The 50667-nt window shown below is 41.2% G+C and carries 51 protein-coding genes, 1 other RNA gene and 2 pseudogenes (1 of these 54 only partly in view); 30 read left to right on the top strand and 24 right to left on the bottom strand.

The genetic code is table 11. The features are described 5' to 3' along the window. The 3 genes and pseudogenes from ACYVRA_RS17895 to ACYVRA_RS17885 all read left to right on the top strand — a co-directional run. Positions 1-860, top strand: an 860-nt coding sequence (locus ACYVRA_RS17895) for a DUF2326 domain-containing protein (RefSeq protein WP_461254100.1), incomplete at its 5' end; no start/stop codon positions are given. A 25-nt stretch (positions 861-885) separates the two neighbouring features. Then, entirely contained in the window at positions 886-1029 is a 144-nt protein-coding gene (locus ACYVRA_RS17890) for a hypothetical protein (protein WP_461254099.1), read from the top strand. Positions 1030-1032: 3 nt separating this feature from the next. Next, a pseudogene (locus tag ACYVRA_RS17885) lies at positions 1033-1947 on the top strand (PDDEXK nuclease domain-containing protein). A gap of 343 nt (positions 1948-2290) precedes the next feature. On the opposite strand, the gene recR reads toward ACYVRA_RS17885, so the two are convergent. The 4 genes from recR to ffs form a co-directional block, all read right to left on the bottom strand. After that, positions 2291-2899 (bottom strand): recombination mediator RecR, encoded by a 609-nt coding sequence (gene recR / locus ACYVRA_RS17880; RefSeq protein ID WP_461254098.1) that lies wholly within the window; start codon positions 2897-2899, stop codon positions 2291-2293. Further along, positions 2896-3216 carry a YbaB/EbfC family nucleoid-associated protein gene (locus ACYVRA_RS17875; protein ID WP_461254097.1) on the bottom strand — a complete coding sequence of 107 codons (321 nt, stop codon included), beginning with the start codon at positions 3214-3216 and terminating at the stop codon, positions 2896-2898. Before ACYVRA_RS17875 ends, recR begins: the two co-directional genes overlap by 4 nt. Positions 3217-3256: 40 nt before the next feature. After that, a complete protein-coding gene (dnaX, locus tag ACYVRA_RS17870) occupies positions 3257-4726 on the bottom strand; it encodes a DNA polymerase III subunit gamma/tau (RefSeq protein WP_461254096.1) in 1470 nt (489 codons plus the stop codon). A gap of 238 nt (positions 4727-4964) precedes the next feature. Next, positions 4965-5063, bottom strand: an RNA gene (gene ffs, locus ACYVRA_RS17865) — signal recognition particle sRNA small type. 129 nt (positions 5064-5192) lie between these two features. Here ffs and xylB point away from each other — a divergent pair. Both xylB and xylA read left to right on the top strand, forming a co-directional pair. Next, the gene (gene xylB, locus ACYVRA_RS17860; protein WP_461254095.1) at positions 5193-6674 is read left to right on the top strand and encodes a xylulokinase; all 1482 of its coding nucleotides are present in this window, start codon (positions 5193-5195) and stop codon (positions 6672-6674) included. Positions 6675-6738: 64 nt separating this feature from the next. Then, entirely contained in the window at positions 6739-8088 is a 1350-nt protein-coding gene (xylA, locus tag ACYVRA_RS17855; RefSeq protein WP_461254094.1) for a xylose isomerase, read from the top strand. A 119-nt stretch (positions 8089-8207) separates the two neighbouring features. Here xylA and ACYVRA_RS17850 read toward each other — a convergent pair whose 3' ends face one another. Beyond that, entirely contained in the window at positions 8208-9344 is a 1137-nt protein-coding gene (locus ACYVRA_RS17850) for a DegT/DnrJ/EryC1/StrS family aminotransferase (RefSeq protein ID WP_461254093.1), read from the bottom strand. Between the two features lie 94 nt (positions 9345-9438). On the opposite strand from ACYVRA_RS17850, the gene ACYVRA_RS17845 reads away from it, so the two are divergent. Beyond that, positions 9439-10125: a bifunctional 4-hydroxy-2-oxoglutarate aldolase/2-dehydro-3-deoxy-phosphogluconate aldolase gene (locus tag ACYVRA_RS17845; RefSeq protein ID WP_461254092.1), complete on the top strand. Its 687-nt coding sequence runs from the start codon at positions 9439-9441 to the stop codon at positions 10123-10125. After that, positions 10125-10652 carry a hypothetical protein gene (locus ACYVRA_RS17840; protein ID WP_461254091.1) on the top strand — a complete coding sequence of 176 codons (528 nt, stop codon included), beginning with the start codon at positions 10125-10127 and terminating at the stop codon, positions 10650-10652. Before ACYVRA_RS17845 ends, ACYVRA_RS17840 begins: the two co-directional genes overlap by 1 nt. A gap of 123 nt (positions 10653-10775) precedes the next feature. Here the strand turns inward: ACYVRA_RS17840 and ACYVRA_RS17835 are convergent, their stop codons facing one another. After that, positions 10776-11603: a hypothetical protein gene (locus ACYVRA_RS17835; protein ID WP_461254090.1), complete on the bottom strand. Its 828-nt coding sequence runs from the start codon at positions 11601-11603 to the stop codon at positions 10776-10778. Positions 11604-12074: 471 nt separating this feature from the next. On the opposite strand from ACYVRA_RS17835, the gene ACYVRA_RS17830 reads away from it, so the two are divergent. The 3 genes from ACYVRA_RS17830 (at position 12075) to ACYVRA_RS17820 (ending at position 14384) form a co-directional block, all read left to right on the top strand. Next, on the top strand, positions 12075-13682 hold the full coding sequence (locus ACYVRA_RS17830; RefSeq protein ID WP_461254089.1) for a YifB family Mg chelatase-like AAA ATPase: 1608 nt from the start codon (positions 12075-12077) through the stop codon (positions 13680-13682). Between the two features lie 110 nt (positions 13683-13792). Further along, on the top strand, positions 13793-14074 hold the full coding sequence (locus ACYVRA_RS17825) for a BrnT family toxin (RefSeq protein ID WP_461254088.1): 282 nt from the start codon (positions 13793-13795) through the stop codon (positions 14072-14074). Next, positions 14061-14384: a hypothetical protein gene (locus ACYVRA_RS17820; RefSeq protein WP_461254087.1), complete on the top strand. Its 324-nt coding sequence runs from the start codon at positions 14061-14063 to the stop codon at positions 14382-14384. Before ACYVRA_RS17825 ends, ACYVRA_RS17820 begins: the two co-directional genes overlap by 14 nt. Here ACYVRA_RS17820 and ACYVRA_RS17815 read toward each other — a convergent pair. After that, complete coding sequence (locus tag ACYVRA_RS17815; protein WP_461254086.1) at positions 14377-15315, bottom strand: PHP domain-containing protein; 939 nt, start codon at positions 15313-15315, stop codon at positions 14377-14379. The genes ACYVRA_RS17820 and ACYVRA_RS17815 overlap by 8 nt on opposite strands. Before the next feature lie 209 nt (positions 15316-15524). Between ACYVRA_RS17815 and ACYVRA_RS17810 the strand changes: the two genes are divergently transcribed. Genes ACYVRA_RS17810 through ACYVRA_RS17795 form a run of 4 tightly spaced genes read left to right on the top strand, consistent with a single transcriptional unit; the run spans position 15525 to position 18951 of the window. Next, positions 15525-16751 (top strand): amidohydrolase family protein, encoded by a 1227-nt coding sequence (locus ACYVRA_RS17810; RefSeq protein WP_461254085.1) that lies wholly within the window; start codon positions 15525-15527, stop codon positions 16749-16751. Then, on the top strand, positions 16751-17746 hold the full coding sequence (locus ACYVRA_RS17805; RefSeq protein WP_461254084.1) for a cyclic nucleotide-binding domain-containing protein: 996 nt from the start codon (positions 16751-16753) through the stop codon (positions 17744-17746). Before ACYVRA_RS17810 ends, ACYVRA_RS17805 begins: the two co-directional genes overlap by 1 nt. A gap of 1 nt (position 17747) precedes the next feature. Then, the gene (locus tag ACYVRA_RS17800; RefSeq protein ID WP_461254083.1) at positions 17748-18395 is read left to right on the top strand and encodes a Crp/Fnr family transcriptional regulator; all 648 of its coding nucleotides are present in this window, start codon (positions 17748-17750) and stop codon (positions 18393-18395) included. 10 nt (positions 18396-18405) lie between these two features. Continuing rightward, positions 18406-18951 carry a metallophosphoesterase family protein gene (locus tag ACYVRA_RS17795; RefSeq protein ID WP_461254082.1) on the top strand — a complete coding sequence of 182 codons (546 nt, stop codon included), beginning with the start codon at positions 18406-18408 and terminating at the stop codon, positions 18949-18951. Between the two features lie 326 nt (positions 18952-19277). On the opposite strand, the gene ACYVRA_RS17790 is transcribed toward ACYVRA_RS17795, so the two are convergent. From ACYVRA_RS17790 to ACYVRA_RS17780, 3 genes are all read right to left on the bottom strand, one after another. Then, positions 19278-19403: a hypothetical protein gene (locus ACYVRA_RS17790; RefSeq protein ID WP_461254081.1), complete on the bottom strand. Its 126-nt coding sequence runs from the start codon at positions 19401-19403 to the stop codon at positions 19278-19280. A 31-nt stretch (positions 19404-19434) separates the two neighbouring features. Beyond that, positions 19435-19824: a type II toxin-antitoxin system VapC family toxin gene (locus ACYVRA_RS17785; protein ID WP_461254080.1), complete on the bottom strand. Its 390-nt coding sequence runs from the start codon at positions 19822-19824 to the stop codon at positions 19435-19437. 199 nt (positions 19825-20023) lie between these two features. Continuing rightward, positions 20024-20485, bottom strand: a complete 462-nt coding sequence (locus ACYVRA_RS17780) for a hypothetical protein (RefSeq protein ID WP_461254079.1) — start codon at positions 20483-20485, stop codon at positions 20024-20026. Positions 20486-20679: 194 nt separating this feature from the next. Between ACYVRA_RS17780 and ACYVRA_RS17775 the strand changes: the two genes are divergently transcribed. The 4 genes and pseudogenes from ACYVRA_RS17775 to ACYVRA_RS17760 all read left to right on the top strand — a co-directional run bounded on the left by ACYVRA_RS17775 (position 20680) and on the right by ACYVRA_RS17760 (position 21910). Next, the gene (locus ACYVRA_RS17775) at positions 20680-21054 is read left to right on the top strand and encodes a helix-turn-helix domain-containing protein (RefSeq protein WP_461254078.1); all 375 of its coding nucleotides are present in this window, start codon (positions 20680-20682) and stop codon (positions 21052-21054) included. A 64-nt stretch (positions 21055-21118) separates the two neighbouring features. Continuing rightward, the gene (locus ACYVRA_RS17770) at positions 21119-21328 is read left to right on the top strand and encodes a type II toxin-antitoxin system RelE/ParE family toxin (RefSeq protein WP_461254077.1); all 210 of its coding nucleotides are present in this window, start codon (positions 21119-21121) and stop codon (positions 21326-21328) included. Positions 21329-21425: 97 nt separating this feature from the next. Continuing rightward, a pseudogene (locus ACYVRA_RS17765) lies at positions 21426-21710 on the top strand (type II toxin-antitoxin system RelE/ParE family toxin); the annotation flags it as partial. Between the two features lie 14 nt (positions 21711-21724). Then, entirely contained in the window at positions 21725-21910 is a 186-nt protein-coding gene (locus ACYVRA_RS17760; RefSeq protein ID WP_461254076.1) for a hypothetical protein, read from the top strand. Positions 21911-22245: 335 nt separating this feature from the next. On the opposite strand, the gene ACYVRA_RS17755 is transcribed toward ACYVRA_RS17760, so the two are convergent. From ACYVRA_RS17755 to ACYVRA_RS17720, 8 genes are all read right to left on the bottom strand, one after another. Next, positions 22246-22464, bottom strand: a complete 219-nt coding sequence (locus ACYVRA_RS17755; RefSeq protein ID WP_461254075.1) for a DUF6722 family protein — start codon at positions 22462-22464, stop codon at positions 22246-22248. A gap of 154 nt (positions 22465-22618) precedes the next feature. Next, positions 22619-23116 (bottom strand): hypothetical protein, encoded by a 498-nt coding sequence (locus tag ACYVRA_RS17750; RefSeq protein ID WP_461254074.1) that lies wholly within the window; start codon positions 23114-23116, stop codon positions 22619-22621. A gap of 153 nt (positions 23117-23269) precedes the next feature. Continuing rightward, positions 23270-24478 (bottom strand): enoyl-ACP reductase FabV, encoded by a 1209-nt coding sequence (gene fabV / locus ACYVRA_RS17745; RefSeq protein WP_461254073.1) that lies wholly within the window; start codon positions 24476-24478, stop codon positions 23270-23272. Positions 24479-24598: 120 nt separating this feature from the next. Then, positions 24599-25018 (bottom strand): 3-hydroxyacyl-ACP dehydratase FabZ, encoded by a 420-nt coding sequence (gene fabZ, locus ACYVRA_RS17740; protein ID WP_461254072.1) that lies wholly within the window; start codon positions 25016-25018, stop codon positions 24599-24601. A gap of 17 nt (positions 25019-25035) precedes the next feature. Next, a complete protein-coding gene (fabF, locus tag ACYVRA_RS17735; protein ID WP_461254101.1) occupies positions 25036-26280 on the bottom strand; it encodes a beta-ketoacyl-ACP synthase II in 1245 nt (414 codons plus the stop codon). 36 nt (positions 26281-26316) lie between these two features. Further along, positions 26317-27051: a 3-oxoacyl-[acyl-carrier-protein] reductase gene (fabG, locus tag ACYVRA_RS17730; protein WP_461254071.1), complete on the bottom strand. Its 735-nt coding sequence runs from the start codon at positions 27049-27051 to the stop codon at positions 26317-26319. Positions 27052-27095: 44 nt separating this feature from the next. Beyond that, entirely contained in the window at positions 27096-28061 is a 966-nt protein-coding gene (locus tag ACYVRA_RS17725) for an ACP S-malonyltransferase (protein ID WP_461254070.1), read from the bottom strand. A gap of 8 nt (positions 28062-28069) precedes the next feature. Further along, positions 28070-29113, bottom strand: a complete 1044-nt coding sequence (locus ACYVRA_RS17720; RefSeq protein WP_461254069.1) for a beta-ketoacyl-ACP synthase III — start codon at positions 29111-29113, stop codon at positions 28070-28072. Positions 29114-29329: 216 nt separating this feature from the next. Here ACYVRA_RS17720 and ACYVRA_RS17715 point away from each other — a divergent pair, with 216 nt between their 5' ends. The 9 genes from ACYVRA_RS17715 to ACYVRA_RS17675 all read left to right on the top strand — a co-directional run bounded on the left by ACYVRA_RS17715 (position 29330) and on the right by ACYVRA_RS17675 (position 41941). Then, positions 29330-31354 carry a hypothetical protein gene (locus ACYVRA_RS17715; RefSeq protein WP_461254068.1) on the top strand — a complete coding sequence of 675 codons (2025 nt, stop codon included), beginning with the start codon at positions 29330-29332 and terminating at the stop codon, positions 31352-31354. A gap of 52 nt (positions 31355-31406) precedes the next feature. Then, the gene (locus ACYVRA_RS17710; protein WP_461254067.1) at positions 31407-31694 is read left to right on the top strand and encodes a RyR domain-containing protein; all 288 of its coding nucleotides are present in this window, start codon (positions 31407-31409) and stop codon (positions 31692-31694) included. A gap of 51 nt (positions 31695-31745) precedes the next feature. Beyond that, complete coding sequence (locus ACYVRA_RS17705) at positions 31746-32891, top strand: radical SAM protein (RefSeq protein ID WP_461254066.1); 1146 nt, start codon at positions 31746-31748, stop codon at positions 32889-32891. 34 nt (positions 32892-32925) lie between these two features. Continuing rightward, a complete protein-coding gene (locus tag ACYVRA_RS17700; RefSeq protein WP_461254065.1) occupies positions 32926-35553 on the top strand; it encodes a hypothetical protein in 2628 nt (875 codons plus the stop codon). A 14-nt stretch (positions 35554-35567) separates the two neighbouring features. Continuing rightward, positions 35568-36608: a hypothetical protein gene (locus tag ACYVRA_RS17695; RefSeq protein WP_461254064.1), complete on the top strand. Its 1041-nt coding sequence runs from the start codon at positions 35568-35570 to the stop codon at positions 36606-36608. 193 nt (positions 36609-36801) lie between these two features. Further along, positions 36802-39318: a hypothetical protein gene (locus ACYVRA_RS17690; protein ID WP_461254063.1), complete on the top strand. Its 2517-nt coding sequence runs from the start codon at positions 36802-36804 to the stop codon at positions 39316-39318. Continuing rightward, complete coding sequence (locus ACYVRA_RS17685) at positions 39315-40439, top strand: hypothetical protein (protein WP_461254062.1); 1125 nt, start codon at positions 39315-39317, stop codon at positions 40437-40439. Before ACYVRA_RS17690 ends, ACYVRA_RS17685 begins: the two co-directional genes overlap by 4 nt. A gap of 66 nt (positions 40440-40505) precedes the next feature. Further along, positions 40506-40832: a hypothetical protein gene (locus ACYVRA_RS17680; RefSeq protein WP_461254061.1), complete on the top strand. Its 327-nt coding sequence runs from the start codon at positions 40506-40508 to the stop codon at positions 40830-40832. A 122-nt stretch (positions 40833-40954) separates the two neighbouring features. Next, the gene (locus ACYVRA_RS17675; protein WP_461254060.1) at positions 40955-41941 is read left to right on the top strand and encodes a radical SAM protein; all 987 of its coding nucleotides are present in this window, start codon (positions 40955-40957) and stop codon (positions 41939-41941) included. Here ACYVRA_RS17675 and ACYVRA_RS17670 read toward each other — a convergent pair. From ACYVRA_RS17670 to ACYVRA_RS17645, 6 genes are all read right to left on the bottom strand, one after another. After that, the gene (locus ACYVRA_RS17670) at positions 41924-43204 is read right to left on the bottom strand and encodes a hypothetical protein (RefSeq protein WP_461254059.1); all 1281 of its coding nucleotides are present in this window, start codon (positions 43202-43204) and stop codon (positions 41924-41926) included. The two genes, ACYVRA_RS17675 and ACYVRA_RS17670, sit on opposite strands and share 18 nt — an antisense overlap. Positions 43205-43217: 13 nt before the next feature. Then, positions 43218-44453: a hypothetical protein gene (locus ACYVRA_RS17665; protein ID WP_461254058.1), complete on the bottom strand. Its 1236-nt coding sequence runs from the start codon at positions 44451-44453 to the stop codon at positions 43218-43220. 85 nt (positions 44454-44538) lie between these two features. After that, entirely contained in the window at positions 44539-45279 is a 741-nt protein-coding gene (gene rlmB / locus ACYVRA_RS17660; protein ID WP_461254057.1) for a 23S rRNA (guanosine(2251)-2'-O)-methyltransferase RlmB, read from the bottom strand. Beyond that, entirely contained in the window at positions 45276-46373 is a 1098-nt protein-coding gene (locus tag ACYVRA_RS17655; protein ID WP_461254056.1) for an AI-2E family transporter, read from the bottom strand. The genes rlmB and ACYVRA_RS17655 overlap by 4 nt, the downstream gene beginning before the upstream one ends. A gap of 226 nt (positions 46374-46599) precedes the next feature. Beyond that, the gene (locus ACYVRA_RS17650) at positions 46600-47640 is read right to left on the bottom strand and encodes a DUF6588 family protein (RefSeq protein ID WP_461254055.1); all 1041 of its coding nucleotides are present in this window, start codon (positions 47638-47640) and stop codon (positions 46600-46602) included. A 184-nt stretch (positions 47641-47824) separates the two neighbouring features. Then, positions 47825-48514, bottom strand: a complete 690-nt coding sequence (locus tag ACYVRA_RS17645) for a response regulator (RefSeq protein WP_461254054.1) — start codon at positions 48512-48514, stop codon at positions 47825-47827. Positions 48515-48682: 168 nt separating this feature from the next. On the opposite strand from ACYVRA_RS17645, the gene ACYVRA_RS17640 reads away from it, so the two are divergent. The 3 genes in view from ACYVRA_RS17640 to ACYVRA_RS17630 are tightly spaced (at most 9 nt apart) and all read left to right on the top strand, a layout consistent with a single transcriptional unit that may run on beyond the window. Next, positions 48683-48898, top strand: a complete 216-nt coding sequence (locus ACYVRA_RS17640) for a 4Fe-4S binding protein (protein ID WP_461254053.1) — start codon at positions 48683-48685, stop codon at positions 48896-48898. A gap of 9 nt (positions 48899-48907) precedes the next feature. Then, positions 48908-49972: a 3-methyl-2-oxobutanoate dehydrogenase subunit VorB gene (gene vorB, locus ACYVRA_RS17635; RefSeq protein WP_461254052.1), complete on the top strand. Its 1065-nt coding sequence runs from the start codon at positions 48908-48910 to the stop codon at positions 49970-49972. Further along, positions 49969-50667, top strand: partial view of a thiamine pyrophosphate-dependent enzyme gene (locus tag ACYVRA_RS17630; RefSeq protein WP_461254051.1) — the 5' portion only. Its footprint extends 45 nt past the window's final position; 699 of the gene's 744 nt are visible here — the first part of the coding sequence; the start codon lies at positions 49969-49971; its stop codon lies beyond the right edge, outside the window. Before vorB ends, ACYVRA_RS17630 begins: the two co-directional genes overlap by 4 nt.

Here is a 50667-nt window from a genome sequence, read left to right as displayed (position 1 = left end):
TAAGACAACAGAAAAGTCGGCTTGAATCAAAAATAGCTTATATACAGAATAATTTGGTGAGTGATAAAAGCGGATTACAAAATGATTTTAATGATCTACAGACATTTTTTCCTTCAATGGAAATTAAGAAATTTCAAGAGATTGAAACATTTCATTTAAAGCTTCGAGTTATTTTAGAAAATGAATTTAGTGAAGAATATAAAAAAAATAAGATTTTATTAGATCAAATCGAAAAAAACATAGATGAGTATCAATCAATCATTGAGACTGAAGGACTCCCAGTTGAAACAACAAGAAAGGAACTTGATGAGTATTATAATATAAAAAAACAAATTGAAGACCTAGATCAGCAGAATAAGATATATAATAATCAACAGGAATTAAAAGAATCGGTTAAGGTAATAAAAAAACAATTAGAAGAGAGACAAGCAGGATATTTGAGGGATCTTCAAAATACTATTACAAGACAAATGGAAAAATTTAACAATTATATTTATAATGGGCAAAAGAAAGCACCTGTATTGACTTTAGAAAACGGAAATAAATATATTTTTGAAACTCCTGACGATACAGGGACAGGAATTTCATATAAGGGATTAGTGGTGTTTGATCTAAGTATCCTTGCTTTAACATGTTTACCTGTATTAGTACATGATTCAGTTGTATTAAAACAAATTGCAGATGCCCCTTTGGAAAAAATACTAGAATTATATCAACAAAGTGGAAAACAAATATTCATTGCTCTTGATAAAGTTTCTTCTTATCCTCAACAAGCTCAAAATATTCTCGAACAGAATGCAGTTATTCATTTATCAGATAACGGGAATGAACTTTTTGGGCGTTCATGGAATGCAAAATGAATAAAAAGTTGGAGAAAATGAAATAATGGCAAAGAGCAGTAATATAAAGAAAGCACTTTCACTAAACAACACCCAGCGTACATTTATCGCCTCAATAAAAGAAAAAATCCGCCTTGCCCAATACGAGGCACTAAAAGAAGTAAATACTCAACTTATCAAGCTCTATTAGGAGATAGGCAAAGATATTTCAGAAAAACAAGGAGAAAGTTGGGGCGAATCTATAGTTTCGGTTCTTTCTAAGGAGTTGCAGAAAGAATTCCCCGGAATTAGCGGTTTTTCTGAACGGAATTTGTGGCTTATGACCCAGTTTTACAAAGAATACCAAAACGTTGAATTTCTGTAACCACTGGTTGCAGAAATTAGTTGGACAAAACATATTACAATAATGAGCAAATGCAAGGATAACCAAGAACGGCGTTTTTATATCATGGCAACTAAAAATTTTGGCTGGTCAAAAAATGTCCTTATCCATCAAATTGAAAATAAAACCTATGAAAAATACCTGTTGGGTCAAACAAATTTCTATACAACTCTTCCAGACAACATCAAAAATCAGGCGGTTTTGGCAATAAAAGATGAATATACCTTTGACTTCATGGATTTGGCTGATGATCACAGCGAGCGGCAGTTAGAAGCGGCATTAGTCAACAATGTCCGTTCTTTTCTTTTGGAAATGGGTTAACAATTTACCTTTATTGGAAATCAATACAAAATTAAACTTGACGATAAAGAATATTTTATTGACCTTTTATTGTACCATCGTGAATTGCAATGCCTTGTAGCAATTGAGTTAAAAATCGGCGAATTCCAACCAGAATACAAAGGAAAGATGGAATTCTACCTTTCATTATTGAATGACATGGTAAAAATGCCTCATGAAAATGATTCTATCGGTATCATTATCTGCAAAGAGAAAAATCGGACAATAGTTGAATACTCATTAAAAACAAGCTCCATGCCAATAGGCGTATCGACCTATACTACTACGGCAAAACTGCCCAAAGATTACAAAAATTTATTACCCGATAGTAAAACCATCAGCCAAAAAATTGATATGCTGTTTAATAATAATAACAAACAAAACTAATAAAGTGGAGAAAATTATTGCGACGCTGACACAACTTTATCACATATAAAAAGATAAAACAGATTGCATGTTTATTCAATAACTTGAGGAAAACATTTATATACAGCCCCCAAATTCACACCTAAAACTTACACCTAAATCGGTGAATTTCAGTAATCTTCAATGAACATCAATGACCGTAAATATTCTTCAAAATACTTGTAATTCCTTACTACATAATGATATAATGTACTTAAGTAAACTTCAGTGAGCTTTAGCCAAGCTATTATAAGGTACCCTCATAACCCGGAGGTCGCAGGTTCGAGTCCTGCCCTTGCTAAAAAAATCCCTCACCCCTCACCCCTCACACCTTCACCCTCCCCTTGAAACTCCGCGAGAGGGTAAGCTTGTCAATATATTCAATATTTCCCCCGACGGGCATTCCCGAAGCGAGGCGGGAAATTTCTACAGGATAATCTTTTAACGTCTTTTGCAAATACAGCGCCGTTGTGTCTCCTTCGACTGTGGGGTTCAGCGCGAGAATTAGCTCTTTGACGCTTGCGCCGTTGGGAGCGTTGGCGCGAAGACGGCTGATAAGTTTATCTATGGAAAGATTTGCAGGGCTTACCCCTTCAAGTGGCGCGATTAGTCCGCCGAGAACATGGTACACTCCCGGGAACTCGTGCGAGTCTTCGATGATTCGCATGTCCTGTGCGTTTTCCACTACGCAGATGATCGAGTGATCGCGCTCCGTGTCGGAACAGACAGAGCAGGGGTCGTCTTCGGTAAAGCCGCCGCAAACGCTGCACCGTCTTATCGCCTGATGAAGCCCCGATAGCTCCTTTGCAAGCGTTTGCGAAAGGGCGGGACTTGAATCGAGCAGGTGATACGCTATTCTACCCGCGCTTTTTTTACCGATGCCGGGAAGTTTGGAAAATAGAGTTATAAGCCTGTCGAGGGCGTTAGGTGTCACATACCCCCCGGAAAACCGGGGATATTCAAGCCTCCGGTTATGGCGGCGGCTTCAGTACTTACCGCTTCCTTTACCCTTGTCATTCCGTCCGTGAAAGCCGCCATTATCAAATCCTGAAGCATTTCCGTATCCGCGATATTCATCGCCTGAGGCGCAATGCGTACCGCAAGCACTTCCAGCTTTCCGTTAATGTCAATCTCCACAAGGCCGCCGCCTGCGGTGCCAGTTTTGACTATATTGCCAAGTTTTTCCTGAAAGCCGCTCAACTGCTCTTGAATTTTTAGAGGGTTTTTTAATAAGAAGTCAAATGGACTCATATTTACTCCATATTTGAACAAAAGTTCATTTATTTCACTGCTAAGGAACTTTAGTTTCGGATACTAAAGTTCCCGGTATCATAGAAAGAACATTTTCAACTTCGGGCGGATTTTTGCTTTCTGCTTTACGCGCCGAATCCCACATTGGGGCATCATCGTCATCAGAGGCGTTGTCTTTACTTGCAATCACGCGGTTAAGCTCATCCGTCAGTGAACGCTCGCCCGCTGATGATTGATACTGGGCGGCATGGCTGCCGGCAGCATTAACGCCGCCGTATGCCGGCGCAGTGGGCGTTACGTTACGTGAAACTGCCGAAGTCTGTTTGCGGGAAACATCCGGGCTGATGTGATTTCCCGCGATACCCAAAACACTGCGGGCGTCATCAACCGCTTCTTTAAGTTCCGCAGGGGATACCCATTTGCTTAGCCATGTCAATTTTGAAACGGCGGTCTCAAGCTCAAAGCGAGGCGACACTGAATAGCGAATGTTACGGTAACAGTCAAGCAGAATATCAAGCGCTTGTTCAAGACGGATGGAATCGTAAGTTTCCAGGGCTTTTGCAGAAAAGAGGGAAGGGCGGTAACCTAAAAGCGATTCTCTTGTTACGCCGTTTTTTAACAGTAGCAAACTGCGGTAAAAGCCTGCAAGATCAATTACAAATTGCTCAATGGCGACGCCGCTTCCCAAGATTTCATCCGTCAGCGCGAAAGCGGCAGGAGAGTCATTCACGGCGCACGCTTCCGCAAGGGCGTTTAGTTTTTCAAGGCCTGTTATGCCTAATTTTTCGCGAATTACATCGCTGCGGATACTGCCTGCGGAAAATGACGCGATTTGATCAAAAAGGGTAAATGCGTCGCGCATGCTGCCTGTCGATTCTCTCGCTATCCAGAACAACGCGTCATCTTCGGCTGTAATTCCCTTATCGGCGCAGATTTTTTTCAGTATCCCCTGAATGGTTTCGATAGGTATCAGTCTAAAGTTAAACTGCTGGCAGCGGCTTTTTATCGTCGCGGGCACTTTGTGCAATTCCGTCGTCGCGAAAATAAAGACAATGTACGGCGGCGGCTCTTCTATGGTTTTTAACAGCGCGTTAAACGCCTGATTGGTAAGCATGTGCACTTCATCAATAATATAAACTTTGTATTTGCCCGCCTGTGGCGGAAAAAGCACCTCATCAATAATTTGACGCGCTTCATCAACTTTATTATTGGACGCGCCGTCAATTTCGATAACGTCCATGCTGGCGCCCTTGCTTATCGCTTGGCAATTATCGCAGACACCGCAGGGACCGTCTTCGCCCGGGTTAGTGCAGTTAAGCGACCGCGCCAAAATACGCGCCGCGCTCGTTTTGCCGCACCCTCTTGGCCCAGAAAAAAGATAAGCATGGGCGATATGCCCGTTCTTTAGCGAATTTTTAAGGGTAGAGACAACAAATTCCTGCCCTGCCAATTCATCAAAAGTCTTTGGTCTATATTTAGAAGCTGTAACTTCGTACCCTGAAACTGCCATAAGTCATTATAACATTTAATTGTAATGTAGAAAAGCTGTCCTCTGTTAATACTTTTATTCCAAGAATTTCTCACAAAGAACACAAAGGAAGAGGAGGACACAAAGGGGGATCAGGGGTTATTGTTCGTTATCTTATCGTGAAGCTTCAAATATAGCCTTCGGACAAGAACCCCTTTTCCCTCTTTGTGATCTTTGTATCTTTGTGTTCTTTGTGTGAGGTCTTGGGGAATAAATTGCCCTGTGTCAGGAGGACCGCGGCGCAACATACATCCGCTTACCGTTGCTTCCTTCCGGACCTGGCGGGGTTGGGCGGCGCAAGCTCGCACGGTTCCTGGCACAGGACAATTCATCGTAATATGCCAATGTAATGAAATCAAGTAGTAGTTTAGGTAATCTCTAATTTATATTGATTTAAAATATAGACAATTCATTAAATATAGAATAAAATAAACAACACGGAGGGTATATGAGAACTGTATGTGGAATAGATTTGGGAACACAGAGTTGTAAAATTGTAGTTTATGATTATGAAAAAAAGGCTATCACGGCCCAATCCCATGCGCCTATAAATATTATCGCCCAAAACGACGGGACAAGAGAGCAAAAAGCCGAGTGGTACGACGCGGTTATCAAAGCCTGTTTTGATAAAATCGATAAAAATGTTAAAAAGACCATCGCCGCTATCGGCGTTTCCGGCCAACAGCACGGGTTTGTGCCATTGGATGAAAAGGGAAAGGCGGTCTATAACATCAAACTTTGGTGTGACACCTCAACTGTCGCCGAGTGTGAAGAGTTGACAAAGGCGGCTGGCGGCGAAAAAAAATTGATAGATAAAGCCGGTCTCCCGATGCGCCCGGGTTATACCGCGCCAAAAGTCCTGTGGCTGAAAAAACACAAATCCGCCTCGTTTGCAAAACTGAGGCATATTCTTCTGCCCCACAATTACATCAACTTTTTATTGACAGGCGAGTATTGGGCGGAATACGGCGACGCGTCAGGCACCGCGCTTTTCGACGTGCGCGGACGCAAGTGGTCGTCTGAAATCTGCAAGCTCATTTCCCCGGACGTAGAAAAATATCTTCCGCCGCTGACAACTTCCGAAAAAACAGCGGGAAAAGTAAGTAAAGCCGCGGCGGATCTTTACGGTCTTAATGAAGGAACGCTTGTATCCTCAGGCGGCGGCGACAATATGATGGGCGCAATCGGCACAGGCGCTGTCCGCGACGGAGCTTTAACGATGAGTTTAGGGACAAGCGGCACTCTTTTTGGTTTTTTTGATAAGCCGGTTATTGACCCGACTGGAAACCTTGCCGCGTTTTGTTCATCTTCAGGCGGATGGCTTCCGCTTCTCTGCACGATGAACTGCACTGTAGCAAGCGAAGAATTCCGCAAACTTATGCAGCTTGACGTAAAAACATTTGACTCTGAAGCGGAAAGAGCGCCAATCGGCGCGGAGGGCATTGTGATACTGCCGTTCTTTAATGGGGAACGCACTCCAAACCTGCCTAACGGAAGGGCGAGCATAAACGGCATTACAACCGCCAACTTTAACCGCGAAAACCTTGCCCGCGCCGCCCTTGAATCCTCCATCTTTGGAATGAGAATCGGCCTTGACGGTTTTAAATCGCTTGGCTTTAAACCAAAAGAGATTCGCCTAACTGGCGGTGGCGCAAAGAGCAAACTCTGGCAAAACATTGCAGCTAACATAACGGATTTGCCGATTCGTATCCCCACGGATTCGGAAGCCGCCGCGACTGGCGCCGCGATTCAGGCTCTGTGGTGTCTTGAAAACCATGAAGGCAAAAAAACGCTGATAGAAGATTTGGCAGACAAACATATCAAGTTAGGTCCGCCGATAAAGCCCGATAAAAAAGCTGTAACCGCTTACAATGAAGCTTATGCGGTGTATTCTAAGTATCTTGGGGCTTTAAGCCCGATTTATAAGTGAGTTTATATTAAAACTTTTAAAACTTTAGTTTTTAAAAGTTAAAAAATATTAATTGGAGGTTATTATGGCGGAGTATTTCGTTGGGGCAAAAGAGTATTTCCCCGGAATCACAAAAATCAAATACGAGGGGCCAAAGAGCAAAAATCCTCTGGCGTTCAAGTATTACGACGCTGATAAAGTTATCGGCGGCAAGAAGATGAAAGATCATCTTCGTTTCGCGATCGCTTACTGGCACAGTTTCTGCGGAGACGGCGGAGATCCGTTTGGTCCCGGCACGCACATCTTCCCGTGGAATACTGAAGCCAAAGACGCGATGGACGCGGCTGACAGAAAAATGGACGCCGCCTTTGAGTTCTTTACAAAAATCGGCGCGGAATTTTACGCGTTCCACGACAGAGACATCGCTCCCGAAGGCGCGAACCCGGCGGAGAGCGAAAAAAATCTGAAGACATTAGTCGCTAAAGCGAAAAAACTTCAGGGTGAGACAGGGGTTAAACTTCTCTGGGGAACAGCGAATGTTTTCGGTAACCCGCGCTTTATGAACGGCGCCGCTACCAATCCCGAGTTCGGCGTTGTCGCCCTTGCCGCGACTCAGGTGAAAGCCGCGATTGACGCGACCATTGAGCTTGGCGGCGCGGGCTACACTTTCTGGGGCGGACGCGAAGGCTACATGAGCCTTCTTAACACTGACCTCAAGAGAGAGAAAGAAAATCTCGCGCGCTTCCTTACAATGGCGAGGGATTACGCCCGCAAACAGGGTTTCAAGGGCGTGTTCTACATCGAACCAAAACCAATGGAACCGACCAAGCACCAGTACGATTTTGACACTGAAACAGTTATCGGCTTCCTGCGCCAGTGGGGTCTTGATAAAGATTTCCGCATGAACATCGAAGCCAACCACGCGGAGCTTGCCGGCCACGAATTCGCGCACGAGCTTGAAACGGCGGCAGCCGCCGGCTTCTTCGGCTCAGTAGACGCTAACCGCGGCGACTTTCAAAACGGTTGGGACACAGACCAGTTCCCAATGAGCTACTACGAAACCGCGATGGCAATGTACACAATCTTGAAAATCGGCGGCTTTACAGTAGGCGGCCTTAACTTTGACTCAAAAATCCGCAGAAACTCAATAGACCCCGCAGATCTCTTTATCGCCCATGTCGGCGGCATGGACGCCTTCGCGGTCGGCTTGCAGGTCGCGCAACGCATCATCGACGACGGAACTATTCCCAACTTTGTAAAAGAACGTTACGCGTCATTCTCCAGCGGCGATGGGGCGAAGTTCAGTAAGGGCGAGCTTACTCTTGAACAGTTGGCAAAGATTGGCACAGACGCGGGGTACGGAAAAACAGGCATTACAAGCGGAAAGCAGGAGTATCTTGAAAACGTATTGAACAGTTACTTGCTTGGTTTATAAAAACTAAATTGCGTAAATAAAAAGCCTTCGGAGTTTTCCGAAGGCTTTTTTTGTAAGAAGATTTCACACCAAGATCACTAAGGAACAAAGATCACAAAGAAGAGGGAAAAGGGAGTAATTTATTTGCTCTTCTCAATCCCGCTAACCAACGCGTCACACACAATATCAACTTCTTCCGTCGTCATACTAGGATACAAAGGCAAAGTCAATTCGTGGGCGCAGACATATTCGGCTTTTGGAGTGGAGTTTACTTTGTCTTTGTACGCGCTGAAATTTTGAATTGCCGGGTAATGGATACTGGTTTGGATTCCGTCCTGTTTCATTGATTCTATAACCGCCACTCTGTCTATTTTCTCTGAAAGCAAAATTGGCATTATGTGATAATTCGGCTTTCCGCGCGAAAAAAATCTGAAAGGAATTGAAACGGAGGGAACTTTATCAAGGCGGCTGTAGTAGTGTTCCGTGAGTTTTTTTCTTTTTTCATTCGCGTCTTGTAGTTTTTCAAGCTGGACAAGCCCAAGGGCGGAACTTATTTCGTGAATACGGTAATTAAGCCCCGGAGACTGTACGTCGTAGGAGACTGCCCTGCCCTTGTAGCGGTCAAAAGAGGGGACGGACATTCCGTGAGAACGCAAGAGGCGCAGTTTTTCAAATAAGTCAGCATTGCGCGTAACAACCATGCCGCCTTCGCCAACCGCTATGTTTTTGTTGGCAAAAAAACTGAAAGCCGATATGTCGCCAAAAGTACCGAGAGGCTGCCCCTTGTAATCGGCTCCCGGCGAATGGGCGCAGTCTTCGATGAGGAGCAATCCATTTTTTTTGCAAATGGCTGTTATGCGCTCCATATCACAGGCAAAACCGGCATAGTGAACTATCATCACGGCTTTTGTCGCTGGGGTAATACGCGCTTCAATGTCGTCAGGATCAACAGACCAGTCTTCTATTGAAGAAATATCAGCAAGAACATTTTTTGCGCCGTTCATCAGAGTAACATTTTGATCGGCGATAAAAGTTAAAGAAGGGGTAATTATTTCATCGCTTTCTTTTATATCAAGCGCAAGAAGCGCCATGTGCAGAGCGGCGGTACAATTTGAAAGGGCAAGGCATTTTGAATTATGACCTAAAAATTCAGAAAATTTGGCTTCAAAGGCAAGAGTTTTTTCGCTGATACTCAGCCAGCCGGAATCGAGTACCTCTTTTACAGCCTGATACTCTCTTTCATCGTAATTTATTTTATGAAGTTGTACGCGCCACATGTATTTTTTTAAAATATCATATATAATGATGAATGTTAAGGGGAACCGCTAAAAATTAAAGTTTTTAGATATCCCGGTTAATAAAGGAGATAATATGAAATTGGCAATGCCCGATGAAATACGGAACAAAATCGCGGAAGAAGGAATTATCGCGGTTCTTGAAATCGAATCCGAACAAAACGCAGTGAAGATTGCAAAGGCTCTTTTTGACGGGGGAATTACCGTAATTGAACTTGCCCTGCGTACGCCCGCGGCTATTCCCTCAATTTCGCTGATTGCCAAAGAAGTTCCGCAAATGTTCATAGGAATTGGCACTATTATCGAGCCGGGACAGGCTGCGGCGGTGAAAAAAGAGCCGGGCGTCCGTTTTGGCGTCTCTCCGGGAATTAATCCCGAAATTGTCAAGGAAGCGCAAGCGGCGGATTTGCCCTTCGCGCCCGGAATCGCGACTCCAAGCGAACTGGGACAGGCAATTTCCCTCGGCTGCCGCGTTGTCAAAATTTTTCCGGCAGAAGGCTTGGGCGGTTTGAGTTATCTTAAAAGCATTAACGCTCCCTACAACCATTTGGGCATTAAGTACATTCCGCTTGGAGGCGTCACGCCTGAAAACCTCGCAAGTTACGCGAAATTCAGCCCCGTACTTGCCATCGGCGGCAGTTGGATAGCGAGCAAGGAACTGATAAAAGCGCAGGATTGGGATGAGATTACCGAAAGAGCAACTGAAGCAAAAGAGATTTGGAAAACTGCCCGCAGTCGGGCGACTAATCAAGTGCAAGAATAATGATTAATGTAACTGAAGAGAAAGAAAAACTGACGCAGGCGCTTACAGAGCAATATTCAAAGAGCGTTATCAGTTTAGATGATTACGAATCGATGATTGAACATGTGACAAAAGCAGACTCGGTTAAAGAACTGCGATTTGTTCAAAAGCAATTGGGCGAGAACTGCGAATTAACGCCATATAACGATAGTGATAATACTCAAGAGCAGAAAACAGTTTTCTCGTGGCGGAATGTTACCGCTAAATCAATCAATGGTAACGCCGGAAATTTTTCCTGCGTATTTGGCACAACGCAAATAAAAATTAATGATTTACCCGCCGGAAACACGACATTAAAAGTAAAAGCTGTTTTTGGACTTATTGAGATATATGTTCCTAAAAATGTTAAAATAGAAAATAATATTAATCCTGTTTTTTCCGGCGTATTTGCTCCTAACACTGATGAGCGCGAAGATGCGGATGGTGAATCTGTTTTGAATATTACGGGGAAGTCGGTATTTGGGAATGTTACGATAATCAGGACATGATGTTTAGGTTACAATTGCCATTTTTATTTTCAGTCAAGCACAACTTGAAGGTTCGCAAAAGTACGCTATGAAAAAGCGGTAACAGATAGTTTGCGTGTACCACTGTCCGCTTGCGATTATTTCTTATTCTTCCAAATCAATATACCGTGTTAAAATGTCACAATGAGAACCGTCGCCAGAAAAACTGTTGGATAAATAAAGTTTATCGTTAATGATATAATAATAGCAAGTTTCGTATACATTTGGGGTAACAAACGGCAAGCCTGTAAAATTCAACAGTCCGGAAAAAGATTCATCTGTTAATTCAACTTTTGTGCTTATAGAATAATCGTCGAAATAAATATCTTTAAGAGGCAGCCCCTTCTTCAGATAAGGTTGTATAACAAAATAACAAAAATCATAAAGCGGATCTTTAGTGAATGTATACGTAGTAAAAGATTTTTCAGGATCGCCTATATACCATGAACCGAGAAGGTCTTCTTTTGTCCATGGTTGTACATCCATTTTTATAAGTTTATCCCTGCCATACTCTAATTTGTTTCCATCCGCAGATAGCGCGTAACCTCGTTTTATCCATGTCATACCATTTCTAGACTCATAAGTATAAATTGCCGCGTCAGAATACATAAATTGGTTTGGTCTACAATTCGTGTTTAAATCCGATAACGCGCCCTCATTTGCCCAGTCTCTTGTCCCGCCCAGTGATTGAACGGTATTGCTTTTAAAAATATATATCAATGGTTGATAATCAAAAACCGGCGGGTTATCCCAATCTAATTCCAGATTCGTCACTTGCCATAAACCGTCAAATTTGCTGTATCTAAAATCAGCGACAGTGGTTTTATCGTCCTTTATTGGGTCTAACGGCTCATATTCCGAAATTTTTTCTTGGCAACCTAATAAAAGGCAAAATAGAATCAATACCAGTGGAATAAAATAAATTTTTTTCATAGTATATCTCCATATTTATAATATAGCACAAATTAATTAAAATGTTAAGTATAAAATACAAAAATTTTTGATTTTTTCGAGAAGACTCACACAAAGATCACTAAGGAACATCGAACCTTTGGTTCGCGATCACAAAGGGGGGATAAGAGGGCTTTGTCCGTTATCTTATCGTAAAGCCCCCGCATAACCTTCGGACAAAAATACCCTCTTCTTCTTTGTGTACTTCTCGCACTGTCGGCAGCCTAAAGGCCGCCTTGCTTTTATATTGACAGCGGCATTTATTGGTGCTCTCGCTGTGCCGCATTATTGAGCTACACGGCTACGCCGTGCGTTTAATTAGCGTCCTTAGTGTTCTTCGTGTGAAATTCTTCAAAAAAATTTTCATTTTCAGTCAAGCGCCACGCATCTGCACGCCATATATAGTATGAAACTTCGTTTCTTAAAAAAAAATTTTTTCACTTAGGAGATTTTATGGGTGTGTTTGCATTTATGCCCTCAGGGGCTGGCGGAATCATTGTCCGGGTTGAGACGGATATACGCAGGGGAATTCCCGGCGTTGATATTTCAGGGCTTGCGGAGGGAGCGGTCAGGGAAGCGCGGGATAGGGTGCGGGCGGCTTTTAGAAATTCGGGATTTAGTTTTCCGCTGGACAGGATTTTAATTAATTTGGCTCCGGCGGGATTAAAAAAAGACGGAGCCGCTCTTGATTTGCCAATCGCGCTTTCGGTAATGGCGGCGGCGGGAATAGTCACTATTTCGGGAAACTTGCTTGTCATGGGAGAGCTTGAGTTGTCGGGCAGGATACGCCCTGTGCGCGGGGTTCTTGCGGCAATTGCGGCGGGACTTGCCGAGGGTATACACGAATTTATCGTTCCCGCGCAAAATGCGGCAGAAGCGGCTATCTTGGCTGATAAGAACATGCAATTTACCGCCGCAGAAAATTTACAGGGCGCGGTACACGCGCTTGTTATGAGAGAAAAAAACGGTTGTCTTCCCGAATCGCTTGATGAGGTTTTTTCGTCAGTCGCGCCAATAGCGGAGGATGCTGCAAAATTGTCAGCTAACGCGGCGGCGGCAGCGGAAGAGTGCGGCGATTTCGCTGATGTTCGTGGGCAGGCGATTTACAAACGGGCTTTGGAAATTGCCGCCGCAGGAGGACACAACACTCTTGTCTTTGGACCGCCCGGCGCGGGAAAGACAATGCTTGCGCGGCGTATGCCGTCAATCATGGCACCGCTCACTCCCGATGAGGCTGTGGAAGTAACACGCCTTCACAGTCTCGCGGGGCCGCGCAATGGTTTTATCGACCGATTAATCACAAACCCTCCTTTTCGCGCTCCGCATCATACCGCAAGCGCGGAGGGAATCCTCGGCGGCGGCAGAATTCCGCGCCCCGGAGAAATCAGTCTTGCCCACTTCGGCGTGCTGTTCCTTGATGAAGCGCCAGAGTTCAGAATCAATGTTTTGCAAGCCCTTCGCGAACCTTTGGAAGACAGGGTAATAAGCATTGTCAGAGCGGAAGGGCCGGTGCGTCTTCCTGCGGAATTTCAATTATTGCTAACCGCAAACTCCTGCCGTTGTGGGCGCTTAGGTTTACACGGCACGGAAAACGCGTGCCTCTGCTCACCGGAAGAAATCAACCGTTACTGGCGCAAGTTTGGCGGCGCGTTGCTCGACCGCGTGGAAATAAGAGCCGCTGTTCTGCCGCCCAAAATTGAAGAGATGGGCGTACACAACAATTCAAGTTGCGGGGAAAACAGCGCGGCTATTTCAAAAAGGGTCAGGGCGGCAGTTGAAATACAGCGGAGCCGTTTTAAGGGTACTGGTACCCGCCGCAACGCCATGCTTCCCGCTGGAAAAACCGCCGCCCTTTGCCCGATGAGCGAAAAAGCTGAAAGCGCGTTTCACGCCGCAGTCTCAAAATTGGGGCTATCGGGCAGGGCTTACCACGGGATTTTACGGGTAGCCAGAACAATCGCTGACCTTGAGGGAAAAGATGTCCTTGAAACTGAACACATACTGGAGGCTGTTCATCATCGCCGTCTTGGAGAAGACCCTTGGGACATTTTGTCGATTTAACATTCTGTCCCTTTGATTTATGTCAGTTTGACATATTTTCAGCGTCAAGACATTTGTCTTGACAAATTGTCTTGACAAACGTCTTGACAAAAATTTTTAGGAGGATTATAATGGATTTAGAAGTTGTATGGGATGAAGAAAAAAACGCCATAAACAAAAGAAAACATAAAATTTCTTTTAAAGAAGCAGAAAAAGTTTTCCTCGATCCCAGACGTATAATAATGTTTGATAAAGAACATAGTTTATATGAAGAGCGGTGGGAAACTGTTGGTTTTTCAAATTTGGCATTAATTACAGTTATCTATACGGAAAGAGATAATTCTGTCAGAATAATTTCTGCCCGAAAAGCAGATAGATACGAAGAAGAGGAGTATTTTTATGGGTATAGTTAGACATATTTTAAATGGAACCGAGCCAATATCAGAAGAAGATATGGCATTGTATGAAGAGTTGAAAAACAGTCCTATAGATTATAGTGATATTCCAAAACGTACCCGTGAAGAACTGCGGGAAATGAGGCGTTATGCTGAGGAAAGACGTAAAAGAAAGGTTCGAAAAATGTATTCTTTACGGCTGGAATTAGGAACTGTTAAATGGTGGCAGTCTTTAGGGGAAGGGTACACAACCATTATGGCAAAGTTTTTGGACAGCGCGAAAAATCATCCCGAATGGGTCAAGGAATGTATCGATAGCTCTACTTGAATTGCCGCAGTTCGGGAATTGCGTCTAAAAGAGAATCGTCTATTTTTCTGCCTCTTGAGGAATAGCCCAGCTTTCTGTCGGGGCGAATTGAGCCGTGGTAGTCGCTGCCTTCTGTAACGTAGAGGCCTAAAGACTTGGCTAGGGATTCAAGCCGGCGGCAGGAGCCGGGTTTGGCTGTGGGATGCCATGCTTCAAGCCCCATCAGTCCCATGTCTTTTAATATCTTTATTAGGTCGGGAAGGCGTCCCCACGCTACATAAAGCGAGATTGGATGCGCTAAAACGGGAATGCCGCCGGATTCGCGTATCAGAGAAACGGCTTCTTCAAAAATTAGCCCCTCTTTTGGCACATACAGAGGTTTTCCCACTCCAAGATAGCGGGCAAACGCCTGATTCACGTTTTTAACAATTTTACGCCTTATAAGCAATGCCGCAAAATGAGGCCGTCCAAGCGAATTGCCCGATCCTCTGGAAGCAGTAGATTTCCCTCCGGCAATAGCCAAAAGCTCATCCCATGCCTCTTCTTGCCCGCTGGGAGTAATCATGCTCAACTCAACCATCCGATCAAGAATCTCCCGATTTCTGACTTCCCTTCTCTGCGCCAGACTCTTAATGGCGGAAATAAACGCTATAGTCGGCGAATTTATCCCCAAACCTAACAAGTGAAACTCACCGCCTGGACCAATTCCGGGAGCGCCATTCGGAACATCATTCGCGGATTTTACCCTAGACCAATTAATATTTACCTCAATTCCGGGTATAAAATGAATATTTTCCTCTTTAGCGGCAATTTTCGCGCTTTCCAGCCCATTGATAGTATCGTGATCAGTCAAAGCAAGGGCGGTAAGCCCCTGTTTTACCGCCTCTTTAACAAGTACTGCAGGAGGTAAATCCCCGTCTGAAATATTAGAATGAGTGTGAAAATCAATCATCTAAAAATATTGTATCAAATTTTTGCCTATTTATGCATAAATTACCGATAATAATAGGAAGATTTGTGAGAATAAAATTTTTATTCAATGTTAATACACAGCATCAATAGTAAAGCCTAAAACATTGATTTTTTGAGTGTTTGTCAATAGAATTATAGTATAGAGAGTTTTTTCAGGTAAGGACGGTCTTTAAAGTGTTTGAGTATGTCTTGGAAAACGGGGTAATTGTTTCCCCGGGTAAAAAAGCACATACCGGTGATTTGGGAGTAAAAGGGGAAAAAATTGTTTCTCCGGGCGGTATCGTAAAAATCGATTTGAAGGGAAAATCCTTTGTGTACCCTTCTCTAATAAATACCCATGACCATTTGCAGGGGAATTATCGTCCGCCTGTAGGTCCAAAAAAGGGCACTTATTATCTGACATGGCTGCCGTGGGATAATGACTTAAAAGCGTCGGAGACATTCAAGGAGCGCTCTAAATTGAGCAGGGAAGATCTCTACGCTCTTTCAGGATATAAATGCCTGTTTTCCGGCGTAACAACGGTGAACGATCATTTTACACATGAGATAAACAGTCAAATATTACCCACCCTGCCAATCAGGGCTATTCAGGAATACTGTATCGAGCATGAATGTTCCTCTTATGATTTAAAATGGGGTGAGGGCATAGAAATTGAGCATAAAAAAGCGAAACAAAATAATTGGCCTTTTATTACCCACCTTAGCGAAGGTTTTGACGATGAAGCCATGCACAGCATTGAAAAGCTGGAAAAGTTAAATGTGCTGGACGACCATTGCCTGTTTGTTCACTGTATTGCTTTTAGCGATGAAGATATTAAGAAAACTGCAAAAGCGGGAGCAAGCGTTTCATGGTGCGGGTTTTCCAATATGTTCATGTTTAATGTGACGGCAAAAGTGCGAAAAATGATAAAAGCGGGAGTTAATATTACAATCGGAACAGATTCATCGGCTTCCGGCTCAGCAAACATTCTTGAGGAAATGAAATACGACAGGGAATTGTATCAAAAACTTTACGGTGAAGACCTTCCCGCAAAAAAAATCTTCGAGATGGTTACAATTAACGCGGCAAAAGCCTTTAGAATGCAGGACAGGGTCGGCGCTTTGGAAGAAGGTTTGTTAGGTGACATTATCGTACTGAAAGGGAAAAACAGCGATCCGTATGAAAACTTTGTCAACGCCGGCATGAAAGACATAGAACTGCTCGCGCTTGCTGGAAATCCGATATACGGCGAGATGCGTTTTCTTGATATTTTTAACGGAAAACTGCCTTCAGGTTATACGCAAATAAAAGTGGGAAACAGAGAGATGTTTGTAAAGGGTGACCCGGCGGGACTTTACAACGAAGTGAGAAAGAAAATCGGTTTTAAAAAGATTCTGGATTACCTGCCGTTTGAGCCGGCACAGGAAGGAGCGTAATGCCAAAACCAGCGCAATATCGTTCAGGTTCTCTTATTTACTTTAAAGGCGACCCTGCTGAGAAGATATACATCTTGCAGTCAGGAAAAGTGAGCCTTGTCTATCAGGACATTGAGACCGGAGCCGATGTAAGAGATCCTGTGCAGCCCGGAGAATTCTTCGGGGTAAAATCAGCATTAGGACGCTATGCGCGTGAAGAAAACGCCGTCGCTCTGTCAGATTCCAACGTAATGATATTTACAGTTCCCGAATTTGAGGCCGTCGCAATGGCTAATTCCAGAATAATAATGAAAATGTTAAAAGTTTTTTCAAACCAGATGAGGCGCGTTCATAAACAGGTTTCCAAAGTTATGGCAAAGGAAGAACATCCGCCTGCCGACGGTCTTTACAATGTAGGCGAATTTTATTTAAAAAACAAACGCTTTACCCACGCAAAACACGTATTCAGCCGTTATTTGACATTTTACCCTTCAGGAAAAAACGCTATTCAGGCGGCTAAAAATATGGAAATAGCGGAAAACGCCCTTTCCCGTTATGGTGACGGAAAAGGACCGGGCGTTTCCGTCAGTAACGCCGCTTCTGAAGCGCCGTCCGCGCCGGTATCACAGAAAAGTAATGAGAAAGCAACTAAGGCGTATTATGACGCCGTAGGTCTTGTTTCGCAAGGAAAGTATCAGGAAGCGTTCATGACATTTAAATTAATAACAGACAGCGGCACCGATCCTGAATTGACCGCGAAAGCGGCTTTCGAAATTGGCCGTTGTATGTTCCTTATGAATAAGTTTGACGAGAGTTTGAAGTATTATACCAGTATGTTGACCAAATTCCCAAAGCATCCTGAATTATTGGAAACCATGTTTATTATGGGTCAATGTAACGAAAAATCCGGCAGAAAAGATCAAGCGATAGCGTTTTATAAAAAGATCGTTTCAATGGGCGGGGACGACTCCACTATCGAAAAAACAAGGAAGGCGCTTAGCGCCTTGGGAGCGTAAAATGGCTATGGATTTGGCCGCGTTTGGCCGTTTTTCACGCACTTTTCATCAGGGAGAAATAATTTTTTCCGAGTTTGAACTTGGCGATACTTTTTATTTAATTCAATCGGGCAGAGTACAGCTTGTAAAACTTGTTGGGGATATTGAGCGGACATTGGATATTCTGCAACCTTCCGAAATGTTTGGTGAAATGGCAATTTTGGAAAACTCCCCACGCTCTGCGACGGCCATTGCGATTGATGAAGTAAAAGTGCTGGAATTTAATTCGCAAAATTTTGAAATCCTGCTCCTTGGAAATCCGCAAATTGCCCTGAAACTTTTAAAAATGTTTTGCAAACGCATATACGATTCCAAACGGCGCTTTATGATCCTTACGCTTCCTGAGCCGCAGGTGAAAATCGCCGACGTATTTCTTATGCTTGATGAAACCCAGCCTGATATTGATAAAACCAGCGAACGGCGTGAATTTAAAACCACGGTTGAAGGAGTAGCGCACTGGGCGGGAATGAGCGTCAACGAAGCGAGAGATATTCTTGGTCATTTTGTAAACCAGCGGCGCGTAGAAATTTTCCCGGATCGCATAACAGTAAAAAACATCAACGATTTTTCCCGCTTTGTCAGTTCCAGACGCAATTCAAGAGGCGCCTAATTTTTGAGTTATGGACAATAAAAAACTCCTTGTGTTTTCAGATTCACATGGTAATAGCAGGGCGCTTAAAGCGGTCTTTAATTGGGCGAAAGATCACCTTCCGCCCAATGACACTATTTGCGCCGCGGCGTTCCTTGGAGACGGTATTTCAGACTTGCAGTACGCTGCGGACGAATCAGGTTTTTATACCGATTGGAAACTTGTCATGGGAAACAACGATTACGGGATTGTAATATCGGAAGCTTTAACCTTTAACTTTGCGGAACATAATTTTTTTATGTGCCACGGACACCGGCTCAATTTATACAACGATTTTAATATACTCATAGCCGCCGCAAATAACGTGGGAGCGGACGTAGCGTTATTCGGCCACATTCATATTCCCTATTATAAAATAGTAAATGGTATTACGCTTATCAACCCCGGAAGCGTCGGACGGCCTCGAAGCAAGATAGGCGCGACATTCGCCGTTATTGAATGTCCCACCGGCAAACCGTTAAATGTAAAATTTTATGAGATTGGCACACAGGGAAAGATTAAGGAAGTGAAGATTTAACGTTACGGCCTCGTTACACGATGTATGCCCAAGGAATTTATTAAGTACAGTCATGGCAGGGCTGCGGGTGGCAAAAACTCTGGGAGAACCCGACTCGCACTGGCGGCCACCTAAAGGCGGCCTTGCTTTTATTGGGGACTGCGGCATTTTTTGGTGCTCTCAGCGTGCGGCATTAATTATCCACACGGCTACGCCGTGCGTTTATTTGGCTGTGAGCCTTTCCCTGACCACTTAAATGCGAAATTACGATAAATTTATAAATACTTAATTCATTTATTACTTTTTTCTTAATGAACAAAAACTACTTCTTCATCGCATTTAAGTGGTCAGGGACGTTTTTTCTCTGAATTTTCTTTGTTTTTTTCCAAAGTCTCTCCGGCGGGGAACGCCCGAAAGATGTTTTTACATCGCACGCAGCCTGCCCGCCTGTACTCAAGGATTTTATTTGGCATACATCTTCTAGCGCTAATAAGTAATGAGCAATTAACAATTAGCAATAGACACCATCGGCAGCGTATAAATGTCGCATAACGGCACTAGAGAAAAGTGGTGACAGATACGCTGTGTGTACTCTAAATAGAAAGCGTCATAAGCATATATTTTCTTTTCCCATGCAATTTCCAGAGATTTTTCAAGATTAATTTCAATCATCTTAATTGGAATTTTCTGAAAAATATTTACCAATTCGATCATTTTTTCTTTATCTGTAATGATTCCTTTTTTCATCATTCTTGTTAAAGCGTTAGCGATTTCAGAAGATACTACAAGTGGCGAAACCAACACGGCATTTTTTGTACAATTTATAACAATGCCACTTTCAGGTTCATCAGCAATAAAAGCTATTATTGCGCTTGCATCCAAAACTATTTCCATTGTTTAATCGTATAAAATATATATGTATTTGTCAATATTTCTCAAAATAATCTGAACAGTGATAAAAGTGAATGTTAGGCACTCGGTGTCAGATACTGTTACGTATACTGAAAGAGAGGAGAGTAGAAAGCGAAACTCTCCGCTCTCTACTCTCTACTCTCGGCTCACAATTTTGAGTGTCAGATATTCGGCGGCTATCTTACTGCCTTGTATAAGTATTAGAACCATCAGTAAAGGTTTGTCCGTTTGAACTCATGGTGATTGTGCAATTCAACCAACTCGTGCCTGCAGCGACATTAGGTGTATAATATTGAACACCCAACACCTGCCCTGACCATGTTAAAGTACCCGTACTTGTTAGGTTTCTAAAGTATTGGCTGCCAACTTTAACATAGCCTTTGCTTACAGCATCTTGCCATAAGGCTGAACTAACACCAATACTTGTAAGAGTACCGCTACTGCCACTAATGGTAGTAACTAGACCGCCACCCATCGCTGTCCAAACGCCGTTAAGGGATAGATTAATAACTGGTGGGTCGTCTTCTTCTTTGCAAGAAACCATTGAAAATCCAATTACCGCCACAGTGACTATCAGGCAAAGCCTGATAACTTGGAATTTTGCCGTCGCAAAACTCCCCACATTTGATTTCATGTTTTTCATGGAAAACTCCTTAAATCTTATTGAAACGGGCAATTTAACAAGAAACTGCAAGTTAATCTTTCCGTTCTATACTAAAAATATAGAACCAAATGATTTCTGTCAATAGGTAAATCATATAGTTCTATATAAATTATATAGAACTTTTAGACTTTTACAGAAATATAAATCATATAGTTCAATAGAATTTATAAGGATTGAAAAGGATAATTGGCATGGACGGACAGGAAATAAAATCCATATTGGGAAAAAATATAAAGCTGGTCAGAAACGAAAGGCGGTATTCTCAAGAGATTTTAGCCGAAAAAGCCGATATTTCTATTACTTTTTTAAGTAACATTGAAAGGGGGCTAAAATATCCAAAACCTGCTGTATTAGCGCAAATAGCGGAAAGTTTGGGAGTAGAAGCCTACGAACTTTTTAAAACAAATTCCAATCCTAATATTGCGCCCATTGTTATGCGTAATGACAGTAAAAAAATGTTAGACCGCCTTTCTAAAGTAATGACCCGAAAAGTTAATATTGCGGTTAATAATGCTATGGAAAGGGTTTTCAGGGATTTTATGAAATAAATTTCTGTAATATTGCGAGCGTTAGCCCATATATCTAATTTCTACTGCGCCGTTGGCGTTTTTTATGGCTGAATCTAAAACTATCCTTGAAACATGTCTATTTTTTTGTTATTATGTAAAAGTGAGAGCGTTCAGATATACAAGATTCAACCGTTTTGCTAACAAGGAAGGCATTACAGATAATGAATTATTGGAGATTGTCGAACAACTTGAGGCAGACCAAGCGGATGCAAATCTGGGTGGTGCCCAATTATGCACGGCAAAGCCGTGTTGATGAATAATTCTACATGGCATGGCGCACAATAAACTTTAACATAACGAATAATGCGCGAAGGCTTTAGCCTGAGCAGTGCGCCCGGGTATATAAAGTACGAGTAGCCAGACAGGGCGAAGGGAAAGTGGGCGGACACTGTATTATTGTGTACTTTAGGAACGAGTACCGTACTTTTTTCGTCTATAGTTTTTCCAAGAATGACAGAAGCAACATAAGCGATAAAGAATTGAAAGCGTTCAAAGATGACGCAAAAGAAGATTTTGAATTGACTGACACTGAAATAAGAGCATGGTTAAACCGTGGAACTTTGATTGAAATTACAGAGGAGGATTTTCATCGCGTTGCGATGAATTCGATTAACATAACCGCTCACGCGGTTTAAAAAGAAGAAATAGTATGAAGTACAAAAGCGACATTCTTGAAACAATTCACGAGAGTGCAACTGAAAAATTCCATATTGGCGCTTTTTCCGAAGCCAGAATGCGTGAATATGACGAATTGTGCCTTACCTCAGAAACCTCAAAGAACAATAATGCACATGAAACTGTAAACATAGAACACGCCGATCTTGTAACCGCATAGCCGAAAAAGGTAAATAAGGATGCAAAAATGTTGTTACAACTCATTGTAGGCATTTCTCTAGTATTGATAAGTATTTGTCTTTTTATGCTTGGTAGGCAAATCAGAAAGCATCACTAATTCAACAGAAAATTGAATGTGCTTATTAACGATACAAGATGTATGCCGAATAAAATCTTTGAGTGGTTTTGGGGGAAAAGGCAAAGAAGTATTGCGTCTGTTTATGCAACAACTTCTTTATTGTGCTTTTCCCATTGCCTTTCACGCCAGAGACAGACGCAACCTAAAACAATTAGAGGAACTGTACAAACTGCCATAAATACAACTAACCACATAAATTACCCCCTGTTCTTTTTTCGTGAAGAAAATATCAATCCGGCGACTGCTAATATTACAAAAACAACACAGCCTGCTACTATTAAAATATACTGCGGCAATTCGCCTTTTAGAATGCCGCCTAAAATGAAACTGGCAAACGTCAATTTTGACAAATCCAGTAATAGCTTGCCAAGATTTTCCCTAAATTCGGAATTTGGTTCTACTGTTTTTTTTGCCATACCTTTATTTTAGCATAATGCAGGGAAAGTGGCAAGCCTCAAGTTTAAAATGCCTATTACCGTCTGACCACTAAAACATATAAACAGGGCCTTTTCTATGATACTTTTTTCATGTGTTTTAGTGGTCAGAATGTATTCCCAATTATCATGCGTTTTATTCAATAACGAGTACAAAGTCTCCCGTACCTACCCCGTTAGCAAAACTTACGGTAACGGTTCCATAAGCGGCATGTGTGGCGCCTTCTGGTCCAACCCCAACATGAAACTCCACATTTTGATCATTACCGTCGTAATTTTCCATAAAGCGAGTGTCTTTATTTTCTTTAAATACTTTTAAGGTTGCTTTGCCATCTATAACCGTTGAGTCTGTACTTTCACTCAAATTAACTGGTTCGCCGTTTAGGTATGCGAGAGAAATTTGTTCACAGGCTACAAGATATGTATGAAATGTTTCCAATGAAGTATGGGCCCATATCAACTGTCCGTCATAGGCGCTTAGTCCGTTAATAATCAAACGGCCATCTGTAGCAACTTCTCTGAGTTCATCATATTCTTTGGGATCGCCGCCCTCTGTGGCAATATCACAAGCTACTGTGAGTCCTATTACCGTCATTAAGGCGATAATCACGAAAAGTTTTGCAAAATTTTTCATTGAAACCTCCATAATTGTCCCTGTTTTACGAGTAATTTTAAACTGTAATGGTTATATTAATTAATATAACAAAAATATTAAAGAAAAACAAGTTAATTATTTAAGCCACTTGACAATGATTAAACATTAAAAACTGAAGTTTTAGATATTTAATTAAATCTCCGCCTCATAATCAACGCCTTCAACATCAAACCCGTGGACTTCCAGAAAATCGTGCTTAAATCCGTTTATGTCAGTTTCCGTAAAAACGTTTTCGGGCGTTACAGCCTCCATTTTTTGCGTAACGGCTTTTTGCACGTCTTCGCGCATTTCCCAATCGTCAATACGGATGCGGTTTTCATTGTCTACGGGGACTGAACTTGCGTCGTTTATGGCGTTAGGTGAATAAAGAAAATCGCGGAAAAGACGGGTAATTTGTTCTATACAGCCTTCGTGGAGACCCATGTCTTTCATAACTTTGAAAAGGCATGAAACATAAAACGGGATAATCGGTATTACGGCACTTGCGCGGGTAACAACGGCTTTGTTTACTGAAACCCATGCGCCGTCAATTTTTTTCTGCTCTTTAAACTTTTTATTTATTTCGCGGCAGGCGCGTTCAAGGTCTTCTTTCGCCTTGCCTATGGTTCCGTTTTTGTAAATGGCCCACGACAATTCAGGGCCAATGTAAGTGTAAGCGACAGTGCGGGTCTTAGGCGAAAGAAGCCCTTCATGATCCAAAGCGTCCATCCACAACTCCCAGTCTTCGCCGCCCATAACTTTCAGGGTGTTGGAAATTTCTTCCTCGTTTGCAGGCTCCGCTTCAGCCGTACTGAATGTCCCATTCAGCATGTTAAGACTATTTCCTGAAAAAGCTTTGCCAATCGGTTTAATTACCGATTTGTACATAACGCCCGTCTTGGGATCTTTTCTTACCGGAGAAGCGAGCGAATAAACAAATAAATCGATCTTTGCCGGTATGCCGGCCTTTGAAGCGGCTTCTCTGACTGCCTCGGCTGTTTTTATTTTTACTTCATCAGAATAAGCGTCGCCGTTTAAAGAGATAGAAACAAGCCCCGCCTTTGCCGCTTCCTTATCAAAAGCCTGATTATTGTAAAAGCCGGACGTGCCTGTCCGTTTTTCCGACGGCTCATTCTCAAGGGAGACACCGATTGTGACGGCTTTGTATCCAAAACCGGCGCATATACGGCTGGCGAGACCGTAACCGTTAGAGCAGCCGACAACCAAAACAAGTTTTGGCGCGCCTTCCGCGGGGGATAAATGTTTTTTTGCGTATTCAATTTGTTTTAATACTCCTGCCGCGCACCCCGCCGGATGGGCGTTCAGGCAGATATTGCTTCTAATCATCGGTTTTATTTGCATTTACTTACTCCAATTTTTCGCCATGACAGACGACGCTTATAAAATCGCAATTTTGCAGGGCTTTAGCCTAAAAAATTGCAAGATTTGTTCGGACACCAACCGGGTTCCTGAACAAGTCCGCTATTTCTTTCCAACTAGGCACATCCATTCAGCTTCCGCGGCAAGCTCATCGCCGACATAAGCCTTACCCTGCTGTTTGACCATGTTAGGTGAAACTCGAAGGTTCACTACTTCGCTGCGGACTTCATCGCCGGGACGAACCTGGCGGCGGAATTTTACCTTATCAACGCTTGCAAAGAAAAATAAAGCGTCATCTCCAATCGCGCCTATTTTTCTCAAGCCCGCGCCGCCAGATTGCGCCATTGTTTCAACAAGGATCACTCCCGGCACAACCGGGTAATCGGGGAAATGGCCTTTAAAAAAATACTCGCTCTCGGTAAATTTATGCTTTGCGATAATTTTCTCGTTTGACGCTTCGACAATTTCGTCAACAAAGAGAAAAGGTTCGCGGTGCGGCAGCAGTTTTTCAATCTCGTTCATTTTTGTCTCCTTAATTATTAACCGTTGTATTTTTTAAATACTACCACGCCATTGTGTCCGCCAAAACCAAGCGAACCGGAAGCGGCGGCGTTTATTTCGCCGTACTGCGCCTTATTTGGCACATAGTCCAAATCACACTCAGGAGCGGGATTGTCAAGATTTATTGTGGGCGGATAAAAACCGTCGCGCATCGCGAGAATGCAGGTGATAGCTTCGATTCCTCCGGCTGCGGCGATACAGTGGCCGTGCATACTCTTGGTACTGGAAACTTTCATTTTATAGGCGTGATCGCCAAAGGCCATTTTTATCATTTTGGTTTCCGTTGGATCGTTAATTTCAGTTGACGTGCCGTGGGCGTTGTAATACTGAATATCTTCGGGCTTTAGTTCCGCGTCGGCAAGAGCCATTTTTATCGCATTTGCGCCGCCGTTTCCTTCCGGGTCAGGTGATGTTATGTGATACGCGTCTGCTGTCGCCCCGTATCCCGCCAACTCGGCAATAATTTTCGCGCCTCGCGTTTTCGCGTGTTCTTCGCTCTCCAGAATCAATATGCCAGATCCCTCTCCCATTACAAAGCCGTCGCGATCCGCGTCAAAGGGACGGGACGCTTTTTCAGGCTCGTTGCACCTCTTTGTAGAAAGCGCCTTGAGCATTTGAAAGCCGCCGACAGCAAACGGAATGATAGTCGCTTCTGTTCCGCCTGAAATGATCACATCACAGCGTCCGGCGCGAATTAAATCAAGCGCCTGCCCCAAAGCGTCTGTTCCTGAAGCGCAGGCAGTAACCTGAGTGAAGGCGGGACCCTTTGTGCCGAACAACATGGAGATATTTCCGGCGGCTTCGTTAGGAATCATCATTGGGACGGTTAGAGGCAACATTCGCTTGGGACCGTCATTAAATAATTTTTTCATTGATTCTGAAACTATTTCAAATCCGCCGATACCATTGCCAATTACAATTCCTGTTCTTTCAGCATTGCTTTTTACGGGGTGTTTGCCCTCAGCGTTGACATCGCCCATTAATCCCGCATGAATCAAAGCCTGCGCCGTAGCGGATACCGCAAACTGCGTAAAGCGGCACATTTTTCGCGCTTCTTTTTTATCCATCCACTGTGTCGGATCAAAATCTTTTACTTCACCGGCTATCGTTACGTCAAACCCGGTGGTATCAAAAAGAGAAATTTTCCCAATGCCGCTTTTTCCGGCTTTCAACGCAGCGCAAAAATCTTCAATGTTATTACCAATGGGCGAAATAATTCCCATTCCTGTTACTACAACTTTTTTCTTCACTTCATACTCCTAAAAAAACATTCCGCCGTCTACGGGCAGAACCTGCCCTGTAATATATGATGAAATATCGGAAGCTAAGAAAAACACCGCGTTTGCGACATCTTCCGGCTTTCCAGGACGTTTCAAGGGAATCGCTTCTAACATTTTTTTTCTGGCTTCTTCAGGTAATACCGCAGTCATATCTGTCTCGATAAAACCGGGCGCTATCGCGTTTACCCGCACCCCGCGGCTTGCCACTTCGTTAGCTAAACTTTTTGTTATGCCGATTAATCCCGCTTTGCTTGCGGAATAATTTGCCTGCCCGCCATTGCCGTGTATGCCGATAACGCTCGACATATTAATAATTGAACCCGCGCGTTTGCGGATCATGTCTCTTGCCACAGTGCGGGAGACAAAAAACGCCGCAGACAGATTTATATCAATTACCTTTTGCCATTCTTCAAGAGACATTCTAAATGAAAGATTGTCTTTTGTAATTCCGGCGTTGTTTACAAGTATGTCAAAACCGCCCGATTGTTTTATCACATTATCAATAACGCCGTCTATTTCGCCTAACTTGCTTAAATCGGCGCTGACCCAGTGGAGTTTTCCGGCGGCTTTTTCAACACGCGCGTTTAAATCATCAGGCTCTCTTATATCAAGCCCCCAAACTTCCGCGCCGGAAGCAAGAAAAATATCTGCGATAGTTTTTCCTATTCCGCGCCCCGCCCCTGTTATTAATGCTTTTTTTCCGTTAAGTTCCAAAATAGTCCTCCTAAATAAATATTAACATATTTTATCAATAATCTTTATAATTTCGATATATCTTCCGCAGTTCCAGCGGCAAATACGGGAATTCCGCCGCCATCGACTGGCGATGAATCTTTCCAGAGACCTTGCAACACCTTGCCTGGACCAACTTCAAGGCAGGCTTCGTATCCGGCGGCGGCAATAGCCGCTTCTTCTTCCACCCAGCGGACAGGGTTTGTTATCTGAAGTAAAGCGAGTTTTTTCGCTTCATCGCCTGAATTAATTTTCTTTCCCGTAACATTGGAAAAAACAGCCGTTATGGGATCGCTGAATGTTATGGCTTCCAACGCCGGGCGGAAAGCTTCCGCAGCGTCAGCCATAAGCGGCGAATGGAAAGGACCGGCTACTTGCAAACGTAAAACGCGCCTTGCGCCCGCGGTTTTAAAACGGGTTTCCGCTTCAGCTAACGCGGCGGCTGTTCCGCTCACCGCCAACTGTTTTGGCGAATTGATATTGGCGGCATACAAATCCTTTAGCCCTTCATTGCTCCATTTTGCAATTAATTCTTCAACCTGAGAGGGAGCAAGACCGACTACAGCCGCCATACCCGGTGCCGCCGCCGCGTCTCCGCCGCTTAATTCGCGAAGACGGTCGCAAGTTTTTTGCATTGCTTCACCCCTTGCCTTGATAAGTCGGAAACAGTCAGCCGCGCTGATAACGCCCGCGCACACAAGCGCGGAATATTCGCCAAGACTGAAACCGGCGCAGGCGGCGGGGCTAAAACCCTTGCTTTTAAGAAATTCCGCAGCCGCCAGATTAGCGACGGTAATCGCCGGCTGTGAAACGTCTGTGCGTTTTAAAGTGTCGGCGTCGGACTGAAGAAGTTCTTTTACGTCTTTTCCAAAAACTTCGGATGCCGTATTAAAAAGTGATTTTACAGCGTCGGATTCAAGCAAATCCATCGCCATACCTGAGTACTGCGCTCCTTGTCCGGGGAACAAATACACAACATTATTTTTGTTCATACTATCCTCTACCAAACTATTATATTTCCGCCGTAGGTAAGGCCGCCGCCAAACCCAACTGTTAGGATTAAATCCCCTTTCTTTAACTTGCCGCTCCTGTTCATTTCGTCTAATGCGATTGGAATTGACGCTGATGAAGTGTTGGCGTATTCTTCAATATTTAAATAAATTTTTTCAGCAGGAATATGCAGTCGTCTTCTGGCGGCTTGAATAATTCGCGCGTTAGCCTGATGAGGGACAATCCATGTGATATCATCAATGCCGATATTCCCCGTCTTCATAAGGGCGTCTATTGTTTCGGCTATCGCCCCAACCGCGAAGTTATACACTTCCTGCCCGTTCATCTCGACGCAGATCGGCAAATCAATAGTTTCCCCTTTTTTAAAAGGATTTCGCGTGCCGCCTCTTCGCATAACAAGGCTTTCACTGCCCGAACCGTCCGCGCGTAAAATTGAATGTAAAACTCCCCGGTTGGAAGACTGTGGGTCTGCGGCGGTTTTTTCTATCACGACAGCCCCCGCGCCGTCGCCAAATAAAACACAGGTTTTCCTCTCACTCCAATCAAGCATTTTACTTAAAATTTCAGAGCCGATTAAAAGAGCGCGTTTGCGTTCAGAGCTGACACTTAAAAGCCCTGCGGCAATCTCAAGCCCGTAAACAAAGCCGGTACAGCCTGCGGTAATGTCCATTGCGGCGGCCTTTTTAGCGCCAATCTTATTTTGCACAATACAGGCTGTAGATGGAGTTCCAAAATAATCAGCCGAAGCTGTAGCCAAAATAATCACATCAATAGACGCGGCTGCCTCCGCCGCAACTCTGTCCCTTTCCGCGGGATCATCGCCGGTATAACCCGCCGACATGGCTAGGGCGTTTATCGCCGCTTCCGCCGCCAAATCGCTGCACGCTACGGATTCATCCGCGATATGGCGATTGCCAATCCCAGTATGTGACCTGATCCATTCATCAGTTGTATCGACCCGAGTTGTTAATTCTTCGTTGCTGACCTTTTGGGGCGGCACAGCTTTCCCCGTTCCTATGATTTCAATAGCCATAATTTATTATGATAATTTTTGACAATTTATCATACTCCTAATGTTTACAAATTTCTCGATTTTGTCAAGATGTAATTTTGACACGGGTATTTTTTTTAGGTTGCAAGTTTATAATATAATACTATGGATTTAAAAAATGAACTAACGCGGCCTGTTTTTTTACATATTGACGCTTATTGGCATGGGTTTGTAGAATATATTGATTGGAGGTAGTCAATGTCACTCTTTATTATTTTAGCGTTAATTTTTTTATTTATCTTCTTTATTTTTATCGTATTTTATCTGACGATACGATTCAAGCGTGTAATGTTATGTGTTTGTTTATTATTCGTTGTCATAGCTTTTTCGCTCTATACGGCCGGTTATTTATCGTCCGGCTCAGGATTTGCTGACGCGTTATTTGCCGCATTGCGCGGATTATTCAGCACAGCGCGAATGTTTTCAATTAACGATGACTATGAAGTTTTAAATAATGTTCAGGGAACGCAATGGCTGACGGAAAACGTATGGATAAAAATCCTTTTATGGTGCTGCTACATCTCGGCTTTGATAATCGTTCAAACCGCATTGATTGCTTTGTTCGGCCGTAAGTTAATTGATAATTTCCGTTTGAATTTTGGGTCTCATAAAGAGTTATACATTATTAAAGGGAGCGATAAGAACGCCCTGTTGTTAGCTGAAAATATCGTTACCCATGATATGGAAAAAAAACACCCCGATAAAAAGCGGCTTATTATTTTTTTACTGGAAGAAGATGACGATGAGAAAAAAATCTATGAAAAAGCGTCGCGTTTTGGCGGCATTGTGCGAGTACTGGACAGAGATCATGATTTTTCATATTTCTTAAAAAAAGCCAAGTTGAAAAGAAGAAACTGGTTAAATAATTTTATAAAAGAAAAAAAATATAATATAGTACTGATGTCTAAAGACGCATCCATACTGGACGACGTGCAGCTTATTGCGGAATATGCAAAAGAAAATACTTTAAACCCGGAAAAACTGGATGTTTTTGTTTTTACTTTATCGGAATGGGACCGCGAAAAAATAGAAGAAATTACACAGGCAAAAGACGGCAATCAACGCAAATACCCCTGCACATTTCATATTGTCAACGAAATTGATTTATTGACCCGTCAAATGATTGAAAAACATCCGCCCTTTGAATGTCCGGGGCTTAATTTATCAGGCGGCAAGGCGGCGCGCAACTTTACCGTAATGATACTTGGCTTTGGGCCGGTGGGACAGTCTGCGCTTTTACGGCTAGTGATGAACGGGCAGTTTATGGGAAGCCGTATGCGGGCGATAATCATAGACAAGGATATAGATAATTTGCGCGATTGTTTTCTGCATAGGTATCCCGGGTTAAAACTTTGCTGCGATATGGAGTTTGAAAATATTAATGTTCAATGTAAAGAATTTTTTACACTGTTAGATTTTATATTGCAAGATAAAAGAAATAACGTGGATTATATAGTTGCAGCTTTACACGGCGATGAAATAAATAAACAAACGGCATTGGATATAAAACATCACTATGAACGCAAAGGCATTAAAGCGCTGCCGTTTATTGCTGTTACTGAAATGAATGGGAACTTGTGTGAAACAAAGCAAGTTATTACTGTTTCCCAAAAAGATAAAAGCTTGCATGAAACAAAGCAAGATGAAAAAATATTTGTCTTTGGCAGCCGTTATGAGGTATACAAAGAATCGGTAGTAATCCGTGAGCAAGCCGATATTATGGCAGAAGCGGTAAATGATGTTTACGGAGGGCAGCCGTGGCATGAACTTGAATGGTTTTTACAGGAAAGCAACCGGGCAGCCGCCGATTTTATTCCCGCCATGCTCAAACTGGCAGGATGCAATGAAAAAGACGCGATAGAAAAAAAGACTCTTACCAATGATAATTCCCTTGCGGAGATTCTTGCACAGACAGAGCATCTTCGTTGGAATGCCTTTCATGCGGCGATGGGGTATCGGCCAATTGACATAGAAGAAATGAACCGGCGCTTTAATGAGTATAACGGTAATGGAAACAGCCTTGATTTTGCCCGCAGAGACTCAAAAGCCCGTTTGCAAGTATGCCTTGTCCACTGGGATGAATTGGATAAAATCAGCGAGGCATACAGGAAATTGGCAAATCATACGGAAAACTTAAAAGAGCAAAAACGGGATTTTAAAATGAATGATCGGCATATAATTGAAAATATACCTAAGTTTTTAGAAGCGGCAGGTAAAAAATAAGTACGAAAAAACGTAAAAAATATTTGCAACATTTGATAATAAGGAGGCTTTTATGTACAAACCTACTCCGATTGATACGGCAAAAATATCACTAAGCGGCGATATTTTGGCGCTAGGTGAAGTTTTAGCCAAAAACACGCATGAAGTATGGGCAGCCGGACGGATTGCCGACGGTTGGACGCACGGCGATGTGCGTGATGATTTAAAAAAGAAACATCCGTGCATTATCCCATATGAAGAACTTTCTGAATCGGAAAAAAACTATGACCGCGCAACCGCAACGGAAGCGCTCAAAGCGATAATAAGCCTTGGATTTTCTATCCAGAAATCAAAGCAATAAATAAATAATTCGCGATTCCGTCTAACATCCTCTTGACTTTTTTTCAATAAAATGAATAATATATTTAATGGGTACAGGAGAATAATGCCATATTGCGATAAAAAAGCTATATCTTTTTTACTTACCACACAGTGTAATTTACGCTGTACTTATTGTTTTGGCGCAAGAAATTGCGAAAAGGGCGTTTTAGACTATAACTTTGCCCATCGCGTTATGGAGGACTATATGGGCGGTGCTGGCGGGATAAAACATATCCGCTTTTTCTCCGATGGCGAGCCAACGATTGAAATTGAACTTTTAAAAAAAATTTATTGTGACGCGATACGTTTAGAGCCTGAAATGCAAGCCGAGATTCAGACAAACGGCATATTTTCACAGGAAACGGCGAATTGGCTTGGTAAGAATATGGATTATATTCACCTATCAGTGGATTTGCTGCCCGAAGACCACGATAAATATCGTATAACGCCAAACGGCAAGCCATCATCGCCTATTATCCTGAAAAACCTTCAATATTTAAAAGATATGCCGGACAGAAAAGCAAAAATCGTTATTCGCGCGACAATTACCATACACAATATAAATAGGCAAAAAGAGGGCATTGATTACTATTATGACAACTATGGTATTGATACCTTCTGGGTAGACCCGATTTTTCCTCCTGTTTTTGATGTGGCTGAAAAAACTTATGAACCGATAGACATGATGCAGTTTGCCTCGACTTTTATTGACGCGCATAATCACGCATGGGAGCGTGATATATTTTATGAAAGCAATTTAACTACAAACTTTGACGGCAAGACCGATAAGGCATGCCGCGCGTGTCTGCCAATGCCGCACCTGACAATGGACGGGTATCTTTCCGCATGTGAGATGGCGACATACGGAAAAGATGCCGGAAAGATGGACGCTATGATTTACGCGAAATACGACGCGGAAAATGACAAGATTGTTTACGATGAAAACAAATTAAAAATCTTGCAAAGCCGGACGTTGCATAATATGCCGTCCGATTGCCGTGAATGTGCGGCGGGAGAGTACTGTGCGGGATTCTGCTTAGGTGAAACTCTCAACGAAAACGGCAGCCTTTTCAGAGTAAAAACCCGCGTATGCAGGGCTCTTAGATATATATATGGAGAAATAGGGTATTTATACCCGCAAAAATATCCGAAAGGGTTTCCGATCAAACATCCGTAGAAAATGAGTAAATAAACCAAAAAAGGAGATAAAAATGGACGATAGAAATAAAACTAAAAACGCTTTTGAAGTTGAAAACAAGTCGCGGTCTAAATCTTTTAAAATTAAGATAAAAACGAAGAACGGAGAAATAGAAACAAGAGAACATCCGCTTCCCGAGAAAAATGTATTTGATCAATATAAGGATTTGGAAATAATAGCTGGTGAGATTGTTCAAGAGCTTTTAAGCGAAGACATTTACAAAGAAGACGTTCATTTATCCGAGAAAGGTTATAAAGAAATTATAGAAGAAGGTCTGACCTTTTTTATGTCATCACAATATAAAACAAAGCATTCTGGATTACTTTCAATTTGTCCTGCAGTTTTAACCGCTATGAGCATTTGGAAAAAATTACCTCCTAAATCGCATTACAGAGATAAGCTATTTGAGACTATCAAAGCGGGAATAACCGCGATTCTAAAAATTATTTATAGAAACAAGGAACCGTCTTTAAACGATAATGAACCTGTATTCGACGCGTCACCATACGAAACAGGAGCTTTTACAAAGGGACTTGATGGCAAGTCATATATCGATTCAATATCGTGGGCTATCCCTGTTTTTTTACGAATATTAAATTTGTCAGAGAAAAAAGATGATAAAGAAGTGCCGGTTTTTACTGATAAAAATTTACGCAAACAAGCTGAATTCTTAGCAATGTGGTGTTTAAAATACGTTAATGAATGTATGGTGAGCTATATCGACGAAGACGAAAAAGACGACAACGGTAAACCTAAAAAGTACTTGGGTTGGAGCTTTACAAAACTTGATAATAATGAAGACGCTGAACGTTCCCTGTATTTCACTTATGCGGTATCTACAATTTATCTTTCATTTTTTGCCGAATATCAGAAAATTATTATTTCATTAAGAACAATTGAAAGGGAAATGAAAAGGGAAAAGGAACTAAAAGAGAAAAAAAACAAGGAAGGTTACATTGATGGTGATGATGACTTAAGATTAAAATTAGGTGAATTAGGTGAAAAATACTGGGATAATAAAAATGGATTGGAAGATAAGAAAAGAGATATAGAAAAATATATTAATGATAAAGAACGAGATTTAAAAAACAATGAGAAAAAAGAACAGGAAACTGCGGAGGCATTAGAGGACTCTCAGTTAGAAGATTCTAAAGAAGAAATTACTAAAAAAAATATTTCTAAAGAAGGGGAAAAATTAAGAGATGATATTTCAAGATTGGAAGGTATTAAAGACGCGCTTAATACGCTTACCAATCCTGATTATACTGAAAGAATCGAAACATTTGCGAATTTTAATGAAGGCAGCAGAATTCTGGATGAAGAAAAAGGTCAATTGTCTATACTAAAAAAACATTTGGAAGATGTTTCTGAAGAGATTTGGGGAAACATTGAAGACAAGCTTGAAGAAACATTTTTTTATGAGGATATTAGGGCAACAACCGCGACAAAAGAAGCTATAGAAAATGGCGGGCAAACCAATGCGTTATTTACCGGATTATTGCAAATTGGCGTTATCTTGAACTGTGGGTATGATTTGAAAATACGTAATGAAAAATATGAAAAAAAAGAAGAGGGCGAGAAAGAATATCAAAAAATGCAGGATGCGATGCTTTTGCATGTTCAAAAAACACAGCGGTTTTTTGATAACCTAGAGGACAATGATAAAGCGTTTGGCGCGGATTCACTTATTTTAAGATTTACGGAAAAAATCAGCGAAGAAAATAATAAAGAAATGGGGCCTGACCGTACTCTTGCGGAAAGATTACGCAAGCACTACATAAGGGTTTGCTCGCTTACGCCGCTATTATTAAAAACAAACCACCTATTGTCAAAATATGTAGTTCAATACCCTCAAAAACAAATGGGCGAATCATTGGATCGCATTGATCAAAAGCGATTTGTTGATAAGTCTAAAGGCAAGAAGAAGTATCGTTGGTTTTGGGAGACAGACGCATATCACGCAATATCAAATTACTATTATGTAGGCGCAATATCTGATTTTTACGAATATTATAATGATTACGAAAGATATTATGTTGAAAAATATGAAAAAATAATCGAAGCTTTAAAAGATGATTTAAACTTTACTGAAGCCGTTCAACTGCATCGTCAGGAAATTGAAAATAAAATAAAGGATAAAGAAAAAGAATTTGATAAAAAGTTAAAAATTAAAGAAGAAGAAATAAACGCGCTCCGTGAAGAAAAAGAAAAGAGCGATATAGGAAAGGAAATTGTCGCCAATATTAATCAAGTGATTAGCAATTCGACCTGTTTTGAAGATCAAGAGTTTTTAAAGAAAATTGTTGTTGGCATAAGGAAACAGCTTGCAAAAGAGCTTGTGGCGCGATACGAGATTTCTGGTGAAAAGCAAGAAGATTTAGAAAAACTGACAAAACCGTTAGAGCCAAAAGACGACACGCTTTTTTCATTGCTTCAAGCGCTTGCTACCGATATTATTCTGCCTTCGGCGATAGATGCAAATAAAGAAGATGAATCGGAAATATTAAAGGGATTACAAGAAACTACGCCTGCAAAATATGCCTTTAATAGGGGCGGACAGTTAATTAATGGCGGTTTAATAGGGAAGATATTTGCAAAAATGTTTAAAGATTTTAATTGGAAAAGCGAGAAAAACAAATAAAGGAGAAATAGAAAATGTTAAGAGTATCATTTTATTCGTACAAAGGCGGCGCGGGACGTTCTACAACATCGTGGAATACTATTCAACGATTAGTTGCTCTAATGGAACCAACTGCAAAAGAACCGTTTGTTATTGTGGATACGGACACGGAATCCGCAGGATCGACTTTCTTATATGAGGCAGAGGATGTTTTTATAGATAGCGCTAATAATCCGTACCAATCAGTTCAAAGACGAATGACGGATAAAACTGAATATATATTTAGAAACGATTCCGACAAGGAAAAATTCTTTAAAGGGATGCTGCCTGTTGGTAAAAAATATTTTGGTTTACCGGAGGCGAAGGATAATGCGGTACTATTAATCGGCGCAAATATAAATAAAACTGAATTTGATTCGACGGGTACAACAGCAGGGGCTCAAGATCAAATAAGTAATTTTCGTAAAAATATCGTAACGGCATGTAAAGCATGCGGAGCAAAAGCGTTATTTTTTGATACGCCATCGGGAACTCAATTTTTAGCTAGAAAATCCATAGAACTATCAGAGATTATTGTTTGTTGTATGCGTCCAACTACTCAATTTAGAAAAGGGACAAAAAGACAACTGATAGATTTCATTAAGCTGGACATTGACGCTGAATACGATAAAAAGTACATTTTAACGCCGACAGTTGTTTGTTTGGATCCAGACCAGGAATTTAAAATTGGCGGAGAAAATGAACCGAGAAAATATCCTAAGCATGCAAAAACAGAAATTGAAAGAGAATTCGAGACAATGAAGAAAGATGAAAAAGAAAATGTAAAACAGGCATTTATTAACAATGTCCTGAAAGAAATGTTAAGCCCTACCCCTGCGTCCATAAAAGAAAAAACCGGGTATGACGTGGAGGATGATAATGAACTGGTTTTCGGAATTCCAGAAATTAAACGCTTTAAGTGGTTTGAAATGTATTTAGCTGAGATACCGGAAGATGAACTTACCAATAACGACAAAATAGCGATAAATCGTTATGAACATTTAGCGCAAACAATCTACAACAATCGCATGAAATAATTTGTACTAAAGAGGAAAAAATATGGGCGATAAGCCGACTAAAAAACAATTATTTGATTTGGCTCAGAATTTGCTATTGCACGATGATATTATGGCTCGTTGTGTTTTTGGCGGAGAACAGGAGCAAAGAGCTTTAAACGACTTTGACGATTTTGAAATATTACGAAATGATAAACTTAAGCTAATCGAATGTATGGGAAATTTAACAACAATAGCGGGGGTTTTTTTATATTCAAAATTTAATCAATGGCGGGCGGGCACAGGCGCGAATCCAGATGATCCAGAACAGCCTAATGCCTTGTATCTAAAACGCTTGCTGGCAGGCGTTCAAAATACGGATACATATTTTGATCAGGCATCATCGGGGCTAAGGGTATTGCGTGTTTTAGATGGCCTATACGACAGTTTTGATATGAATTTTCATGTTATTAAATACATTATTATTAATTCGCAGATAGAGGCCGGCTTTAATTCAAAGAAAAATAAAGGATTATCGAAGCTTATCGGTTTTCCGTATGAGGAGTCTTTTCGCCTTACATGTGACCCCGAAAATAGTTTTAAAAAAGATGATTATCGCAATTTAGCTGAGGCTTTTAATATTATTTCCACGTATCGCAATGACCCTAATATAAAAATCACTTCCGGAACGGATAAATATAAATACGAAAATATCGCCTGTGATTTTCGAGATGTGTTTACTACTCTAGGATTTATGAAGCGCGTAAGCATCAACATAGATGGAGAGGGAAACGTCAATTTTATTGAAACTGCGGCGGATGGCAAGGAAAAACACATACCTTCTTATGGAGTGGCAAAAGTTTTTGAAATGAAAGAGGAAGGTGAATGTTCCGATGTTTACAAAGCGGGTAATGATTCATTTCACGATTATTCAATTAACTTTTATCTTTTAGAGAAAATTGAATACGAATTAAACACAGATACCATTAATTCTAGAATTATTTTCTCTTATCAATCCTTTAATGAAAGAGATTCAGTGCAGGTTTATTTTGATGAAAAGGACGGATTTGAACCGGAAGATTGTAAAAAAATTACGAGGGAAAAGTCGGCGGTTGATTGTTTTAAAAGGATCAGCGGTTATTTGCCAGGTTCGCGCACAGCGTCATCGTTTTTTCGCGGAATGATTACTACGTCTTACCGTTATCACAATGTATTAGCGCCGTCCATTGTTGATGCTATTGATATGGATAGAGAGGTTAAAAAACGAATATTAAATGAGTTTGTCAAAAAAAACGAGTCAACATTTAAAGAAGCGTTGGAGCCTACCTTTAAGACATTAGAGTTTGCAGGTGAAGTTTTTCCAAATGATTGGGACGGTAAGATTGATAAACTATGCGCTTATATTACAGATCATAAAAACAGATTTAAAAGAATAATCGACTGGGATACCTTGATGGCAAGAATTCTTATATATGAAGGGCCATCTGATATTATAAGGACTGTTTTATTACATGAAAGCACTAAAGATCTTATTAATGATAATGAAGAGCGGTTTAAAATTTATTCGACAGATGACCTTGATAAAATAGATAAAGTCTGCAAACAAATTATTGCAGAACTTGAAATGCGGTATATAGACAATATTTTTGAGACAGATATCATTATGAAAAATCAAGACAAAAGATTTAATGACTTGCAGCCAAAAGACATAAATTTATTCCCGCCGGATTATAAGATTAAGGTGGACTGTAAAGCCCTTGCACAATCTTACATAGATACGATTGTTACAACGCTGACGAATATAGATATAGGCAATAAAGACATTGGGATTGGAAATAATAAATTTGCGGAAAACAGTATTCATGACACGCTAGAAATATTCAAATCTGAAAATGACTCAATTAACACAGATAGGGCATTCTTACGAACAATTACCGCGTTTCTTTCGTTTTATGCCGGTATCTCTAAATGTTGCCCGCAGCGTATGAGTTATGAATTTGAAAAAAGCATTAAGAATCCATCTCCTGAAGAAACTGGAAAATGGAAAGAAAAAATAGAGAAAGAATTTTTCATAGGCGTATCCGAAAAAGCAAAGGACCTTGCAAAAAAATTCAAGGTGGAGAATGCGGTTGAAATTGCAATCAAGGAGCTTTGGGATTTTGCTAATATGCAATTTGATGATGTCCGGGTTTATAATGCCGTATTAGCGCGTCCGCCGGTAAATCCGACAAAACTTGCCAAAATTTTTGGTGATGTTAGGAAAAATAAAAAAAATAGAGATATCATTGTTATTGAAAATGAAGAAATCGACTTAGAGCAAGCAATAGAAAAAGGAACTCTAACAGAGTGCTTAGATAAAAAAGAATGTTTAAAAAAGGTAGTGAAATTTTTAGCTGGCGAAGATACATCTGAACAAAAACATAATGAAAGAAGCATAGATAAAAGTAATTATACTGGATACAAGGAATATGTTAAAAAAGTAGTATATCCGCAAATTGTAACTTATGCAAAACATCGTGAAGACGGCGATCTTAATAAAAGCTTAATTATGGATCATACCGGAGCGTTTGAAAAATGGCATGGCGGAGAAGTGCAAATACTTACAGAATTTGAATACAAAATAAACAACTCATATTACGTTCTGCCGAATATGAACCGTATAGAGACCGAGTGGTGGGTGGACCCAATATTAATTCCTTGCTTTGAATTTGATAAAACGGTAAGCGAAGCTGCGAGTGAGGGTATAAAATGAGAATTACAAACGAACAAGGCTTTTCGGAGAAATACGCGATTATTAGTTATTCTCATGCGGATTCCGAAAAAGTTAAACACGAATTGAAGATGTTTGACGACAATGGTATTTGTTATTGGTTTGACGAAAGCATGACGGCTGGTACGGAGGGGTATGACAAACAATTTTGTAAAATGCTTGATAATCAAAATTGTAAAGGTATTATATATTTTGTAAGCGATGCTTTTTTATTGTCCGAACCTTGTGCAAAAGAAATGGAATATTTTAAGAAAAACTATGGTATTGGCAATCCCGAAAAGTTTTGCCTTTTTATTTTACCTGCAGGGTATCCGTATAGTGATGCCGATATGATTTATGACAAAGTTGATAAATATGTAGTTGAGAAAAACGATGCGGAAATAAGAAAAATGTTACGTCATCTTAACAGTCATATTGATTTATTTTTAGATCTTAATCAGCACGGAACGGTTTTATATGCGACACTTGGCAATGTGAACAATTACATTAGTACTTATTGCGAAAAAGGGCAGACATTTTACAATGCGGATATAATATCCGGATATGAATACAGTTATGATACATTTGGTACTTTTCCGCAGATAGAAACAAAAGAGAATGACCTCAAAAAAATTGAATTTCGGGATGCGGATAAGAAACCCGCATTATATAAACCCGTTGAATGGCTTGTATTTGGTAATAATATATTGCTCAGTAAGAAATTGTTATTTGCGGTTGATTATTTAAGCCTAAAGTATCCGCTAGATAAAAATAATTGCAATAATAATAAAACGATTACAGAACAGATAAAGGATAAGTTTGACAAATATTTTCGTCAAGGCGATGACAAAAGAAAAATCAATAAGGTTCGCTTTTTATCAGAATATGAATTGCAGACATTACTAATGGGGGCAAGGGGAGATATAAAAAAACGCCGTGAAATTTTACTGCCAGATCCTACCTATTTCGCTCAAATATCCAACCGCAAGGATGTCCAAGCGTTTTGGCTTGCGGGCGATATAAACGACGCAAGGCGCGTTGACGTGGCGACGGAAAGTCTCTCTTGTCAAGAGGCTGGAGTCGAATTGTATTATGTAAGAATTGTCATTGAGGTTGAAAAATAAAGGGGTATTTGATAAAAATGAAACTTTATATTAATATAATAGAAATAAAACAGAAAGGGGGAAAAAATGCCAACTGAAAACTCTGATAGACGAACTGTTTATCGTCAAAGGAAAAAAAGCGGATGCTGCCCAAGATGCGGAAGCAAGGTTAGTAAAAAAAGCAAATACATCTATTGTGATGACTGCCGTGAGTTTTTTAGAAATTACAATAGTGAAGCGTCGGATAAAATAAACAAAATACGGAAAAAACGCTATGATCTGCGTAAAAAGAAACATCAATGTCCGCGCTGCGGTAAAAGTCTTGGTAAAAAATACGATAATATTATTTGCGAAGATTGTCTAAAAAAGCAATATAAATACAATTACGGAACAAAAAGACCAAGAAAAAAATAGATTAATTTATCTATTACAACATTGAAAACCCTAACTTTCACACAAGTCTAATTTACAAAGTAACATAATTTACAAAGTAAATTAATTTACTTCGTAACTTAATTTACTTTGTAATTATTTAAATGTTACAATCTATTATGGAAAGCCCCTGCTTGACGCATTACAAATCCTGCCGCCTGTGCCCTCGAAACTGCGGAGTTGACCGCCTTGCGGGAGAAACCGGTTTTTGCGGAGAAACTTCCGAATTGAGAATCGGGGCGGCTGTGATTCACAAAGGTGAAGAACCGCCGCTTGTCGGAACAGGCGGTTCGGGGACAATTTTTATCAGCGGCTGTAATTTAGGGTGCGCTTTTTGCCAGAATTACCAGATTTCGCAAGGCGAAGATGAAAAAACTTCAGGAAACGCCAAAAGTCTTGGTAAAATTGTTACCGCTCATGAGTTCGCGGAAATATGCGCCGCATTATGCGAAAAGGGAGCGGAAAATATCAATATTGTAACGGGGAGCCACGCGGTGCCGGCGCTTATCGAAGGATTTATCGCGATGAGAAAGGCGGGAGTTCAACTTCCGATACTGTGGAATTCATCCGCTTATGACGGCATAGAATCATTGGAAATGTTAAAGGACTTCGTTGACATCTACCTTCCCGACTTAAAAACATTGAATAACGAAGTATCGGCAAAATTTTTTAACGCGCCGGATTATCCCAATGTCGCTGTCGCGGCTATTTTAAAAATGATTGAATCAGCGGGTAAAAAATTCCCTAAAAACGCGCGTGAAAAAATTATTATCCGCCACCTCATTTTACCGGGTTATCTTGACTCTACGCGTTCCGTTCTGCGCTGGTTTGCAGATAACGCTAAAGAATACGCTATGCTTTCCTTAATGACGCAATATACGCCCATCCCCAACAGAAGACGGCAAATGCCGCAAAATTATTTATCGGCGCAAGAATACAAAACGGTAATCAAGTGGCTTGATGAATTTAAAATAGAAGATGGTTTCTGTCAGGAGCTTGTTACCGGCAGCGATTGGCTGCCGGATTTCAAGCGTCATAATCCGTTTTCATCGGAACTATCCGTACCGGTTTGCTTACCAGCCGAATTTTAACCCAAAGTTTACGCCCATACCGCCGCCTGACCAACTCTGAGCAAATGTTTGTGATCTAATATCTAAGCCCAAATCAATCTCCAACGCCCTTAGATTAAGAGCAATACCAAGACTGTTTACCCACATACGATCTGTAAAATTAATTCCGGCTTTAACCAGAAAAAAGTTAGCCAGATTTAAACACGCGTTAACGCCCCATTCTAAAGAAACCGGTTCATAATAAAGAGTGTTCACGCAGAATCCAATTATAGGAGTTACTGTAAGCAGTCTGGCTCCAAATAACGGACGCCAATCCGCGCGCGCAATCAATTTAAATGGACGGTATACGTCAATTACTTTTTTCCCGGTTTCAGTATCTCCGCCGGCTGTTTCAAAAGAAGAGAAGAAATCAGAGCCGTCTTGACTATCACCGCCAAGAAGCGTTATTGGTTTATCGCTGCCAATCCGTCCTTTTAACTCCGTATAATCTTCAATTTTTGACGATATTAGCGGAATATGGATTAGGTCTAAACTAACGTCAAAATCTAAGAACGGAAGGATTTTACTTAATCCAATTTCCTTGGCAAGCTGATATCCAACCCCAACGCTAAAATCAAACCCTGGCTTTGCAGTTAAACTAAAACCATCATTACTATCCAATGGAAATCCGGTATACAAACGTATGCCATAATCAATACACATTATAGTCTCTCCATTCGGGTAATCCAGCGTATACACAAGACTTGATGATGAATTGGGCGATGGCGTAATGTAGGCAAGCGTATAGAATAATGAAGGATTAACGTTTACCTTTAATTTCCATACGTCAAAAAGCGCGTTTATTGTTGCCGAACCAAACAAAGCGCCGCTTATGTCTGAATTATCATCTTTAGCCTTATGAAAGGTTAGCATATTTCCTGAAATGCCGATGATTCCCATCGTTTCAATATTTGTAGATAAACCAAAACCCCATCCTTTTTTGGATTTAAATGTAAAATAAAATGGAGTAACATTTAAACCTAAATTTAACTTGAAACCATCTGATAATTTATCTATATCGATAGAAACCACATCCTGAAAAACTTCCTTAATTGTTAAAAAATTATTGGCAAAGTTAAAATTAAAATTTGCAAGGCCTATTTCAAATCCTCGATCTTCCATCCCAAACGGTTTCTTTTTCCCAATTTCCATCGGATCGTCATCAAAAGATTCTACATCATCCGCGTAAAGGCAGAAGGAGTGAATAAAAAGGAAAATTACTAATAAAGTTATAAATTTTTTCATGTCTGTACTCCTTCTATAAATCTATTCTATATTTAATCTTAGCGCTAAAGATTACTCTGGTAGCGTTAAATTCCTTGGGGAATTTTATAGTTTTACCCCCAGGAAAACTCAATTTGAAATTTGGCGTAAAAGGAATATTTTTCGCAAGATTAATTTTCTTCATATCTTCTTCGGAAATAGCGAAAGGAAATGAAGTATCAGTTAAAACATTTCTAATTTCTATTTTATCGCCGCCTGCAGTTTGACTTGTAACAACTAATTCCGCTCCACTAAATGGATTTTGACTAAACTGAATTTCCAGACTCAGGCTTTTTATAATATCAGTTATCATGCTATCGGTATTCTGACTATCCCTGCCAAAAAGATCACTATCTGAACTGAATAAAGCGTCTTTAGGGAATTCAATTTCCGCTCCCCCAGCTTTAGCTATCAGTACAATAGGAAGCCAAATAGCGGCGTCAACCTTTATATGACCGCCCTGCAAATCCTCTAATGTAACTGTTTCACCCGCAGGAATATAAACCCTATATTCAACAGCAATATCTTTTCCATCTAATTTAAGGTTTTCAATCTTAAAACCGCCATCAGGTAAATCTGTGTCAGTATAGCCGTTATTCTTCCATGAATTGATATTAATTAATCCATCTGGAGAGGCGGTAATTCTACCATCATAAGTGTATTCCAAGTGCAACTCTCCATTTTCTTTAATTGAATAAAATTTAACATCTAGTTTTATTTTTTCTATAATATCCGTACCGGAAAAATAAAGTTTAATTATATTTCCATCAAACTCAAATCCGTCTAAAAGTGAACCTATGCTTGAAAACGGCACGTTTATAGGTTCGTCAGATTTTATTATATCTATTGAATTAGAAAGCGTAACAGGCTGATTAACCAATTCCTCTAATATCTCTCCTAAATCAATACCCGGTAAATCAGGAAGTGTTGGAAGCTCATCAGGTATTGACGGATCATAATCCAAATCAAAATCTTGATTAAGAAGTTCCATGTGAACTAAAAAAGTAAAATCATGTGTGTTTTTACAGGATAAAATTGTTACACCTTCTTGATTATTATCATTAATTGCTTTATCAAGTAAATCCGTAAACATACTTCCGATTTCTACTTTTTCGTCAAACCGAACCGAAGGGTTGCCTTTAATTTCAACTGCTGTCGGCATTTTATAATCACACGCGAAGAAGAGCAGAACCAATAGAGATGAAATTAAAAAAATGATTTTTTTCTTCATATTTTGTACCTCGTAATAATAATATAACACATATTAAAAATAATGTCCATAATATAGAATAAATGTCTATAATAAACTGATACGATTATTTTGCTCGCTGCCTTCGCACTTCATACAACAACACTCCCGCGGCTACCGATACATTGAGCGAATCAATTCTGCCGGATGAGGGTATCCCTACCATGCCGTCGCACTTCTCGCGCAGAAGACGGGAAATGCCGCCGCCTTCACTGCCCATGACCAGCGCTATTCTGCCGCTTAGATCCACTTTGTAGGCAGGCTTGCCTTCCATGTCGGCGCCGTAAATCCAAAAACCGGCTTCCTTTAAATCTTCCATCGCGCGTACAAGATTGGGCGTCTCCGCCTGAGCGACCCATGAAACGGCGCCAACAGATGTTTGTGAGATTATCGGGGCTTGTTTCGCGTTCCGGCGATTACGGCTAATTACTAAATCAACCGCAAATTGATCGCAACAGCGAAGGATAGCCCCATAATTATGTGGGTCGGTAATTTCATCAAGAATAAGAACAAGCGCGTCTTTACAAGCCGCAGTATCGTCGCCATCGCCAAGCTCTGCGATAAAATTTTCAAGGCTGATGTCCGCGCGGCCTGACGCGTCTTCCACTTGCAGGGCGATGCCACGGTTGTCGGGCGCGATGCCGTCAAGGTCAAATGTGCCTGTCCGCTCCAAACGAATTTTATTGTTGACCGCAAGCGTGACAATTTCCTTCGCGCGGGGACCTGCTTTTGCGACAAGCAACGGGCCGCAGGATTGCCCCGATTTAATTCTTTCCTCAATGGCATGAAAGCCAGTTAAAAACGTCATATTGTTTCTGCTTTTTCATTCTCCGCTTTTTTGGCGAAAGTCGATCTTTTTGACCCCATTAATATGGAAACAGGCTCCATAATAGGGATGTTTTCGCATACTATTTTTATTATTACCATCATTGGAACGGCGAGAATCATTCCCGCAAAACCCCAAATGTAACCCCATATTGCCACGGAGGCAAGCACCACAATCGGCGATATTCGCATATTATCGCCGATAATTTTTGGATCAAGCACGTATGTTATCATGTTGGTAACAAGTATGATTGCAACAACTAGAATTATAGGTCCTGGCTCCGGCCAAAACTGGAGAAGGGCAAAGAAGGAAACTGTAACGCCGACAACTATGCTGCCAAGAGTCGGTATAAAATTCATAATGAACTGGATTACTCCCCAAACAATGGCAAATTCCAATCTTGCAAAACTTAAACAAAGAGCGAGAACCACGCCGTTTACAAGTGAAATAATAAACTTTGCCGCCAAATACCGCGCAACTTGGGATATAATATCGTTTCCCATGCGGTCAATGCGCGCTATTCGGTGTTCGAACGCAAGCAGCAATTTTTCTCTAAAGAAGCTTGCTTCCAATAACAGAAACACCATAAAAAGTACAACTAACACGGCGCTTGAAATAAATTTTAAAGATATATTAGAAAATGAAATAGTGAAGTTTCTGACAAAAGTACGAATCCCCTCCTGTCCCCACAGGTTTTGCCAAAAGCTTAAATCTTCATCGTTTGGAAGATCCAGTAACCGCGCCAGCCAATTATAAATTTCATTAAAACGGTTTTCGTAATTTGGAAAGTGCGTAACGATCATTCTTCCCGATGAGAAAAGCACCATTCCTAAAATGTACATTCCGGTAATAATGACGAAAACAACCAGTAAAATAGACAAAAACAAAGGACAGTGAATTTTTTCCATTGCTTTTATTAACGGATACATTACAAATGCAAGTAACGCTGCGATTGTAAACGGTAAAATTACCGTTGAAGCTATTTTTAAAACTGCCGCCGCGAAAATTACGCAAATAAAAACCATCAAAAAAAAGACGGCGCGGCCCGAATGAAAAGTTTTTAGTACTTTATTCATATTTAAAGTATGTCATAAATTACAAAATTAAGCAATGGTAAAAAAATGCTTGACCCTGAGCCCAAAAATTATTATTTTTATATTAGCTGATGATAGAGTTTAGATGAGTTCATCAATTTCTACATTCATTTAATCATCTACACAATCATGCATCTTATGTGTATACCTGATGTCTATATCAGTGCCCCCCGGGTTTCCTCACCTCCTTTTCCCGGGGGGATTTTTTTTATATCTGCAACCGTATTCCAAAAGTAAAGCCGTAACACTCGCTTAAAAAGTCATACATTCCGGTTAAATCAAGTTTGATAAATGAAAGATTTATTGATAATCCGCCAAATCCGCGGAAACTCCAACCTGTTACTTCATTGATTTGAGAGAAACCGTTTTCATTAATACCGCTGATGCCAAACCCTTCTAATTTATCTTTTGCGGAACTAAGATCAACCTGTTGTCCTTGTTCGTCTGTCACATTTATTTTTGATTTTACTCCGTATCCTGCGTTTGACCACGCATAAGAAGCGCCTACGCCAACGTATGGAGTTATGACTAATATTTTAATTGAAGCTTGGGCTTTAAAATCCAGAGCTTTTGTCTCCCAATTAAGTCCGAGTACTGGTTTTGGTATATTGAGCGTTAGAGTATCAGTTCCAGTTGGTACGCTGAATGATAAATCAGCAGTGCCTGGCACTGGCATTGCCATGCCTCCCTTTAAATAGTTAAAGCCGCCGCCAACTGATAATTTAAATGGAAATGTTTTTCCTTTAATCAGGGCGTATCGTATATCGGCGCCGACAAGAAGATAATCCATGGTAAAATCAGGAATATCTGTTTTTAACAGCCCGTTAATAAAATCGGGAGTAAAATGTAAATACCCAAATTTTACGCCAATGTCAAAGGGAAGAATAAATCCTCCTATTCTGGCATCAATAGTGTAGCCCGGCAGTGAGAAGCCGCCTATGTTTACTTTTTCCGGTAATGGGACATGAAACATATTTAGCAATCCGTTTAAAGAGCCAAAGTTCATAGTTGTAAACCCGGCATTAACTCCAATACCAAAATGAGGCGGAAGCGCAAAGAGCTGACCGATATACGCATCAGACCAATTTAACCCCCTTGCTGAATTAAATGGTAATGATTGAGCTAATGCGTCTGTAAAATCATTAACTTTTTCTTTTAAATCCCCAAGTCCAACTTCCGAAAACACAGGCATAGCAATTAGTAAAATTATTACCGCAAATAAGCATAATATTTTTCCAGTTTTATTCATTTTGTCCTCCAATTATAATTTAATATTTAAGTGTAAGGCATTAAATGCCGCTTATTTTTAATATATCACAAAAATAAAAAAAAATCGTGTATTAACCACTTAAAACAAAGGTTTTTTTCTTGTCAAAACAATACATTATGACAATAACATTGATTTTGTCAATTTGAATATTTTTCTTTAGGGATTACTGAATAATACCGGTTTCTTCCAAACTGATAAGCCCGTGTACAAGCGAGAAAATTACCGTCTGTACGCGGTTATTAGTTTTTGTCTTATGTTTGATAGAAGCGATATAATTTCTGATTGTGCCAGTACTGAGATTCAGATAATAGGCTATTTCATCGTCAGAAAACCCTTTTGCGATGTACCCTACGATACTGCGTTCAGCGGAAGAAAACTCAAAATATTTTTCTCTGTTTTCCAAAAATTGGCCGGGGAATTGTTTCATTAATGTTATTGCATTAATAATCTTTGTTGTAATAGAAGCGCTGATAAAGTACCCGCCCAGAGACACTATTCTTACCGCGTGGAGTATTTTATTCATATCTGAACCTCTGAGCATATAACCAAGTATTCCCGCCTTGAGGGCTTTTCCAGCATATTCATTTTCGTCTTTATCGCATATCATAATAATTGCCGTATTGGGAGATCTTCTGTGTATAATTGGCGCAAGTTCCGCCCCATCCATTACTGACTGCATTAAATCCAAAATCAACACGTCAGGTTTTAATCGTTCAGATTTTATTATCGTATCGGTTTCATCTTTTTCAACGCCGATTATGTTTAAGCCGTTTTGACTGTTAAGCGAATTAAGGATACAATGAAAACCCTCATTATCATTTGAGGTAACAAGAACACTTGTCGTATTTCCCAAATTTTATTCCCCGTATATAAATAAATTACGAATTACCGTTTTAAAAGTCAAGAAAATTAGGATTTTACCGTTATTATTGCGCTATTGGCTAAAAATTTATTTTTATTTATACTGATGTTGTTCGGAAACTTCAATTTGCGAACAACTACATTATATCAAGGAAATTTCATGGCAAGGAAAGGTAAAATTACTATCGACCGTGATATGTGCAAAGGATGTCTGCTTTGCGTCCGTTCATGTCCGGTGAAAGTATTGGAAGCGGATAACGAGTTAAATTCATCAGGCACATATCCCGTAAAAGCGGTAAATATGGAAAAATGTATCGCCTGCGGCAACTGTTACGAAGTTTGTCCCGATGTGTGCATCGAAGTTTACGAATTATAAGGAAGTAAAATGAGCGAAAAAGTTTTAATGAAGGGAAACGACGCGATTTCCGAAGCCGCGATAAGAGCCGGTTGCGCCGCATATTTTGGGTATCCTATCACTCCTCAAAACGAAATACCCGCCTATATGGCAAAGCACATGCTTGATCGCGGGCGAATTTTTATTCAAGCGGAGAGCGAGACTGCCGCGGTAATCATGGTTTACGGCGCGGCGTGCGCTGGCGTTAGGGCGATGACCAGTTCTTCAAGCCCCGGCATAAGTCTTAAACAGGAGGGTATGTCCTATGCCGCCGGCGCGGATGTTCCGTTAGTGCTTGTTAATGTCGTCCGAGGCGGTCCGGGGCTTGGCTCGATACAGCCCGCACAGAGCGATTATTTTCAGGCTACACGCGGCGGCGGACACGGCGATTACCGGTGCATAGTGCTTGCCCCAAAAAGCGTGCAGGAGTGCGCCGATCACACCTATCTTGCGTTTGACCTTGCCGACAAATACCGTATGCCTGTAATTGTTCTTGCAGACGGAATGATCGGGCAGATGATGGAAGGGTGCATACTGCCCCCTGAAAAAACAGTCCCAAAATACGAATGGTCAGCCGGAGGCATGGCAAAAACAAAACGAGACGCGATTCACATCACTTCTCTGGAACTTGTTCCGGAAATTCTTGAAGCAAAAACAAAAGAACGTTTTAAGCGTTACGAAGCCGTGAAAGCCGCCGAAATCCGCTATGAAGACAACGGTTGCGCCGATGCCGATTTGATTTTAGTCGCCTACGGCACTTGCGCCCGCGTATGCCTTGGAACGCAGATGATTGCCAAAAAAGAAGGCATTAAACTCGGCATTTTTAGGCCAATCACTTTATGGCCTTTCCCCTTCGACGCTCTTGGAAAAATTGCAGCTAACGGAAGGCCTATACTAACCGTGGAAATGTCAGAGGGCCAGTTAGTTGAAGACATAAAACTCTCCGCTTACTATGCCGGTTCAAAATCTGACATTCATCTTTTAGCCCATTCAGGCGGAATTATTCCGGCAGAAGAAGAAGTTTTTGCTAAAGTAAAGGAAATTTTAAAAAAATGAAAAAGTTATACGGATACCCAGAAAGTTTAAAAAAGATACAGACCAAGTACTGCGGCGGTTGCGGGCACGGAGTAATTCACAGAATTATAACCAGTGTAATAGACGAGTTGGGTTTAAGAGAAAAGGCAATTATCACTCATCCCGTCGGCTGCGCTATTTGGGCAGATTTGTATTTTGATTTTGACTCCGTGCAGCCGCCGCACGGACGCACCCCCGCCGCAGCAACCGGCATAAAGCGCGTTCATCCCGATCACCTTGTAATTTGCTATCAAGGAGACGGCGACATGGCGGCCATCGGCACAGCTGAAATGATCCATGCGGCAAATCGCGGCGAAAAATTTACCACGATCTTTGTAAACAACGCGATTTACGGCATGACCGGCGGACAAATGGCTCCCACCACATTGTTAGGTCAAAAAGCGACAACCGCCCCTTATGGACGAGACGCGGACGCCGCCGGAATGGGCTACCCGCTTAGAGTTTGCGAACTTCTTGCCACGTTAGACGGAACGCGCTACATCGCCAGAAGCTCCGTTCACAACGCCGCGCAAGTTCGCAAAACCAGGCAGTACATAAAAAAAGCCTTTGAAGCGCAAATGGCGGGAATTGGCAGCACAATGGTAGAAATCCTTTCCCCCTGTCCCACAAATTGGACAATGGACGCCGTACAAGCGGTTGAATGGCTGGAAAAAGAA

This window comes from Treponema sp. R8-4-B8 (assembly GCF_054786175.1).
The sequence above is the reverse complement of the archived record's forward strand: the minus strand, read 5'-3'. Positions and strand labels throughout refer to the sequence as shown.

Excerpts from the sequence above, each read along its gene's own strand:
- ACYVRA_RS17890 (WP_461254099.1), top strand. The coding sequence starts at position 886 with ATGGCAAAGAGCAGTAATATAAAGAAAGCACTTTCACTAAACAACACC.
- ACYVRA_RS17875 (WP_461254097.1), bottom strand. The coding sequence starts at position 3,216 with ATGAGTCCATTTGACTTCTTATTAAAAAACCCTCTAAAAATTCAAGAG.
- dnaX (WP_461254096.1), bottom strand. The coding sequence starts at position 4,726 with ATGGCAGTTTCAGGGTACGAAGTTACAGCTTCTAAATATAGACCAAAG.
- xylB (WP_461254095.1), top strand. The coding sequence starts at position 5,193 with ATGAGAACTGTATGTGGAATAGATTTGGGAACACAGAGTTGTAAAATT.
- xylA (WP_461254094.1), top strand. The coding sequence starts at position 6,739 with ATGGCGGAGTATTTCGTTGGGGCAAAAGAGTATTTCCCCGGAATCACA.
- ACYVRA_RS17850 (WP_461254093.1), bottom strand. The coding sequence starts at position 9,344 with ATGTGGCGCGTACAACTTCATAAAATAAATTACGATGAAAGAGAGTAT.
- ACYVRA_RS17845 (WP_461254092.1), top strand. The coding sequence starts at position 9,439 with ATGAAATTGGCAATGCCCGATGAAATACGGAACAAAATCGCGGAAGAA.
- ACYVRA_RS17840 (WP_461254091.1), top strand. The coding sequence starts at position 10,125 with ATGATTAATGTAACTGAAGAGAAAGAAAAACTGACGCAGGCGCTTACA.
- ACYVRA_RS17835 (WP_461254090.1), bottom strand. The coding sequence starts at position 11,603 with ATGAAAAAAATTTATTTTATTCCACTGGTATTGATTCTATTTTGCCTT.
- ACYVRA_RS17830 (WP_461254089.1), top strand. The coding sequence starts at position 12,075 with ATGGGTGTGTTTGCATTTATGCCCTCAGGGGCTGGCGGAATCATTGTC.
- ACYVRA_RS17825 (WP_461254088.1), top strand. The coding sequence starts at position 13,793 with ATGGATTTAGAAGTTGTATGGGATGAAGAAAAAAACGCCATAAACAAA.
- ACYVRA_RS17820 (WP_461254087.1), top strand. The coding sequence starts at position 14,061 with ATGGGTATAGTTAGACATATTTTAAATGGAACCGAGCCAATATCAGAA.
- ACYVRA_RS17815 (WP_461254086.1), bottom strand. The coding sequence starts at position 15,315 with ATGATTGATTTTCACACTCATTCTAATATTTCAGACGGGGATTTACCT.
- ACYVRA_RS17805 (WP_461254084.1), top strand. The coding sequence starts at position 16,751 with ATGCCAAAACCAGCGCAATATCGTTCAGGTTCTCTTATTTACTTTAAA.
- ACYVRA_RS17800 (WP_461254083.1), top strand. The coding sequence starts at position 17,748 with ATGGCTATGGATTTGGCCGCGTTTGGCCGTTTTTCACGCACTTTTCAT.
- ACYVRA_RS17795 (WP_461254082.1), top strand. The coding sequence starts at position 18,406 with ATGGACAATAAAAAACTCCTTGTGTTTTCAGATTCACATGGTAATAGC.
- ACYVRA_RS17790 (WP_461254081.1), bottom strand. The coding sequence starts at position 19,403 with ATGCCAAATAAAATCCTTGAGTACAGGCGGGCAGGCTGCGTGCGATGT.
- ACYVRA_RS17785 (WP_461254080.1), bottom strand. The coding sequence starts at position 19,824 with ATGGAAATAGTTTTGGATGCAAGCGCAATAATAGCTTTTATTGCTGAT.
- ACYVRA_RS17780 (WP_461254079.1), bottom strand. The coding sequence starts at position 20,485 with ATGAAAAACATGAAATCAAATGTGGGGAGTTTTGCGACGGCAAAATTC.
- ACYVRA_RS17770 (WP_461254077.1), top strand. The coding sequence starts at position 21,119 with ATGGCTGAATCTAAAACTATCCTTGAAACATGTCTATTTTTTTGTTAT.
- ACYVRA_RS17760 (WP_461254076.1), top strand. The coding sequence starts at position 21,725 with ATGAAGTACAAAAGCGACATTCTTGAAACAATTCACGAGAGTGCAACT.
- ACYVRA_RS17755 (WP_461254075.1), bottom strand. The coding sequence starts at position 22,464 with ATGGCAAAAAAAACAGTAGAACCAAATTCCGAATTTAGGGAAAATCTT.
- ACYVRA_RS17750 (WP_461254074.1), bottom strand. The coding sequence starts at position 23,116 with ATGAAAAATTTTGCAAAACTTTTCGTGATTATCGCCTTAATGACGGTA.
- fabV (WP_461254073.1), bottom strand. The coding sequence starts at position 24,478 with ATGCAAATAAAACCGATGATTAGAAGCAATATCTGCCTGAACGCCCAT.
- fabZ (WP_461254072.1), bottom strand. The coding sequence starts at position 25,018 with ATGAACGAGATTGAAAAACTGCTGCCGCACCGCGAACCTTTTCTCTTT.
- fabF (WP_461254101.1), bottom strand. The coding sequence starts at position 26,280 with ATGGGAATTATTTCGCCCATTGGTAATAACATTGAAGATTTTTGCGCT.
- ACYVRA_RS17725 (WP_461254070.1), bottom strand. The coding sequence starts at position 28,061 with ATGAACAAAAATAATGTTGTGTATTTGTTCCCCGGACAAGGAGCGCAG.
- ACYVRA_RS17720 (WP_461254069.1), bottom strand. The coding sequence starts at position 29,113 with ATGGCTATTGAAATCATAGGAACGGGGAAAGCTGTGCCGCCCCAAAAG.
- ACYVRA_RS17715 (WP_461254068.1), top strand. The coding sequence starts at position 29,330 with ATGTCACTCTTTATTATTTTAGCGTTAATTTTTTTATTTATCTTCTTT.
- ACYVRA_RS17710 (WP_461254067.1), top strand. The coding sequence starts at position 31,407 with ATGTACAAACCTACTCCGATTGATACGGCAAAAATATCACTAAGCGGC.
- ACYVRA_RS17705 (WP_461254066.1), top strand. The coding sequence starts at position 31,746 with ATGAATAATATATTTAATGGGTACAGGAGAATAATGCCATATTGCGAT.
- ACYVRA_RS17700 (WP_461254065.1), top strand. The coding sequence starts at position 32,926 with ATGGACGATAGAAATAAAACTAAAAACGCTTTTGAAGTTGAAAACAAG.
- ACYVRA_RS17695 (WP_461254064.1), top strand. The coding sequence starts at position 35,568 with ATGTTAAGAGTATCATTTTATTCGTACAAAGGCGGCGCGGGACGTTCT.
- ACYVRA_RS17690 (WP_461254063.1), top strand. The coding sequence starts at position 36,802 with ATGGGAAATTTAACAACAATAGCGGGGGTTTTTTTATATTCAAAATTT.
- ACYVRA_RS17685 (WP_461254062.1), top strand. The coding sequence starts at position 39,315 with ATGAGAATTACAAACGAACAAGGCTTTTCGGAGAAATACGCGATTATT.
- ACYVRA_RS17680 (WP_461254061.1), top strand. The coding sequence starts at position 40,506 with ATGCCAACTGAAAACTCTGATAGACGAACTGTTTATCGTCAAAGGAAA.
- ACYVRA_RS17675 (WP_461254060.1), top strand. The coding sequence starts at position 40,955 with ATGTTACAATCTATTATGGAAAGCCCCTGCTTGACGCATTACAAATCC.
- ACYVRA_RS17670 (WP_461254059.1), bottom strand. The coding sequence starts at position 43,204 with ATGAAAAAATTTATAACTTTATTAGTAATTTTCCTTTTTATTCACTCC.
- ACYVRA_RS17665 (WP_461254058.1), bottom strand. The coding sequence starts at position 44,453 with ATGAAGAAAAAAATCATTTTTTTAATTTCATCTCTATTGGTTCTGCTC.
- rlmB (WP_461254057.1), bottom strand. The coding sequence starts at position 45,279 with ATGACGTTTTTAACTGGCTTTCATGCCATTGAGGAAAGAATTAAATCG.
- ACYVRA_RS17655 (WP_461254056.1), bottom strand. The coding sequence starts at position 46,373 with ATGAATAAAGTACTAAAAACTTTTCATTCGGGCCGCGCCGTCTTTTTT.
- ACYVRA_RS17650 (WP_461254055.1), bottom strand. The coding sequence starts at position 47,640 with ATGAATAAAACTGGAAAAATATTATGCTTATTTGCGGTAATAATTTTA.
- ACYVRA_RS17640 (WP_461254053.1), top strand. The coding sequence starts at position 48,683 with ATGGCAAGGAAAGGTAAAATTACTATCGACCGTGATATGTGCAAAGGA.
- vorB (WP_461254052.1), top strand. The coding sequence starts at position 48,908 with ATGAGCGAAAAAGTTTTAATGAAGGGAAACGACGCGATTTCCGAAGCC.